This window comes from Bacteroidota bacterium, from assembly GCA_016714535.1.
Lineage (GTDB): Bacteria > Bacteroidota > Bacteroidia > AKYH767-A > OLB10 > JADKFV01.
This window is the reverse complement of sequence record JADKDR010000014.1, coordinates 115,344-173,014: the sequence shown is the minus strand read 5'-3', so window position 1 is coordinate 173,014 and position 57,671 is coordinate 115,344. Positions and strand designations below refer to the sequence as shown.

At 38.7% G+C, this 57,671-nt stretch carries 41 protein-coding genes, 1 tRNA gene and 3 pseudogenes (2 of these 45 cut by a window edge); 19 read left to right on the top strand and 26 right to left on the bottom strand.

Annotated elements, in window-relative coordinates; translation table 11 throughout:
• The 9 genes from IPO27_16985 to IPO27_16945 form a co-directional block, all read right to left on the bottom strand.
• A protein-coding gene (locus tag IPO27_16985; protein ID MBK8848132.1) for a hypothetical protein crosses the window boundary here: on the bottom strand, window positions 1-1,052 show its 5' portion. Its footprint begins 190 nt before the window's first position; the window shows 1,052 of its 1,242 coding nt (coding positions 1-1,052); it begins with the start codon at window positions 1,050-1,052; the stop codon falls past the left edge of the window.
• 91 nt (window positions 1,053-1,143) lie between these two features.
• A complete protein-coding gene (locus IPO27_16980; protein ID MBK8848131.1) occupies window positions 1,144-2,229 on the bottom strand; it encodes a hypothetical protein in 1,086 nt (361 codons plus the stop codon).
• A 214-nt stretch (window positions 2,230-2,443) separates the two neighbouring features.
• On the bottom strand, window positions 2,444-2,602 hold the full coding sequence (locus IPO27_16975) for a hypothetical protein (protein ID MBK8848130.1): 159 nt from the start codon (window positions 2,600-2,602) through the stop codon (window positions 2,444-2,446).
• A gap of 109 nt (window positions 2,603-2,711) precedes the next feature.
• A complete protein-coding gene (locus IPO27_16970; protein ID MBK8848129.1) occupies window positions 2,712-2,843 on the bottom strand; it encodes a T9SS type A sorting domain-containing protein in 132 nt (43 codons plus the stop codon).
• A 918-nt stretch (window positions 2,844-3,761) separates the two neighbouring features.
• Window positions 3,762-4,214, bottom strand: coding sequence for a hypothetical protein (locus tag IPO27_16965; protein ID MBK8848128.1), 453 nt, complete (start codon window positions 4,212-4,214; stop codon window positions 3,762-3,764).
• A 124-nt stretch (window positions 4,215-4,338) separates the two neighbouring features.
• Window positions 4,339-7,212 carry a hypothetical protein gene (locus IPO27_16960; GenBank protein ID MBK8848127.1) on the bottom strand — a complete coding sequence of 958 codons (2,874 nt, stop codon included), beginning with the start codon at window positions 7,210-7,212 and terminating at the stop codon, window positions 4,339-4,341.
• A complete protein-coding gene (locus tag IPO27_16955; GenBank protein MBK8848126.1) occupies window positions 7,169-8,677 on the bottom strand; it encodes a T9SS type A sorting domain-containing protein in 1,509 nt (502 codons plus the stop codon). The genes IPO27_16960 and IPO27_16955 overlap by 44 nt, the downstream gene beginning before the upstream one ends.
• Window positions 8,678-8,726: 49 nt before the next feature.
• Window positions 8,727-10,490, bottom strand: a complete 1,764-nt coding sequence (locus tag IPO27_16950; GenBank protein MBK8848125.1) for a hypothetical protein — start codon at window positions 10,488-10,490, stop codon at window positions 8,727-8,729.
• Between the two features lie 97 nt (window positions 10,491-10,587).
• The gene (locus IPO27_16945) at window positions 10,588-12,696 is read right to left on the bottom strand and encodes a hypothetical protein (GenBank protein MBK8848124.1); all 2,109 of its coding nucleotides are present in this window, start codon (window positions 12,694-12,696) and stop codon (window positions 10,588-10,590) included.
• 616 nt (window positions 12,697-13,312) lie between these two features.
• On the opposite strand from IPO27_16945, the gene IPO27_16940 reads away from it, so the two are divergent.
• The gene (locus IPO27_16940) at window positions 13,313-14,560 is read left to right on the top strand and encodes an IS5 family transposase (protein MBK8848123.1); all 1,248 of its coding nucleotides are present in this window, start codon (window positions 13,313-13,315) and stop codon (window positions 14,558-14,560) included.
• Window positions 14,509-14,859: pseudogene (locus IPO27_16935) on the top strand (transposase). Before IPO27_16940 ends, IPO27_16935 begins: the two are co-directional and overlap by 52 nt.
• Window positions 14,860-14,984: 125 nt before the next feature.
• On the opposite strand, the gene IPO27_16930 reads toward IPO27_16935, so the two are convergent.
• From IPO27_16930 to IPO27_16915, 4 genes and pseudogenes are all read right to left on the bottom strand, one after another.
• Window positions 14,985-17,744, bottom strand: a complete 2,760-nt coding sequence (locus tag IPO27_16930; GenBank protein MBK8848122.1) for a gliding motility-associated C-terminal domain-containing protein — start codon at window positions 17,742-17,744, stop codon at window positions 14,985-14,987.
• 60 nt (window positions 17,745-17,804) lie between these two features.
• Entirely contained in the window at window positions 17,805-18,734 is a 930-nt protein-coding gene (locus IPO27_16925; GenBank protein MBK8848121.1) for a gliding motility-associated C-terminal domain-containing protein, read from the bottom strand.
• A 48-nt stretch (window positions 18,735-18,782) separates the two neighbouring features.
• Window positions 18,783-19,328 carry a sigma-70 family RNA polymerase sigma factor gene (locus tag IPO27_16920; protein ID MBK8848120.1) on the bottom strand — a complete coding sequence of 182 codons (546 nt, stop codon included), beginning with the start codon at window positions 19,326-19,328 and terminating at the stop codon, window positions 18,783-18,785.
• An 80-nt stretch (window positions 19,329-19,408) separates the two neighbouring features.
• A pseudogene (locus IPO27_16915) lies at window positions 19,409-20,397 on the bottom strand (aldo/keto reductase).
• A gap of 143 nt (window positions 20,398-20,540) precedes the next feature.
• Between IPO27_16915 and IPO27_16910 the strand changes: the two are divergent.
• From IPO27_16910 to IPO27_16900, 3 genes are read left to right on the top strand one after another with little or no spacing between them, the layout of a single operon-like run.
• On the top strand, window positions 20,541-20,879 hold the full coding sequence (locus IPO27_16910; GenBank protein ID MBK8848119.1) for a hypothetical protein: 339 nt from the start codon (window positions 20,541-20,543) through the stop codon (window positions 20,877-20,879).
• 8 nt (window positions 20,880-20,887) lie between these two features.
• A complete protein-coding gene (locus IPO27_16905) occupies window positions 20,888-21,292 on the top strand; it encodes a hypothetical protein (GenBank protein MBK8848118.1) in 405 nt (134 codons plus the stop codon).
• The gene (locus IPO27_16900; protein ID MBK8848117.1) at window positions 21,292-21,948 is read left to right on the top strand and encodes a hypothetical protein; all 657 of its coding nucleotides are present in this window, start codon (window positions 21,292-21,294) and stop codon (window positions 21,946-21,948) included. Before IPO27_16905 ends, IPO27_16900 begins: the two co-directional genes overlap by 1 nt.
• Here the strand turns inward: IPO27_16900 and IPO27_16895 are convergent.
• The 5 genes from IPO27_16895 to IPO27_16875 form a co-directional block, all read right to left on the bottom strand.
• Window positions 21,945-22,412 (bottom strand): RES domain-containing protein, encoded by a 468-nt coding sequence (locus IPO27_16895; GenBank protein ID MBK8848116.1) that lies wholly within the window; start codon window positions 22,410-22,412, stop codon window positions 21,945-21,947. The genes IPO27_16900 and IPO27_16895 overlap by 4 nt on opposite strands.
• A gap of 11 nt (window positions 22,413-22,423) precedes the next feature.
• Window positions 22,424-22,939, bottom strand: coding sequence for a DUF2384 domain-containing protein (locus tag IPO27_16890; protein MBK8848115.1), 516 nt, complete (start codon window positions 22,937-22,939; stop codon window positions 22,424-22,426).
• 64 nt (window positions 22,940-23,003) lie between these two features.
• Complete coding sequence (locus tag IPO27_16885; GenBank protein ID MBK8848114.1) at window positions 23,004-24,221, bottom strand: HD domain-containing protein; 1,218 nt, start codon at window positions 24,219-24,221, stop codon at window positions 23,004-23,006.
• 173 nt (window positions 24,222-24,394) lie between these two features.
• Window positions 24,395-25,048 carry a 50S ribosomal protein L25/general stress protein Ctc gene (locus tag IPO27_16880; GenBank protein ID MBK8848113.1) on the bottom strand — a complete coding sequence of 218 codons (654 nt, stop codon included), beginning with the start codon at window positions 25,046-25,048 and terminating at the stop codon, window positions 24,395-24,397.
• Window positions 25,049-25,083: 35 nt separating this feature from the next.
• Window positions 25,084-26,040 (bottom strand): ribose-phosphate pyrophosphokinase, encoded by a 957-nt coding sequence (locus tag IPO27_16875; protein ID MBK8848112.1) that lies wholly within the window; start codon window positions 26,038-26,040, stop codon window positions 25,084-25,086.
• Window positions 26,041-26,345: 305 nt separating this feature from the next.
• On the opposite strand from IPO27_16875, the gene IPO27_16870 reads away from it, so the two are divergent.
• Window positions 26,346-26,429: transfer RNA gene (locus IPO27_16870), tRNA-Leu, on the top strand.
• Window positions 26,430-26,547: 118 nt separating this feature from the next.
• Here the strand turns inward: IPO27_16870 and IPO27_16865 are convergent.
• Both IPO27_16865 and IPO27_16860 read right to left on the bottom strand, forming a co-directional pair.
• Window positions 26,548-27,243: a DUF4476 domain-containing protein gene (locus IPO27_16865; protein MBK8848111.1), complete on the bottom strand. Its 696-nt coding sequence runs from the start codon at window positions 27,241-27,243 to the stop codon at window positions 26,548-26,550.
• Between the two features lie 377 nt (window positions 27,244-27,620).
• On the bottom strand, window positions 27,621-28,541 hold the full coding sequence (locus tag IPO27_16860; GenBank protein MBK8848110.1) for a bifunctional hydroxymethylpyrimidine kinase/phosphomethylpyrimidine kinase: 921 nt from the start codon (window positions 28,539-28,541) through the stop codon (window positions 27,621-27,623).
• A 168-nt stretch (window positions 28,542-28,709) separates the two neighbouring features.
• On the opposite strand from IPO27_16860, the gene polA reads away from it, so the two are divergent.
• From polA to IPO27_16830, 6 genes and pseudogenes are all read left to right on the top strand, one after another.
• The gene (polA, locus tag IPO27_16855; protein MBK8848109.1) at window positions 28,710-31,484 is read left to right on the top strand and encodes a DNA polymerase I; all 2,775 of its coding nucleotides are present in this window, start codon (window positions 28,710-28,712) and stop codon (window positions 31,482-31,484) included.
• A 377-nt stretch (window positions 31,485-31,861) separates the two neighbouring features.
• Complete coding sequence (locus tag IPO27_16850; protein MBK8848108.1) at window positions 31,862-31,987, top strand: helix-turn-helix domain-containing protein; 126 nt, start codon at window positions 31,862-31,864, stop codon at window positions 31,985-31,987.
• Between the two features lie 277 nt (window positions 31,988-32,264).
• Window positions 32,265-35,708 (top strand): pyruvate carboxylase, encoded by a 3,444-nt coding sequence (locus tag IPO27_16845; protein MBK8848107.1) that lies wholly within the window; start codon window positions 32,265-32,267, stop codon window positions 35,706-35,708.
• Window positions 35,709-35,915: 207 nt separating this feature from the next.
• Window positions 35,916-38,054: a S9 family peptidase gene (locus IPO27_16840; GenBank protein MBK8848106.1), complete on the top strand. Its 2,139-nt coding sequence runs from the start codon at window positions 35,916-35,918 to the stop codon at window positions 38,052-38,054.
• Between the two features lie 239 nt (window positions 38,055-38,293).
• Window positions 38,294-40,204 carry a sensor histidine kinase gene (locus tag IPO27_16835; GenBank protein MBK8848105.1) on the top strand — a complete coding sequence of 637 codons (1,911 nt, stop codon included), beginning with the start codon at window positions 38,294-38,296 and terminating at the stop codon, window positions 40,202-40,204.
• Window positions 40,205-40,265: 61 nt separating this feature from the next.
• Window positions 40,266-40,906: pseudogene (locus IPO27_16830) on the top strand (response regulator transcription factor).
• A 93-nt stretch (window positions 40,907-40,999) separates the two neighbouring features.
• On the opposite strand, the gene ispG reads toward IPO27_16830, so the two are convergent.
• Window positions 41,000-42,976 (bottom strand): (E)-4-hydroxy-3-methylbut-2-enyl-diphosphate synthase, encoded by a 1,977-nt coding sequence (gene ispG, locus IPO27_16825; protein ID MBK8848104.1) that lies wholly within the window; start codon window positions 42,974-42,976, stop codon window positions 41,000-41,002.
• 213 nt (window positions 42,977-43,189) lie between these two features.
• Here ispG and IPO27_16820 point away from each other — a divergent pair, with 213 nt between their 5' ends.
• From IPO27_16820 to IPO27_16810, 3 genes are all read left to right on the top strand, one after another.
• Window positions 43,190-43,936, top strand: coding sequence for a hypothetical protein (locus IPO27_16820; GenBank protein ID MBK8848103.1), 747 nt, complete (start codon window positions 43,190-43,192; stop codon window positions 43,934-43,936).
• A gap of 94 nt (window positions 43,937-44,030) precedes the next feature.
• A complete protein-coding gene (locus tag IPO27_16815) occupies window positions 44,031-45,026 on the top strand; it encodes a DUF4249 family protein (protein ID MBK8848102.1) in 996 nt (331 codons plus the stop codon).
• A gap of 4 nt (window positions 45,027-45,030) precedes the next feature.
• Window positions 45,031-46,251 (top strand): right-handed parallel beta-helix repeat-containing protein, encoded by a 1,221-nt coding sequence (locus tag IPO27_16810; GenBank protein MBK8848101.1) that lies wholly within the window; start codon window positions 45,031-45,033, stop codon window positions 46,249-46,251.
• Between the two features lie 22 nt (window positions 46,252-46,273).
• Here the strand turns inward: IPO27_16810 and IPO27_16805 are convergent, their stop codons facing one another.
• A complete protein-coding gene (locus IPO27_16805) occupies window positions 46,274-47,245 on the bottom strand; it encodes an SDR family oxidoreductase (protein MBK8848100.1) in 972 nt (323 codons plus the stop codon).
• A 184-nt stretch (window positions 47,246-47,429) separates the two neighbouring features.
• Here IPO27_16805 and pcaF point away from each other — a divergent pair, with 184 nt between their 5' ends.
• The 3 genes from pcaF to folK all read left to right on the top strand — a co-directional run bounded on the left by pcaF (window position 47,430) and on the right by folK (window position 50,360).
• Complete coding sequence (gene pcaF / locus IPO27_16800; GenBank protein ID MBK8848099.1) at window positions 47,430-48,635, top strand: 3-oxoadipyl-CoA thiolase; 1,206 nt, start codon at window positions 47,430-47,432, stop codon at window positions 48,633-48,635.
• A 187-nt stretch (window positions 48,636-48,822) separates the two neighbouring features.
• The gene (locus IPO27_16795; GenBank protein MBK8848098.1) at window positions 48,823-49,866 is read left to right on the top strand and encodes a tryptophan 2,3-dioxygenase; all 1,044 of its coding nucleotides are present in this window, start codon (window positions 48,823-48,825) and stop codon (window positions 49,864-49,866) included.
• 5 nt (window positions 49,867-49,871) lie between these two features.
• Window positions 49,872-50,360, top strand: coding sequence for a 2-amino-4-hydroxy-6-hydroxymethyldihydropteridine diphosphokinase (folK, locus tag IPO27_16790; protein ID MBK8848097.1), 489 nt, complete (start codon window positions 49,872-49,874; stop codon window positions 50,358-50,360).
• A 96-nt stretch (window positions 50,361-50,456) separates the two neighbouring features.
• On the opposite strand, the gene IPO27_16785 is transcribed toward folK, so the two are convergent.
• Together IPO27_16785 and IPO27_16780 are read right to left on the bottom strand one after the other, a co-directional pair.
• A complete protein-coding gene (locus IPO27_16785; protein MBK8848096.1) occupies window positions 50,457-52,208 on the bottom strand; it encodes a T9SS type A sorting domain-containing protein in 1,752 nt (583 codons plus the stop codon).
• A gap of 27 nt (window positions 52,209-52,235) precedes the next feature.
• Window positions 52,236-53,243, bottom strand: coding sequence for a hypothetical protein (locus tag IPO27_16780; GenBank protein MBK8848095.1), 1,008 nt, complete (start codon window positions 53,241-53,243; stop codon window positions 52,236-52,238).
• Between the two features lie 279 nt (window positions 53,244-53,522).
• On the opposite strand from IPO27_16780, the gene IPO27_16775 reads away from it, so the two are divergent.
• Window positions 53,523-54,992 (top strand): polysaccharide biosynthesis C-terminal domain-containing protein, encoded by a 1,470-nt coding sequence (locus tag IPO27_16775; protein ID MBK8848094.1) that lies wholly within the window; start codon window positions 53,523-53,525, stop codon window positions 54,990-54,992.
• Window positions 54,993-55,045: 53 nt separating this feature from the next.
• Here the strand turns inward: IPO27_16775 and IPO27_16770 are convergent, their stop codons facing one another.
• Together IPO27_16770 and IPO27_16765 are read right to left on the bottom strand one after the other, a co-directional pair.
• Window positions 55,046-55,885 carry a hypothetical protein gene (locus IPO27_16770; GenBank protein ID MBK8848093.1) on the bottom strand — a complete coding sequence of 280 codons (840 nt, stop codon included), beginning with the start codon at window positions 55,883-55,885 and terminating at the stop codon, window positions 55,046-55,048.
• A gap of 164 nt (window positions 55,886-56,049) precedes the next feature.
• Window positions 56,050-57,671, bottom strand: partial view of an ABC transporter ATP-binding protein gene (locus tag IPO27_16765; protein MBK8848092.1) — the 3' portion only. It continues 175 nt past the right edge of the window; 1,622 of the gene's 1,797 nt are visible here — the last part of the coding sequence; its start codon lies off the right edge, out of view; the stop codon is at window positions 56,050-56,052.

The window sequence follows — 57,671 nt, the reverse complement described above, 5'->3', positions numbered from 1 at the left end:
AAAATCACTTTCCCATTAGTAGGGTTTGGCATCAATTTAACAACTACATTCAATTTGTCCTTCGTGGTTTCCGTTTTAGATTCGCGCAGGTAGTTGCTCAATAAATCTTCAAAGTCAACACCCAGCAGGCTACGTGCCCAAAAGGTGGCCTCGCCACCAACAAGACTCAGCGTAGTTGCTATGCTCATTAGGGTTTCTTTATCATTGGCTCCAATTGAATTGCCTATGGCAACAGTGCGAAGAAAAATATCGTTGACAGTTTTAATATTTTCAGCAACAATTCTTGTATCAGTTATGGCTTGATTTAAATTATATGCTGCATCAATTTCTCCATTATTTATCAATTCTGCAACTTGATAAAATTGACCTATCACATCCTGATCCATCATCTGTGTAAATTGCAATCGCAATAGGGAGTCTATATTAAGTTCATGGATTGTATCTGCTCGTAGCGTATGATAGGCAAACTCATCCTCTGCATATCGGTTTTCTTCTATAAAATTATTATAATTGGTTGAATCTTGTATAATACCTTCAAGGGTGCTTCCTAATTCATCATTTTGCAATAGCGAACAATCTACAGCAGTTGTCTCAATTTTGGGCTGAACGTAATTAGGGTCAAACGGCACAGGAATACTACTGGCTATGTTGGGGTCATAATACCATTCAAATTGATTACAACTACCATCAATATTAAATTGGCCAAAATTATTTACCCATGTATTTACATTGGCTTCATCATTACCAAGGTTTTGTACTTGGTTGGGCAATGTGGCTCCTATTAAATAAAATCCATTGTAAGTATCTTGATTAAGGTTGCAGGTAAATTTAAGATTTGGGCAATTGAAAATAGTTTCAAAGCCATGGCCACACCAATGCGCTTGATTATTGTGTATTGTACCATTGCTGCTGGTATTAAATAAATAGCCCTTTACTTTGTTGGCATATAGACTCATATTAGTCTGCGGTGGATGAGTTATCCATTTTACTGCATTCTCTCGCGCATCTATTTTATTGCAATTTAATGCCCGTATGCCCACATGCTCAAGCATGTTGGGTGCCGGATTACTAAAAAAAAAATCGTATTAAAATCTGTATTAACTTCGGTTGCGTTTAATATGCTTATGCCTGTGCGGCATCCATTTATACCATTACCATATACGTTGGCATAAAACTCAATCCATTATTGGCACCTAAACGTATACCGGTTGCTCTTATGCCTCCATTGGGATTTATTCGGTTATTAAATACCGTGCAATTGTTTATTGGGTTGGTCATGTTCAATCCAAATATCCCCATGCTGAAATTTGTAAATTCGTTTTCGTAAATATTTATTGCTGATTTAGTATGGCTTGCCAAATACATTCCAAATCGGGTATCATAAAATTTATTGTAACGCGTTTCATTCTCCACCATGTTGCGGGTATGTATCCCGTATTCAAGTCTTTCAAATATATTTTCTCCAAGGCCTATATTTCCAATGGTTACTTTGGCAGGGTTTTGCTTAAAACCATATGCTGCTATACCTATTCCATTCTCAAGGCCATCATCATTGGGGTCTATCAGTGGCATATCGCTAAACTGATTGTTTACAATATTTGCCTCACCATATATTACAGCAATTCCCGTATCAAGATTACGAAAATAGTTGCGATTATTAATATTGCCATCATTGCCTATTTGTAAAAAATCTATGTCATTACTTTTAACACCTGTATTGCTTCGTAAGCCTAAGTAAGGTCTTATGCAGGTTTGCAAGGCCAAGGTGTTTTTATCATTGCACATAAACTTGCAATTGGTTATGCTCGATGTATTGGTACTGCTGCCAAATAATGGTGGTGTAAATAAAATACCCATGTTGTTTTTATTAAAGGTAACATTGCTCACCGTTAATTTTGCATTGTCCTTTGACCATATACCGTGCTTGGCATCTTCTATATACACAGCAGTGTTTGAAAAAAACAACGCATTGTCAGTGCCAACAGAACCTTCTAAATAAATGCCGCGCCACATATACTCGCCACAGCCATGAAAGTAGTCGCAAAGTGGACTACCTGAAGGTATCGTATTGCGTATAATTTTACCATATTGAACAACTATCTCCGAATTGGGGCCCATGATAAACTCCATGCCATCTACATCAAAATTCATATCTACTATTAATCGCCCATTTACAGCAATGGTAGGATGCGGATCATTAGGACTATTGCAGTTAAATATATTCTGCATCACAGCACTATTACTGGATATTGTATGGAAGGGGCAATTGGTCAAACTACTTAATGTTTTTATCCCATCAACCCGATATGTACCCTCGCAACAATTATACACTTGTATGCTTGCAGTGGATGTATACCCCACATTGATAAGTTAATGTAACCGTATATACTCCGGGATTATTAACTTCAATAGCCGGTAATGCCTACTATATTGTTCCATTGCTCTAACTATACGATAGAGGTGGACATTCGGTTGTAGCAGTTAATGTAGCTGTGTTGTATTGGTCGGCACATAAGGGGATGTCGGGAGTTTGGGTAATGGTGGGTTGGGTTAAATTATGTATATAATTACATGCCAAATAAGCGTAAGATACCTGCCTCAATGCATTATAATGAAAAATCAAGTCGCATTGGCATTGGACTGCTAATGGCAGAATGTATATAGCAAAATAATCAACTTGAGTCTCATTTGCATTTTGCAATTTAAATGGGTTACCATTTTCCCACCACCACTTTTTGCGATAATTGCTGACCACCACTTGTAACGGTTGCAATATATATTCCTGATGCTATGTTTGGCAAAGTCACGTTCTTTTGTAAATAGCCTTGCGTAATTTTTTTCATTTATGGAAAGATAAACTTCTTTACCCTCGCTGTTTACAATACGAATAGATGCACGGTTACCCTTTAACTTATCAGCATTGATGATGATAGCATGCCAAGGCTGATGGTAGTAAGCATTTAAATGAGCTTGCACTAAAACATTACTTGCAATAGCCAACCCCAGCGTATCGCAAGCGCTGCCCGCAAGTGGGCCCATATTATAATCTGGCAGATGACTGGTACCTGTATAACACCTTGCATTTGGTCCAAGGTAAAAACTATACGGTTGAAAGTTGCAAGAAGCTGCCGGGCTATCCGGAGAATGGATTACACCAAGGTGGGTAAGCTTATTTGTAAACATAGTATCGGGATAGGGGTAAAAAGGGAAATTCCAATGAATATCAGCATGTGCAAGATAAATTTTATTGTCCGGCCCTTTATTAAGTACAGGTCCTTGATATGGATGCGTTTTCCAAATTGCGATTCTATCTTTCCATGGATCTGCCAATTGCAAATCAAGCTGATATACATACCCTGTGTCATTGGTAATATCGTACCGTGACATATATACATACCGATTATTTGGTGAGTAAACTGCACTCCAAAAACGTGGGTAATTCATGGTAACAGGATAATGCATGATGCGGTTGCTTGTAATGTTGCCAGTGCAACGGTCGAAATTAAACTCCTCGATAATGCCTGATGCCGAAACCTCTATAAAACGTGTACCGTTACTGTTAAAAGATATGCGGTGAATACCATCCAAAGCACTTATTCCCGCTTTTATTTTTGTAGGGCCCGATATTCCGTTTGGATCCGCCAACCATACAAAAAAACTGTCGTTGGGTATATTAGCTCCTTTGCGTGCTATTATCCACCAATCGCGCCCATTGCCATGCTGCACGGCCTGTATAATATCTGAAAAAATATTTTGCATCATTAAATTATTTTTGACAATACAACGCCAGGAGTTAAATGATCCATTTTTTCTACAATATTGTACAGTACAATATAGGAACTTGGTACACAAACAAAATGATAGTATTTATCATTAGAGGCAGGAACCGGAATAATGATGTCAGTGAAAAAAGTTTCATCACCAACTAAAGAGTCACCATTTTGCATGAGAGAATAATTATTATCATATAAGGCTGACGAAGGTTGCGGCTTAGTTGAAATGCCATATGTATAAAATAAAAGATTCCCAGCAGAATCACTTATAGTTGCAGTATTGCCATAGCTCTTGCAATTTGTTTTAAAAACAGTTGGGGTATTCAATCCATCAAAGTGCATACCTGCACTATCACCAAATACCCAATTGGCATTGCGGCCCTGTGAGTAAGCACCTTGCATGCAAAGCATGCAAATTATTATTAAAATAAATTTTTTCATCCCTTTATAAAAAGTTGCAGTAACATTTATTACTGCAACTTTTTTCTTTAATTAATGATTTACAACAACGGTATAAAAACGAACCTCATGCTCAAATACTGCTTTAATAAAAACACATTGCCCTCTATTTTTGAAAATCGAATTCAATAGTTTGTGCATCCATATTGGTTTGTGCAACGCCAACTTGTTGCTGCAGGCTATTATATACTTCGATAAAATTAATTGGATGGCTCGAACTTAAAATCACTTTGCCATTAGTAGGGTTTGGCATCAATTTTACGGTTACATTCAATTTGTCCTTGGTGGTTTCCGTTTTAGATTCGCGCAGGTAGTTGCTCAGTAAATCTTCAAAGTCCACTCCCAGCAGGCTACGTGCCCAAAAGGTGGCCTCTCCGCCTACAAGGCTCAGGGTGGAGCCAATGCTCATTAGCGTTGCCTTATCATTGGCTCCAATTGGATTGCCTATAGCAACAGTGCGCAGAAAAATATCGTTGACAGTTTTTATATTTTCAGCAACAATCCGTGTATCACTTATAGTATGATTCAAATTGTATGCTGCTTCAATTTCTCCTTTATTTATCATTTCTGCTACCTTATAAAATTGCCCTATCACATCTTGATCCATCGTTTGCTCAAATTGCAATCGCAACAGGGAGTCTATATTAAGTTCATGCATTGTATCTGCCCGAAGCGTATGATAGGCAAACTCATCCTCTGCATACCGGTTCTCAACTGTAAAATTATCGTAATTGGTGGAATCTTGTATAATACCTTCAAGGGTGCTTTCCAATTCATCATTTTGCAATAGCGAACAATCTACAGCAGTTGTCTCAATTTTGGGCTGAACAAAATTGGGGTTAAAAGGCACAGGAAAACTATTGGCTATGTTGGGGTCATAATGCCATCTAAAGAAATTACAACTACCATCAATATTAAATTGGCCAAAATTATTTACCCATGTATTTACATTAGCTTCATCATTACCAAGGTTTTGTACTTGGTTGGGCAATGTGGCTCCTATTAAATAAAATCCATTGTAAGTATCTTGATTAAGGTTGCAGGTAAATTTAAGATTTGGGCAATCGAAAATAGTTTCAAAGCCATGGCCACACCAATGCGTTTGATTATTGTGTATTGTACCATTGCTGCAAGTATTAAATAAATAGCCCTTTACTTTGTTGGCATATAGACTCATATTAGTCTGCGGTGGATGAGTTATCCATTTTACTGCATTCTCTCGCGCATCTATTTTATTGCAATTTAATGCCCGTATGCCCACATGCTCAAGCATGTTGGGTGCCGGATTACTAAAAAAACAAATCGTATTAAAATCTGTATTAACCTCGGTTGCATTTAATATGCTTATGCCTGTGCGGCAAGCATTTATACTATTACCATATACGTTGGCATAAAATGTTAATCCATTGTTTGCTCCAAGGCGTATGCCTGTTCCGCCAATGCCTCCATTAGCATTAAATTGATTATTAAATACCGTGCAATTGTTTATTGGGTTGGTCATGTTCAATCCAAATATCCCCATGCTGAAATTTGTAAATTCGTTTTCGTAAATATTTATTGCTGATTTAGTATGGCTTGCCAAATACATTCCAAATCGGGTATCATAAAATTTATTGTAACGCGTTTCATTCTCCACCATGTTGCGGGTATGTATCCCGTATTCAAGTCTTTCAAATATATTTTCTCCAAGGCCTATATTTCCAATGGTTACTTTGGCAGGGTTTTGCTTAAAACCATATGCTGCTATACCTATTCCATTCTCAAGGCCATCATCATTGGGGTCTATCAGTGGCATATCGCTAAACTGATTGTTTACAATATTTGCCTCACCATATATTACAGCAATTCCCGTATCAAGATTACGAAAATAGTTGCGATTATTACTATTGCCATCATTGCCTATTTGTAAAAAATCTATGTCATTACTTTTAACACCTGTATTGCTTCGTAAGCCTAAGTAAGGTCTTATGCAGGTTTGCAATGCCAAGGTGTTTTTATCATTGCACATAAACTTGCAATTGGAAATGCTCGATGTATTGGTACTGCTGCCAAATAATGGTGGTGTAAATAAAATACCCATGTTGTTTTTATTAAAGGTAACATTGCTCACCGTTAATTTTGCATTGTCCTTTGACCATATACCGTGCTTGGCATCTTCTATATACACAGCAGTGTTTGAAAAAAACAACGCATTGTCATTACCAACAGAACCTTCTAAATAAATGCCGCGCCACATATACTCGCCACAGCCATGAAAGTAGTCGCAAAGTGGACTACCTGAAGGTATCGTATTGCGTATAATTTTACCATATTGAACAACTATCTCCGAATTGGGGCCCATGATAAACTCCATGCCATCTACATCAAAATTCATATCTACTATTAATCGCCCATTTACAGCAATGGTAGGATGCGGATCATTGGGACTATTGCAGTTAAATATATTCTGCATCACAGCACTATTACCGGATATTGTAAGGAAGGGGCAATTGGTCAAACTACTTAATGTTTTTATCCCATCAACCCGATATGTACCCTCGCAACAATTATACACTTGTATGCTTGCAGTGGATGTATACCCACATTGATAAGTTAATGTAACCGTATATACTCCGGGATTATTAACTTCAATAGCCGGTGTAATGCCTACTATACTCGTTCCATTGCTCCAACTATACGATAGAGGTGGACATTCGGTTGTAGCAGTTAATGTAGCTGTGTTGTATTGGTCGGCACATAAGGGGATGTCGGGAGTTTGGGTAATGGTGGGTTGGGTTAAATTATGTATATAATTACATGCCAAATAAGCGTAAGATACCTGCCTCAATGCATTATAATGAAAAATCAAGTCGCATTGGCATTGGACTGCTAATGGCAGAATGTATATAGCAAAATAATCAACTTGAGTCTCATTTGCATTTTGCAATTTAAATGGGTTACCATTTTTCCACCACCACTTTTTGCGATAATTGCTGACCACCACTTGTAACGGTTACAATATATATTCCTGATGCTATGTTTGGCAAAGTCACGTTCTTTTGTAAATAGCCTTGCATAATTTTTTCATTTATGGAAAGATAAACTTCTTTACCCTCGCTGTTTACAATACGAATAGATGCACGGTTACCCTTTAACTTATTAGCATTGATGATGATAGCATGCCAAGACTGATGGTAGTAAGCATTTAATTCAGCTTGCACTAAAACATTACTTGCAATTGACAACCCAAGCGTATCGCAAATGCTGCCTGTAAGTGGCCCCATATTATAATCTGGCAAGTTGCTTGTACCTAAATAACAACGGGTGTTAGGCCCCAAGTAAAAACTATAAGGTGTAAAGTTGCAGGATGTTGCAGGACTGTCGGGCGAGTTTATTACTCCGAGGTATGTAATCTCGTTAGTGAACAAACTGTCGGGGTAGGGATACCATGGAAAAGCATATTGATTATCTGGATGCGAAACATATATTTTTTTATCTGGGCCTAAACGTAAAAATATGCTTTGATAGGGATGACAATACCAAATTGTATCACGATTAGGCCAAGGGGAAGGCAAACTCATATCCAATTGATATATATATCCGGTATCTTCAGTTATTTTATATTGCGACATATAAACAAAGCGGCCATTTGGTGAATAAGCTACACCCCAAAAAAGAGGATAATTCATGGTAACAGGATAATGCATGATGCGGTTGCTGGTAATGTTGCCAGTGCAACGGTCGAAATTAAACTCTTCAATTATTCCAGATGCTGATACTTGAGTAAATTTTGTACCATCTTTATTAAAAGCAATATGATGAAATCCATCAAATGAGCTTAAACCCGCTTTGCTTCCTATTGGGCCACTAAGACCTGTTGGCTCAAGCAACCAAACAAAAAAACTGTCACTTGGCACCACGGCACCTGTTCTTACTATTATCCACCAATCGCGACCATTACCATGTTTAACTGCTTGTATACAATCGGATAATTGCCTCGATGTATGTTTAATGTTTTTAGTTAGCACAACACCAGGTGAAAGAAAATTAGGTTTTGATATTATGGCAGAATATAATCCCCTATTGCTGTTAGATATTACTGTAGAGAATAAATAATATAAGGAATCATTATCCGGCAAAGGCACAATAATATCTGTATTATACCATGTATCACCAAAAATAGAATCACCATTAGTCATCAATTCAAAATCATTGTCATAAACAGCATCACAAGGATCAGGCAAGTTAGATATGCCAAATTCATAAAATAACAAATTCCCGGCTGTATCACTAATTGTTGACGATTCGCCTTTGCTTTTGCAATTCGTTTTATAAACTGCAGGGGTATTCAATCCATCAAAGTGCATACCTGCACTATCACCAAATACCCAATTGGCATTGCGGCCTTGAGCATAGACGTTTTGTATAAATACTGTCCATATCAGAAGAAGAATATAATTTTTCATGACCTAATATAAAGGGCAGTAACAAAGTTAGTGCCCTTTCATTTGCTTATTAATGATTTACAATTACTGTATAAAAACGAACATCTTGCTCAAACACTGCTTTAATAAAAAACACATTGCCTTCTATTTTTTGAAAATCGAATTCAATAGTTTGTGCATCCATATTGGTTTGTGCAACGCCAACTTGTTGCTGAAGGCTATTATATACTTCGATAAAATTAATTGGATGGCTAGAATTTAAAATCACTTTCCCATTAGTAGGGTTTGGCATCAATTTTACGGTTACATTCAATTTGTCCTTGGTGGTTTCCGTTTTAGATTCGCGCAGGTAGTTGCTCAGTAAATCTTCAAAGTCAACACCCAGCAGGCTACGTGCCCAAAAGGTGGCTTCTCCCCCTACAAGGCTTAGGGTGGTTGCCATATTAAGCAGTATAGTTTTATCATTGTCTCCTATAGGCTGGCCTATAGCAACAGTGCGCAGAAAAATATCGTTGACAGTTTTAATATTTTCAGCAACAATTCTTGTATCACTTATAGTATGATTCAAATTGTATGCTGCTTCAATTTCTCCTTTACTTATCATTTCTGCAACTTGATAAAATTGACCTATCACATCCTGATCCATCGTTTGCTCAAATTGCAATCGCAACAGGGAGTCTATATTAAGTTCATGCATTGTATCTGCTCGTAGCGTATGATAGGCAAACTCATCCTCTGCATATCGGTTTTCTTCTATAAAATTATTATAATTGGTTGAATCTTGTATAATACCTTCAAGGGTGCTTCCTAATTCATCATTTTGCAATAGCGAACAATCTACAGCAGTTGTCTCAATTTTGGGCTGAACAAAATTGGGGTTAAAAGGCACAGGAATACTATTGGTAATATTTGGGTCATAGTACCATTCAAATGGACTACAACTACCATCAATATTAAACTGTCCAAAATTATTAATCCATGTATTTACATTAGCTTCATCATTACCAAGGTTTTGTACTTGGTTGGGCAATGTGGCTCCTATTAAATAAAATCCATTGTAAGTATCTTGATTAAGGTTGCAGGTAAATTTAAGATTTGGGCAATTGAAAATAGTTTCAAAGCCATGACCACACCAATGCGTTTGATTATTGTGTATTGTACCATTGCTGCAAGTATTAAATAAATAGCCCTTTACTTTGTTGGCATATAGACTCATATTAGCCTGCGGTGGATGAGTTATCCATTTTACTACATTCTCTCGCGCATCTATTTTATTGCAATTTAATGCCCGTATGCCCACATGCTCAAGCATGTTGGGTGCCGGATTACTAAAAAAACAAATCGTATTAAAATCTGTATTAACTTCGGTTGCGTTTAATATGCTTATGCCTGTGCGGCATCCATTTATACCATTACCATATACGTTGGCATAAAAACTCAATCCATTATTGGCACCTAAACGTATACCGGTTGCTCCTATGCCTCCATTGGGATTTATTCGGTTATTAAATACCGTGCAATTGTTTATTGGGTTGGTCATGTTCAATCCAAATATCCCCATGCTGAAATTTGTAAATTCGTTTTCGTAAATATTTATTGCTGATTTAGTATGGCTTGCCAAATACATTCCAAATCGGGTATCATAAAATTTATTGTAACGCGTTTCATTCTCCACCATGTTGCGGGTATGTATCCCGTATTCAAGTCTTTCAAATATATTTTCTCCAAGGCCTATATTTCCAATGGTTACTTTGGCAGGGTTTTGCTTAAAACCATATGCAGCTATACCTATTCCATTCTCAAGGCCATCATCATTGGGGTCTATCAGTGGCATATCGCTAAACTGATTGTTTACAATATTTGCCTCACCATATATTACAGCAATTCCCGTATCAAGATTACGAAAATAGTTGCGATTATTAATATTGCCATCATTGCCTATTTGTAAAAAAATCTATGTCATTACTTTTAACACCTGTATTGCTTCGTAAGCCTAAGTAAGGTCTTATGCAGGTTTGCAAGGCCAAGGTGTTTTTATCATTGCACATAAACTTGCAATTGGTTATGCTCGATGTATTGGTACTGCTGCCAAATAATGGTGGTGTAAATAAAATACCCATGTTGTTTTTATTAAAGGTAACATTGCTCACCGTTAATTTTGCATTGTCCTTTGACCATATACCGTGCTTGGCATCTTCTATATACACAGCAGTGTTTGAAAAAAACAACGCATTGTCAGTGCCAACAGAACCTTCTAAATAAATGCCGCGCCACATATACTCGCCACATCCATGAAAATAGTCGCAAAGTGGACTACCTGAAGGTATCGTATTGCGTATAATTTTACCATATTGAACAACTATCTCCGAATTGGGGCCCATGATAAACTCCATGCCATCTACATCAAAATTCATATCTACTATTAATCGCCCATTTACAGCAATGGTAGGATGCGGATCATTGGGACTATTGCAGTTAAATATATTCTGCATCACAGCACTATTACCGGATATTGTAAGGAAGGGGCAATTGGTCAAACTACTTAATGTTTTTATCCCATCAACCCGATATGTACCCTCGCAACAATTATACACTTGTATGCTTGCAGTGGATGTATACCCACATTGATAAGTTAATGTAACCGTATATACTCCGGGATTATTAACTTCAATAGCCGGTGTAATGCCTACTATACTCGTTCCATTGCTCCAACTATACGAAAGAGGTGGACATTCGGTTGTAGCAGTTAATGTAGCTGTGTTGTATTGGTCGGCACATAAGGGGATGTCGGGGGTTTGGGTAATGGTAACTGGGCTATTAATGATTCCTTTTGTATAGTAATTTTCGCCATCTATTTGGTCGGGCAAAATGCCAGAGCCACGATATCCATTTGGGAAAGGGAAATTCAAGCCTGGTATTGCACTCAATTGCCAACTATTTGAAAGAGGATTCTCTGGGGTTAAGAATGCAGGAATTTGCAAGTTACCGGAAGCATTTCTAAAAAAATATAATTTGCCATCTACTCCCAATTCAATTTGCGACTTACCAAATTGGCTTTGCACCATATTGGATGCAGGTAATGCTTGCAAAGTAAGATTTACTGCTGACAGATCTATATAATGCAAGGTAGTAAAAGGTGCGTCTATGGTGGTATATAAGTACTTTCCAGAAGGTGAAAATTCCAACCCGTAGGCCCATTCGCTAATATTTACAAATGATTCATTCAATACAGTGAATCCATTTGCTGCTAAGTGAATAATATTTATACGATAATTAGGCCAAACAGATTCACTAAAAAAAGCAAGCAAATAGGTGCCATCTGCTTTTTCTAAAACTTCCATTTCACAGGCATTATTACTGGATATTTGCGGAGTTACCAAGGTAGGAATTTCGGTTGCATTACTTATCGAAGTATTTGAAACCGTTGAATAGTATAATTTGAGGCCATTATACATGAATAATAATCTATTCCCGGTATTGCAGTTTCTTTTTGAAACTGCAAAGTGCATATCTAAGAAATGATAATTTAGTTGAAACCAATCATTGGGTGCTCCATTAATATCTATTAAGTTGCCACCACCATTATTTGTATTGCCTGTTAACACTTTTGTATCCGCATTATAAACGAACCATTGCGGGGTGATGCCATTATAAGGAGGTGACTGATTGTTCTGTCCGTTTGGACTGCCACCTATAATAAAATATTTGTTGCAAGTAGGTAAATCATTTACAGGAACAATACACATTTCCGGGTAACCAAGACATAGAAAACTTCCACTATTAGGATTACCATTTAATAAATCAGATACATAAACGCCATTGTTATCAAAAAGCTCTTCATTTACAATATAAAATAATAGATTCCCATTGTCATCTTGTATTGCATTGTAGCTATGTACTGTTGTAACAGGTGTGCCAGCACCTATTGGCGAAACTGCAGGAAACTGACCTTGCATCATTTTTACCTGCTGATGTGGGAAAGTCCAAATCGCGTTTTGCGCAATCAATTGAAATAGGGAAAATAATAAAAATGAAGTCATCACTAAAAACTTTAGGTTGGATTTTAGTTTTTGCTCAAATAATTTATAAAAGTAACTTAGAAAATTGTGCACACAAACAACGCGGGGGGGGGGGGGTAATTAAATTGCAAGACCAAATCAAATTCTGTTACACTTTTTTCTTTCAATCCTTGCTGAAGATAATTTTTTGAATTTTTCATAATATAATAAAATAAATTTTTTTGGTAACTAATATATTTAATATTCAATGGTCAAATATAAAAAACTGCATTTAGTATGCAATCAAATTTTTGTAAAATATAATAATCTTCAAATTGCCCATGATTTTGTCTCTTAAATTTCAGAAGCAACCATGCTCAATAAATATTTGAAAATATTTGTGACTCAAATAAAATTGCAATAAATTATTTGAAATATAGCGCGGTTATAAAACGCATCACTAAATTCCGAAGAATGTTTCATGGCTAAATCATAATCATTTTTGCTTCCTTCTAAATCGTCCAACTCTGCGCGCAGCAAGGCTTTTGCAAAAAAATATTTTTTTGAATTCGCTGTACTTAGGGTTTGCTGAAAATAGTATGTTCCTATAAAAATCAATAGATTTGCTACGAAACATCAAAAACATCTGCAAGGAAAAATGGCCAGAGCATCAATAACCCGTGCATCCAAACAAGAATATATTAGCACCTCTCAACTTACCTTTGAAGGATTCGAAACACCATTTGCTAAGAAATTAGATCCTAACAATCGTTGGGTAGTTCTTGCGCATCGCATACCTTGGGATAGGTTGGTGACATTGTACCAGAAGCAATTAAACCATCATACAAATGGAGCAAGTTTAATAAACCCGCGAGTTGCCATTGGGGCAGTAATAATCAAACAGCTGTGCGAATTAACGGACAGAGAGGCGGTATTACAAATACAAGAAAACATGTACATGCAATACTTTATTGGCTACAGCAGCTTTAGCAATGAAGCGCCATTCGATGCATCACTATTTGTGAGTATTCGCTTTCGATTAAACTTTGATTTGGTGGGCAAAATGAATGAGATGATGTTAGACCTTGAACATTCCCGAACGCAAGCACCCGACAGCAGTATCAATGCTGATGTAACGCAAACAAATATAGAAGATACGCCAACTGTTGCGAATGAAGTTGCGCCAACGCATAACGGAACGATGATAACAGATGCAACCGCAGCACCACAAGATATCAGCTATCCTACTGATTTGAATTTACTCAATGATGCACGTGAGAAGGCTGAAGCAAAAATCGATATTCTGCATTCGCATATAATGGCAGAAGAAAAGCCACGCACTTATCGAGAGTCAGCACGCAAACTGTATTTGAAAACCGTACAAAAGAAAAGTAAAACAAAAAGGGAAATACGAAAGGCCATACGAAAGCAGCTCAATTTTTTGCACAGAGACCTTCAAATCAAACACATGCAACTAGACCAACTCACATGCAACCCTTTGGATAAAAAAATGTACAAATACCTACTTGTAATTCAAACTTTGTACGACCAACAAAAGCAAATGTATGATACACACACCCACAGCATCGAGCACAGAATAGTAAGTATACACCAGTCTCATGTGCGCCCTATCGTGCGAGGCAAAGCAAACGCAAAAGTAGAATTCGGTGCAAAAATAAATGTAAGCCTAAACAATGGATATACCTTTATCGACCATCTATCGTGGAAAGCTTTTAACAAAGGCACACACCTAATAAGTTCGGTCGAACAATACAAAGCAAGATGGGGTTATAATCCTAAAGAAGTGCTCGCAGATAAAATATACTGTAATAGAGAAAGTCGAGCAAAGCTCAAAGAGTTAGGCATACAGCTCAAACAAAACCACTCGGCAGACCAAAGGCAGTAGAAACAGCATACGTATGTCCGGGGGAGCGCAATCCGATTGAAGGAAAATTTGGCCAAGCAAAAGGAGGGTATGGATTAAACAGAGTACGAGCCAAACTCCAACAAACAAGTGAATCTTGGATGGCCTCCATCATCTTGGCACTTAAACTGGTTAAATTAGCCATGGAAGCATCCTATTGCCTTTTGGGTAAAATGTGTCGGACTTTTTCAGCACAGTGCTCATGGATAGTAACTATTGCTATATGCTTTGTAAATTTAATTTTGAATCACAATTTGAAAATGGCCCGCGCTCGAACTTAATCAGCAAACCCTATATAGTCTTCTACTAATAAATTGGAATGAATAGCTCTAAAAAAAAATCCCGCAGACCATTACAGCCAGCGGGATTTGAAAGAACTTAGTATTAAGTTCTACTTTATATAAAATTACTTTTGACGATAAACAGTTACATTACCAGAATAATCCTTGTCTAATTGCTCTACAGTAAGGATATAATAATATACACCATCAGGTTGATCAGCAAAATTGTAATCATTCTTATACGACCCGTTTTCATAAATTACATTACCCCAGCGATTAAATAGTTTCAATTGTGCATTGCCAAACTGAGCAAGGTTTTGAATAAAAAACAAATCATTCATATTGTCACCGTTAGGCGTAACAATATTTGGAATAACGATATCGCAAAATGCAGGATCCGACTCAGGTCCATTTGCACATTCAACACCCAAGGCATGCACGGTAAAGGTAGATGGTGCTTCATTAACCCCATGGCTTGTTGGTGGTAGATTATTTGCAATAAAAGCTGCACCATTTATACTCACTTCATATCCCGAAGCCCCGGCTATGGCATCCCATGTATAAACAAACTGATATCCGCTTTGTCCTAAGGCACACTTAACAATTGGCTTACCTGGTAATTTTTCTACATTAACCACAACGGTATCGCGAGATTTACATCCATCGGTATTGGTTAATTCTACTACATATGAACCCGCTTGAGTGGCCGTATACGTTTGGTTATTATTGTTCAGGTTGGTACCATTTAGCGCCCATATATAGGAACTGCCAGGCACACTGGTTGAGATAGAGACATTACCTGTTTCGCAAATATCCTGATCGGCACCAAGATCAAACGGAGTAGAATTAGCCACTATAACCTGCACACTGCTCGAAGCTGTACATGTAGAGGCGCTAACTATTACCGTATACGTTCCTGCTGTTGTTGTAGTAATTGTTTGTGTTGTAGCTATTGGATTGCCATTCAATAACCACTGATAATTAGCTCCAGGATTACCGGCATCCAACACTGGGAAAACATCGCCATCGCAAATACTTAAGTTGTTACCCAGATTAACAACCGGAGCTGGCAGGTACTGAACATTGATGGTATCATATCCCTGACAACTTGGTCCATAAAATACATTGACCATGTACGTTCCGGTTTGTGCTGCGGTTAACTGTTGTGTGTTGCCACCAATAGGCGCACCATTAAAGTACCAGGTATAGGTTGCGCCCACATTGCCAGGATCCAATACAAGCGAATTCTGACTTGCACATAAGGTTGTATCATTGCCCAGATTGGCAGTAACAAAGGCGTTGGTATAGATAATTGCAACCGTATCATTAAGGATAAACTTATCACATGAATTGCTAATCGTATTATTATCAGTACCTGGTTTGGAAATAAGGTAATAAGGCTGATTGCCGTTTGCAACTCCTGAGAGTGTAATAGCAATCTGGTTAGTATATTCAATAGCAAATGAGCAGTTCACACCGGAGGCACTGGCAATCGGATAATTGGTGCCAATATTGTCTACAAATGTAAAATCAGAGCCATCACCGGCTATCGAATAACAAGAGATATCTTCGGGCATATTTACTACAAACGAACTAAATGCACATGAGCTGGCTGTATCTATTACCGGCAAAGCCATAATAGTAGGGTCAACAACAACAATGTTAATAGTGTCTGACTCTGGCATTTCAGTACCGCACTCTGATAATAACGTATTGTTATCTCCACCCTTCTTAATCCATAATTGAGTAGTGCCTTGAGTAAGGTGCTTATAAAAATAAACCTTTACTGAATCTGTAAATCCATTTACACAATTGTGTGGCTCGGCTTTAAAAATCGGGTTTGGTGCACCATTAGGCCGAATAGCTCTGAAGTCAGAACCATTAGGAGCAATAGAACCACATTGTACCACTTTGTCTAGAGGCACAATAATACAGGTATCTCTGCATTGGGCTTGCAACGCCTTAGGTACTCCATTAATGGTAGAGGTAGAGAAATTTGGAATAATTATGTTGCAGTTAGAAATAATATTAATCTGAATATCTCTGCGTATGGAGCCACGCAATAGGCCGGTAGTTTTATCGAAATCTTCTACCAATAATGCCATTACACCAACTTCAATAGCTGTTGGTGTAAATGCAATATAACCTTGTATAGGATCTACATTAACACCGTTAAGTGTTGTAAAAGGTGCAAGATACGTGTAGGGGTTAGCAAACTGAACCGGTGCGGCAATTGTACCGCAAGTGGCACTATAATTAAGTGGCTCAGTAAGTGAGAAGCGCAATGAGTCGCCATCAATATCCGTAGCAAACTGGCTAAAGTAGAAGGCATTGTTAATACAAAACTGCGTAACTGGTAAAGACGCAAAAGCTGCTGAACTATTAGCCGGAAAATTCAGGTTGTCTAATGTAGCATATACATTTTGTCCATCGCCACCCGGGTTTTGCAATGTGGTAATTGCTGGGTTACGGCAACACAGACCACCATCGGAAGTGTAAAAAACCCAATCGGTAGCTTGACCTGGAAGCGTAACCGTTACCTCATATACAAACTCCTCTATACCGTAAGCGGAACCACCCTGACAAGAGCTTAAGCCTGCGTTGATACAAGGAGGAGTGGGTACAACATTCGGGCCCGCAACTTGAGTGGCAGTAACAGTTCCCTGTTGACCCAAATTATTAGAAAAATAGCACAAATTGTAACTTGATGATACGGTGATCCCCGAACAATCGCGATACACTTTAAGCGTTAATTTAAAGGTGTTGGGCGAACCTGCGTACTCATAGGTAAGGTCCATTCCTGCTAAGTGAGATGCATTTAAATTACCTGCCATTAAAACAATAGCAAACAGTGCAACTAATTTTAGATAAAGATTCTTGAACATAACTTTTATTGAATTATTTTGATTGATTAATTTCTTTTTATTTATAGGATATTTCTTCTTCTACCTGATATCAATACTTCCACGATGTACAAGCGGTGAGTTATGAATTGTTTCGCCAAAGATAAAGTAAAAATAGGTGCCTGTTGATACCTGATTTCCATTTTTGTCCTTTCCATCCCATACTAATTCTGCTGTACCATTTTGTACTGACTTTATCGTCTTACCATTACGCTCATAAATCACCATATTGACTACTTTCATATTGTTGACGATCACCTTGAACTCATCATTTAGCCCATCTCCATTGGGTGTCATTACATTACTTATACGCTCCAAATCGAGGTATTGTGCAACATCATCCTTAGGCACAGATGGAATGGCTTTTTCATCTTCCTTAGTCTGACCCAGGTTATCAGGCTCTGCTTCAAGCTTATCGGGATTGGAATCTTGAGGGTCATTTTGTGTTTGCTTACCATCAACTCCATTTATTTGAGGAATTGCGGCAGGCGTATTAGCTTGAGGAGGTGCTGAGTTAGTGGTCGCATTTGCATCTAAATCAGGCGAGGTAGAGTTATTAGCACTAAGGGTATTTTCTTGATTAGCAACACTTTGAGTTGCTGCTATTATGGCATTTTCAGCTTGCTTAACCTTTTCTATTTCAGGATTTATGCCAATTGAAGATGGCTCCTCAACCTTTGCAACTTCTTTATTTTCAGAAGCAACGGTTGAACTAGAAACAACTTGTTCTGATTGTTTTAAATCGCTATCCTTATTGGTATAGAAAAAAGTAACTGCAGCAATAGTGCCTGCAAAAACAGCAGCAGCAATTGCCAAGGTAAGTTTTGAAATACCGGCTGTTCCAACTACAGCGGCTGTTGAACCTGCTTGTGCAATTGAACCACTTACCCGAGTCCAAATTTCAGGATTAACAGGCGACTCCAGGTTTTGTAACTGGTCTGCAAATAATTTATCTAATTCCTTATCGGTCATTTTTTTTCAATGGTAGCCTCGTTTACTTTTAAGAGGTCTCTTATTTCCTTATTTGTTTATACTGCTTACAACTGTTGCTTTAATTCGCTTCTGAAGATATTCGCGTGCCCGGCTTAATTGTGACTTGCTGGTACTCTCAGCAATCTTCAACTGAGCAGCAATTTCTTTGTGTGAGTAACCATCCAGAACATACATATTAAATATGGTGCGATACCCTGCAGGCAGCGAAGCAATTAATGTCATCAACTCTTTTGCCTGTATGCCATCGGTAGGCAGAGATGCAGAAGGTGGATCATTAAAGCGGGCGTCTATCACATCCATTCCTGGCATTTGAAGTTTTCTGCGCAATTCATCAAGCATATTATTAACTAGTACCCTGCGCATCCATCCCTCCAACGAACCTTCGAATTTAAAAGAACTCAGTTTGGTAAACACTTTTATAAATCCATCTTGCAAAAAATCTTCGGCTTCTTCCCTGTTTTCAGCATAACGCAGGCATACGGACATCATTCGGGGGGCAAAGCGGTTATACAATTCCTGTTGCGCTTTTGCTTCTCCTGCCAGGCATTGTGCTACAAGTTCGGCTTCATTCATTAGTGCTTTCTGATTTTACAAGACGCTGTTCTTTGCCTGGGGTTGCATCATTTATTTTTTTTATTAAAAATAATTTGAAGTTAAAATGCAGGTAACGTTGGCTTATTATCCAATATAATTTCTATTTCTGCAATATGTTCATTGGTTAGCTTGGGTAAAGTCTCCAATGCGGCAAGGTTTTCTGTTAACTGCGACACCGATGTGGCACCTAAGAGCACCGTACTAACATGAGGATTGTATAGACACCATGCTAATGCCAGCGAAGTAGTTGTTGTTCCCAGGCTATCAGCAATTGTCTTCATTTTTTTTACTTTTTCTATCCGTTGTTCGGTACGATTACGATCGCGCAGCCACTCAAGCCCATTAAATGCAAGTCGGGAGTTTTGTGGTACACCCTCGTTATATTTTCCGGTCAATATTCCACTGGCAAGTGGGGACCATATAGTGGTTCCCATTCCAACGTTTTTAAATATGTGTAAGAATTCCCTTTCCATTTTTTCGCGAGCAAACATGTTGTACTCAGGTTGTTCCATTGTTGGGCCTATAAGCCGATACTCGCGCGCAAACATGTGCGCATGCATTATTTCCGGTGCACTCCATTCGCTGGTACCCCAGTACAATATCTTACCTTGTTGCAATAAATGGTTCATGGCCCAAACTACTTCCTCAATCGGAGTATTTTTATCAGGACGATGACAAAAAAACAAATCCAGATAGTCTACGCTCATCCGCTTGAGGGCATCATGACAACATTCCATGATATGCTTGCGGCTTAATCCCCGTTGGTTTGGCTTGCTTTTTCACCATGAATGCCAAAAAAAACTTTACTCGAAACCAGATAGCTGCTGCGTTCCCACGCTACATTTGACAATACCTTACCAATCGCTTCTTCGGCTTTGCCGTTAGCATAAATCTCGGCACTATCAAAAAAGTTAACTCCTGCATCATAAGCCGTATGCATGAGTTGCTCAGTCATTGTATGGTCTATCATTTTGCCCATTGTAAGCCAGCTTCCCAATGATAATGCACTTACCTGTAAGCCCGAATTTCCTAATTTGCGATACTCCATTTTATTTTATTTTTAGGGTGTCAAAGGTTGTTCTTTTAAAAAGAAAATCATAGCTCGGTGTTATTCTTTCAGTTTAATGTTAAATATTTTTGTAGTTATAAATTATTCTGTTTCCTTTAGGACATTATTAAAAAAAATCTGCAATGAAAAAGTTTATTCCATTCTTAGCTATCGTCTTATTTATTCTTAGCGCTTGCGAAAAAGAAACCACAACAACAAGTGAACGTAAGGCAACAGGGCAATCAGGTTCTATAACCCGCTTTGCCATTAAAGATAATTATATGTATACCATTGATGTTAACTATGTAAAAATATTTGACATAAGTAACAACGATAACCCGGTATATAAAAACTCAATCAAGTTGGATTATGGTTTAGAAACCATAACCATATATGGTAATGGCATTTATGTTGGCGCCAATGATGGTTTATACTATCTTGATATTAATAATCCTGAAAACCCAATTCCTCGCCCAAAGTAAATCATGAAGTGAGTTGCGATCCGGTTTCAGTGCAAGGACATTATGCTTACTCCACTCAAAATGCTTATACCATTGGATGCGGGCATGCTTACAGCAAAAGTATATTAGCGGTATATGATGTACAAAACCCACAAATTATAAAAACAGTTGCAGAAGTAGAGCTAGAAGAGCCTTATGGCATTGCTGCTGAAGGCAACTGGCTTTACGTATGCGAAAACAATACCGGGGTTCTTATTTTTGATATTTCAAATCCGGCATTTCCTGTTTATAGTCATGAAATTCCAATGGCCAATTCAAGGGATATAATTCTCAATTATCCTTTTATGTTGGTTAGCTCACTAAGCAATGTGCAGTTGTATAATTATTCAGATATAAATAATATCACATTGGTAAGCACCTTCCAAACCAAATAATGCGCCTTGTAGCGTTAGCCCTAGTTTTTTTCATTTCAACTGTTTGTGCTGCACAGCAAGATAGCAGTGTAGTTCCAAAGTGGTCATTAGTTACCAAGCCATTTTACATTTTCGATCCTCTTAATCAGGGCTTAGAAGCAGGTATTGGTTATCGCTTTAACAATATCTTCAGCGCCCAGTTTAGAGGCGGCCCAATGTTTTCAATTTATAAAGCCGGCCCAAATTTTAAGAACAACAATTATGCAGGGTACCGCATAGCAGCTGAGGTACAGCTAAACGTATTTCGCACAAGCTACGAAAGTTACTATGTGGGTGCAGAATATCTTTATAAAGATTTCACAAGAACAAAACAGGAATGGTTTTTACGAATGGGTAATAAATATCAGCAGCTTTTGTTGCTCAGTAAGTTTTATGATGTGCATGGCCTTCATATAAAAGCAGGCTTAAATACAATTAATAGTAGCAGGCGAATTGCTTACGAATTTTACGGTGCAGTTGGAGCAAGAATTAAGTATGTATCCTTTAGCGAACTACCGGATGATGCAAGGTTTTTGGAGCAATCAAATTTTGAAAACGAAACGATTGAAGGCAAGAGCGGAGTCCCTGTTTTGTTTTTAGGTATGATAATGCACTTCAGGTTTACAAAAAATTATTAAACCAGATTTTGATATAGCCGTTGATCAAAACTAAATGGCTCGCAATTAATTATTTTAAGGAGGGAAGCTTTGGGATGTTGTGGATTGATAATATAATTGAACTCCCCCGGTAATACGGCTGAGGGAGCTTTTAGAAATAAATACATATTCTGTTTTAAAATACGGGTCCCTGTTTTCTTAGTAGTAGCTCCTGCAGGAATTTGCTTCCAATTTTGAGGAAGCTCCGAAGTTTTAATTTCAAATCCTTTTATCTTATCAGGAATTTCAATTTCTACTGAATACAATTGAGCGGGAAATGAATGTAACGGACTTTGGCAAAGCAATTCCAATGCGGCCAATGATAAATGAGATGAAGTATAAAGTGCTGCAGTACCAGGCTCATTCCAACGCCCACCGTATAACAAGGCTCCCGTGCCACTAAGATCGCGGATGTGTTTCCTAGCAGCAATACGATAAACGCGCATGAACAATAAACTTAAATATAAATACCATATTCAATGCGCATAAGCGTTGTCATAACCAACTTGATACCTGTACTTGTTTTCAACAAGTCGAATGGTTTGCGATTATGCAAAGCAGGAATAGGACTGTTTAGCCACAAGTTGAATTTCTCCTTATTGCCAAAAATTTCTTTGCCTTTAGCGGCCACCTCAGCTATGTCAATAGTCTTTTGCGAAATGGCAGCGCTCATCACATCGGTTGCTTTTTTACGTTGAAAAGTACGGATAGAAACATTGAGTAGTTGACTCATCTTATCCATAGATATATCGAGAAATTCGCTGACAGCCTTTACCGATTTCATTTTTATACCTGACTCAGCCTGCTGGATTAGGTCAAACTCGTTTTTGATTTTTGAGTTCAACGCTTTACCACCAAGGATGTTGTAAAGATCATCGAAAAACACGTCAGCAATAGATGCATCAGAAAAAGGCTCTTCAAGTGCTATAGCAACAGGTGTTGCCTTTACCGGTAATCGTTTTGTTTTGCGCATGCGGCAAATGTACAACAATATGCGACAAATGTCGCACACTGTGCAAAATATTTTTTTTATTGAGCTAATACCTTTCGGTGCATAAATAGTACTTCACAATTGGCTCGCTCAGCACAGAAATATTTAAGTTATCAGAAGCCTTGGCGATATCCAGCACCTCGCCATTTTTATAAAGAATATTTATCTGTTCCGTATTTGGCTTATACGCATTGTTTGAAACGGTTCCTGTAAAAATAAAATAGGCTGCCTCTTGCTTGCTTATTTTATAAGTCTCGCAAACCGAATTAGTCAATTGCTCAATTAACTCCTTCTCAAAAGGAACTTTTGCAATATTTATCTTATACAAGTTTCTGTTTATGATATTGGAAGATAGACGCGAAAGCACAAAGTCACTATGGCGCATCCATACTTTTATGGCTGCATATAAATCATAATCATCAAGCGCAATGTAGTTGGTTAGTACTTCCTTATTATTGTAAAAGTCCTCATTGCTAATTCGGTTTTGTAGAAAAAAGTTAAGAGCAGGTGTAGCAAATAATGATTGGCCGCTTTCGGCCAATTCCACGGCACGCTTAAGAATATTGACCAGCAAATTTTCTGCTGACAATACCGTTTTATGCAAATACACTTGCCAGTACATAAGCCTACGTGCTATAATAAAATTCTCTACCGAGTATATTCCCTTTTCTTCCACTACGAGCGAATCATTGTGTACATCGAGCATTTTTATGAGGCGGTCACTACTGACCACTCCTTCGGTTACACCGGTAAAAAAACTATCGCGGTTGAGGTAATCCAAACGGTCCATATCAAGTTGAGATGAAACGAGCTGATGCAGAAATTTTTTCGAATAGGTGTTTTTAAAAATTTCAAGTGCGAGCTCGAGCTTCCCTCCCATCTCATTATTTAGTGCTTCAATTATGATTTCTGATATTCTTTCGTGATGAATGCCGCTAACTATGGAATGTTCGAGTGCATGCGAAAAAGGGCCATGCCCGCTATCATGCAATAGTATAGCAATAGTGGCAGCCTCGGCTTCTTCATACGAAATTTTTACATCTTTGCTTCGTAACGAAGCAATGGCTTGCGTCATCAGGTGCATAGCACCAAGGGCATGATGGAATCGCGTATGCAGGGCCCCCGGGTATACATAATGCGTAAGACCTAACTGCCTTATTCTACGCAGTCGTTGTACATATGGATGCGCTATAAGCTGGTTAATTACCGGAAACGGAATTTGTATAAATCCATATACCGGGTCATTGTAAATTTTGGAAGTCATGCTGCTAAGGTAGTAAGCACTGCGCTATGTACCAAACTATGTTGATGATAATGATGCTTAAATTTTATTAAAAATTATCAATCGAAACATATATTATCACCGTTACATCGGTCTTTTGTGAAACAAAAAAGCCCATGCATCTGCATGGGCTTTTAAGATTTTTTTACCTGTGCTTATTTCTTTGCTGCCGGTTTTGCTGCTGCTGCTGGGGCTGCCTTAGCTGCCGGGGCTGCTTTGGCTGCTGCCGGGGCTGCTGCTGCCGCTGCTGCCGGGGTCTCAACTACATTACGAGTAGTACGAACTCCAACAATCATGTTGCTTGGCGTATCCAGAAATTCAACATTGGCCATCTCCATTTCGCCTACCTTTATTGTTCCTCCTATTTGCAATGAAGAAATATTTACCATAATACGGTCAGGAAGATTGGCAGGTAATGCTTTTACTTTAAGTTTCTTTAACTTCTGTATTAATTTACCTCCTTGCTTAACCCCTTCAGAGGCTCCTTCCAACTTTACCGGTATTTCCATAACTACCGGCTTTTCAGGAAAAATCTGAAGAAAATCGATGTGAAGAAGTTTGTCTGACACAGGATGAAACTGTAAATCCTGCATTACTGCCTTGTAGCTACTGCCATCGATAGACAATTCTACCGTGTGTACATCGGGCGTGTACACCAAATGCTTGAACGACATGGCCGGAGCAGTGAAAGGTACCTGCTCTTTACCACCGTAAAGAACGCAAGGCACGTGTCCTGATGCTCTCAATTCTCTAAGTGCTGACTTAGATAAATTTACCCTTTTGGTACCCGCAATTGCGAATGATTTCATTTTGTTTTGTTTTTAAAATTTGAAATTTATAATGATTAATATCCTTTTACAAATAATGGACTAAAAGATTCGTACGAGTAAACCTTTTGAATTGCTCGTGCAAATAACTCTCCGGTTTTAAGAACTTTAATCTTTGGAGATTCATGCTTTAAAGGGATGGTATCGCATACGATAATTTCTTCTATAGGAGATTTTTCGAGGCGCTCGTAGGCAGGACCCGACAAAACGGGGTGTGTGCAAAATGCACGTACACTGCGGGCTCCGCGATCTATCAGTATCTCGGCCGATTTAGTCATGGTGCCGGCAGTATCAATTATATCATCTACTAATACCACATCTTTGCCCTCAACATCACCAATTACCTGCATGCTTTCAATTTCGTTTGCACGCTTGCGATGCTTATCACAAATAGCCATTTCTGCATTAAAATACTTGGCATAAGTGCGGGCACGATGTACGCCTCCCATGTCAGGAGCAGCAATCAAAAGGTTATCGAGCTGGAGGCTCTTTATGTACGGAACAAAAATAGTTGTTGCATCCAGGTGGTCTACCGGAACATCAAAGAATCCTTGTATTTGCGCTGCATGTAGGTCCATAGTCATAATGCGGGTAATACCGGCAGCCGATAATAAATTGGCAACCAACTTAGCTGCTATAGCAACTCTTGGCTTGTCTTTACGATCGCTTCGGGCAAAACCAAAATATGGAATAACCACTGTTATGTAATGGGCGCTTGCCCGCTTAGCTGCATCTACCAACAGCAATAATTCGAAAAGGTTTTCGGTTGGCATGCAAGTAGATTGAATTAAAAACACATCACATCCTCTAACCGATTCATCAAAACTTGGAGAAAACTCTCCATCGCTAAATCGCGAAACGGTTACCTCGCCTAGGGCTTGTCCGTAAGCCTCGGATATTTGTTCGGCCAAATATTTGGACGCAGTACCCGAAAAAATTTTCACCTGATTAGCAACTCGCTGACTGTCTTTCATTTTGCAATGCCCTTATATTTTAGGGAGCGCAAAAGTAAATTATTTTTTGAAATAAAAAAGGTTTGAAATAATGGCGCTTATTATTATTTGATTAATGCCATCGGCTTTTTACGATAAGCCCCGCACTTGGAATGGGATGCTTACGCTTGTGCGTGATTAATTCAACAAATATTGCTGTTTAGAAAAAGTTAGGGTTTGAATCGCACTTGTCAGAAGTCTTAATGCAGTTATGCCAAAATCTCCTTATTTATTTTCAAAAACAAAAAAATTAATACTTTCGCCCGCTCAATAAAAATTCCATTCATGCCCGGGTGGCGGAACTGGTAGACGCGCTAGACTCAAAATCTAGTATTGGCAACAATGTGGGGGTTCGATTCCCTTCCCGGGTACAACATTAAGGCTGTTTTAATCGACAGCCTTTTTTTATTTACGCCTATGACCACTAAAAAAGCGGCCTCCCATTGGAGGCCGCCTCACTTAAACAGAAATAAAACCACCTTAAATCAATTAACCATTTATGTATTCATTCAATTCATTTATGCTGCTCGAGAAAGTAAACTCATTGTTTACCATAAAATAATTCTCGCGGTCAACGGTGCTTTGGTATGCAGACTTTGCAAATGCTAACCGATTGCTTTCAAATGTAAATTCGCGCATTAGTATGGCCACCTGACGGCTACTAATTTTATTTATGCGCAAAGCTGCAAGCGCTATACTAAGTTTGGTATCGTCAAAATTCTGATTACAAACTGTTCTTCGCAAATCTTCAAATTGCGTATCGCTCATGTAGCATTGACTGGCGCAAACCTGCTGATTATTGTAACCTCCACCATTACCATTGTATCCATAGTACCCATTATCAATGACAACCGTATTAGGAATTACTGCAACAACTTGCAAGTTCTGAAAACCACGTAATACGGTACTCATTTCGCTTGCTTGCTCCACATACACCATTTGATTAAAAACCAAACGTGGGGCATGTTGAGGGCGTATTTTATACACTGTTACTTGTCGGTATCCTGCTGGTATGCCGGTTAATAAATGCTTGCGCGAATAATTTGTAAAAGGCCCTTTATCAATAGATATGCTGATAAGGCTGTTATCATTGGTTCGTATAGCAAAACTGCTAAGTAGATGATTGGCCTGCGCTGCTATGCTTATGGTGATAAGCACTAAAATAAAAAGTACTGTTTTTCTCATAATGGCTTGCTCCTTTCTTTTTTGGTTTAACCTATTTGATTAATGTTTGTATTGACATTAATTCAATACGTATGCCATCTAAACATGAAATGGCCTTCATTCATAAGGTATTCATAAACAGAAAAGCAAGAATGCAACGCAACATATAACCTTGCTGCAAGTTGCACATACAACATATGACTTCACCTTTTTAGTTGAAGTTTAGTAACAAACTCATTTAGATTTGCTAAAAAAATAAAGTTGGGAATTAGCTGTTTGCTACCACCTAAATTTTTGGCATTAGAGAATGTTGCGTTGCAACATTTATAAAAAAATAAAATGATTTAATCTTAAGATGAAAAATGCAAATAAAATGTTGAACGAAGCTAGTTAAGCATTTACTCGTCAATTCGAAAACTTACCAAATCGTAAAAAGAATTTACACGCTCAGTAATTTCTTTTTCAGATAATTGAAGCATACGCTCGGTGCCAAATTTTTCTACACAAAAAGAAGCCATGGCTGAGCCAAAAATGATGGCACGCTTCATATTATCAAAAGAAATATCATCTGTTTTGCATAAATAACCGGCAAAACCTCCGGCAAACGAATCACCGGCACCGGTAGGGTCAAACACTTCTTCAAGCGGTAAGGCTGGAGCGAAAAACACTTCGTTTGAGTTAAACAACAATGCGCCATGTTCTCCTTTCTTAATTATTACCACTTTGGGGCCCATAGCAAGTATTTTGGTTGCCGCTTTGCGCAACGAATATTCTTTACTAAGCTGTCGCGCTTCTTCATCATTAATACTCAACACATCAGCACGTGGTATCATTTGCATTAACGCATCCCATTGTGAATCCATCCAAAAATTCATTGTATCCATTATCACCAGTTTAGGGCGTGCAGCAAGCCGCTCGAGCACCTGCATTTGTATTTGTGGCATCAGATTGCCAAGCAATAAGTAATCAGTATTTGCATATGATGCCGGAACCTGAGGATCAAAGCTAAGCAATACATTAAGTTGGGTATCGAGCGTATCGCGGGTATTCATATCCGCATGGTACTTGCCACTCCAGAAAAAAGATTTCTCTCCCTTTTTAATTTGCAACCCATCGGTATTTATACCCATGGCACTAAACGTGTCTATCATAGACTGTGGAAAATCGTCACCTACTACCGAAATAATATTTACCGGCTTGGTAAAATATGATGCGGCAATAGAGGCATAGGTTGCAGCACCTCCGATAATTTTATCTGTTTTTCCAAAAGGAGTTTCGATGGCATCAAAGGCTACTGTGCCTACTGTTAAAAGGTTCATTTTACTTAGCTTAATTTTTGCGGGTGCAATGATAGGGAAATAATCAGAAGAATAAATTCAGACCACGAAAACGTACCTCACGTGCTTTGATAAATTTGTTTCTCACATTGATGCACTATTATACATTTGCACAAGAGTTGATTATTGCCCTTTAATAAATCTGCCTTTATGAAAAAACTTTTCCTTTTAGATGCTTTTGCATTGATATATCGCGCCTATTTTGCTTTTAGCAAGAATCCCAGAATAAACAGTAAGGGCATGAATACAAGTGCCATATTTGGCTTTACCAATACCTTGCTCGATATATTGAACAACGAAAAACCAACGCACCTGGGTGTTGCATTTGATACCAGCGCACCTACTGCCCGCCACATTGATTATGTTGAGTATAAGGCTCAGCGCCAAGAGGTACCCGAGGATATTCGACTTTCAATTCCCTATATTAAAGATATTATTCGCGCTTTCAATATTCCCATCCTAGAGATGGATGGATATGAGGCCGATGATGTTATTGGAACGATAGCACGCAAGGCTGAGCAACAAGATTTTAACGTGTTCATGATGACACCTGATAAAGATATGTGCCAGTTAGTTACCGAAAAAGTATTTATGTACAAGCCGGCCAAGTTTGGAGCGCCTGCCGAAGTAATGGGAATAGATGCAGTGTTGGAGAAATACGATATCAAACGTGTTGATCAGGTAATTGATCTTTTGGGGCTGATGGGTGATGCGGTAGATAATATTCCGGGTATAAGAGGAGTAGGTGAAAAAACTGCTAAAGATTTATTGAAGCAGTTTGATACGGTTGAAGGAGTGTTGGCTAACACTGATAAATTAAAAGGTGCTTTGCAAAAGAAAGTTATTGAAGGTGCAGACAATGCACGCCTTTCAAAACAGCTGGCAACCATTATTATAGATGCACCCATCGATTTCGATCATATGCACTTAGAAGTAGCGCCTGTGAATCGCGAAAAAATACAATCTATTTTTGCAGAGCTTGAATTTAAACAACTTACCAAACGGGTGTTAGGTGAAGAGCCTACAACTGCTGCTCCAATATCAAAACAAGGGAGTCTGTTTGATGCTGATACGGATGCAACTGCTGAACCAGCAACAATTGTCAGCAACAAAAAAACAATTAACGATGTTGCTCATACTTATTTCCTTTGTGATACAGAAGCTAAGCAAAAAGAATTGTTAACCCTGTTAATGAAGCAAACTGAAGTTTGCTTTGATACCGAAACTACCGGTATAGATGCCAACAGTGCTGAGTTGGTTGGTATGTCATTTTCTTTTGAGCCTTACACAGGATATTATATTCCAGTAAGTGCAACATATGACGATGCTCTTGCTACCGTTAACCTTTTTAAACCTTTTTTTGAAAATACTAGCATTGCCAAAGTGGGGCAAAACATGAAATATGATATACTCATGCTGCGTTGGTACGATATTGTAGTGCAAGGAGAAATGTTTGACACCATGCTGGCACATTACCTGCTTGAGCCTGATCAGCGACATAATATGACTGTGCTTTGTGAAACATACCTCAACTATTTGCCCGTACCGATAGAAAATTTGATTGGAGAAAAAAAGGCCAGTCAGATAAGTATGCGAAATGTTGCTTTGGAACAAATAACTGAATATGCTGCCGAAGATGCAGATGTAACCCTACAACTAAAACATATACTGTTACCGTTATTACATGAGAATAACCTATATAAACTTTTCAGCGAGGTAGAAATACCGTTGATGAATGTACTGGTTGCTATGGAAATGGAAGGTGTTGCCATCGATGCTTCCTTCTTAAATGAATATGCGCTAGTGTTGCAAAAAGAAATTGAAGTATCAGAAAAAGATATCTATGAAGCTTGTGGACTTACCTTTAACATTGCTTCACCACGCCAATTAGGCGAGGTGTTATTCGATCATTTAAAAATTGACCCTAAAGCCAAGAAAACCAAAACCGGACAGTATGCCACAGGGGAAGATGTGTTAAGTAAACTTGCAGATAAGCATCCTGCAGTAAATAAAGTATTGGAATTTCGCGAACTCGTAAAATTAAAGAACACGTATATTGATACACTACCAACCATGGTAAATAAGCGAACACTCCGTGTACATACATCGTTTGCACAAGCTGTAGCAGCAACGGGTCGCTTAAGTAGCAATAATCCCAATTTGCAAAACATTCCTATCCGCACCGAACGTGGTAAAGAAATACGCAAAGCGTTTATAGCTCGTAATGATAAATACACGCTGATGAGTGCCGACTACTCGCAAATTGAATTGCGCATAATTGCCGAGTTTAGCAAAGATGAAAGTATGATTGATGCATTTAAAAATGGTATCGATATACATGCAAGCACGGCAAGTAAAGTTTACAATGTTGCCCTTGCCGATGTTACCGGTGACATGAGGCGCAATGCAAAAATGGTGAACTTCGGAATCATATATGGTATAAGCGCTTTCGGTTTATCGCAACGATTGAATATACCGCGAGGCGAAGCCAAAGAAATTATCGATAATTATTTTGCACAGTACCCCACCATAAAAGCATACATGGATGGCAGCATACAACAAGCCCGCGAAAAAGGTTATGTTGAAACTATATTAGGACGCAAGCGATATTTGCGCGATATAAATTCGGCAAATGCCGTAGTACGTGGTTTTGCCGAACGCAACGCTATTAACGCACCCATACAAGGCAGTGCTGCCGATTTAATTAAAGTAGCCATGATTAATATTTACAACGAATTTCGTGCAGCTAAATTCAACACAAAAATGACTTTGCAAGTACATGATGAACTTGTGTTTGATGTACCTCTCGATGAAGTAGAAATTGTAAAACCTGTAATAAGAAAATGTATGCGCGAAGCAATCAAAATGACCGTACCCCTCGAAGTAGAAATTGGTGTGGGGCACAATTGGTTGGAGGCGCATTGATGGGGAGGTGAAATACCATGCGTTAAGCCCATGGATACAATTTGATGTGGCTATAGGATTTTGTGTGGCTATATCTTGCAGTCAGAATTTGCAGCGAAAGCAACAATTCTAAAAACTCGACTCACCTCTACCATTCGAAACCCACAAGGTTTTAAAAACCTTGCGGGTTTTATTGCGCGTTATAAAATTTCAGTTTAAGCCTTTGAGCCGCAAGCTGGACTCAATTTTGTAAGGATAGATTTTAATCTATCCCAAAAGGGAATGTAAAAATTTAAAAACGTGTAAGTTTCAAAAACCCATCAAGAATTTTTATACTATTAAAAAATACTTAATAACTCAAAAACCTATTAACTCAATAACTACTCTGGGGCCTTGAGTTGAGCCACATATCAAGAATAGAAAGAGGTATTATTAACACCAGCATTACAAACGTATTTCGCATTGCAGAAGTATTAGAAATTGCTTCGGCAAAGTTAATTGAGTTAAATTTGGAGTCATCCTAAGTTTAAGTTGCTACAGCAGTATTCAATCTTTTATTATTTGAAAGGCAATCTTCACTATTAGGGCAATTCCTTATTTTAAAAAAAATAAGTAAGCACTAATTGGGCAGAATATGATGAACTGTGTTTTAAGCCTTGTTGCTTTGTGCAATTATAAACACAGCGTTACTCATAATTAATTCTGAGGCGTTATTTTTTCAAACGTACATTGCTGTTCATTTGTGCAGCAATTGAAACGTTCGTTTTCAAGCAAATATTCTAACAAGCAGTATTAAATCTGATGCAAAAAATTCAAAAACTTTTGGTGGCGAATCGTGGTGAAATTGCCATACGCGTATTGCGTGCAGCGGCCGAACTAGGCATACGCACCGTAGCCATATACACTTACGAAGACCGCTATTCGCTTCATCGCTATAAGGCTGATGAATCCTATCAGGTGGGCGATGCTTTGGAGCCGCTAAAACCCTATCTCAACATTGAAGAAATTATACAGGTTGCAAAAAAATACGAAGTGGATGCGATACATCCCGGTTATGGATTCTTAAGCGAAAATGTACAGTTTGCAAGGCGCTGTCGCGAATCAGGAATCATTTTCGTAGGGCCTAAACCTGAAGTCATGGAAAAGCTAGGTGATAAAGTGGCAAGCAAACTGGTAGCACGTTCGTGCGGAGTGCCGGTTATTGAAGACAATCAGCAGAAACTAACCGAAGTGAGCATTGCTAAGACAGAGGCAGCCCGCATTGGTTTTCCGGTGATACTTAAAGCAAGTGCCGGTGGTGGTGGTCGTGGCATGCGTGTGATACGCCAAGCCGAAGATCTTGAAAAAGCATTTATCGAAGCACGCAGAGAAGCTGGCAATGCCTTTGGTGATGATACTATTTTTATTGAAAAATTTGTTGACAACCCCAAGCACATCGAAGTGCAAATATTGGGCGATGAGTATGGGAATATAGTCCATTTGTTTGAGCGCGATTGCAGCGTGCAGCGCAGGTTTCAAAAGGTGGTTGAAATTGCACCTGCACCCTCGTTGCAACAACATACCAAAAATAAATTATTTGAATATGCCCTTGCTATTGCTCATGCAGTAAAGTATAATAATGCCGGTACGGTTGAGTTCCTTGTAGATAGGCAGGAGCAAATCTTTTTTATTGAAGTTAATCCACGCGTACAGGTAGAACACACTGTAACCGAGCAGGTCACAAACATTGACATTGTGCGTTCGCAAATATTGATTGCAGATGGAAAAGAATTAATGAGCAAAGAAATTGATATTCCCAATCAGGAATCGTTGCGCTGTCACGGTTTCGCTATACAATGCCGAATTACAACCGAGGACCCTCAAAATAATTTCAAACCCGACTATGGTACGCTCATCGCCTATCGCAATGCAGGGGGCTATGGAATCCGAATAGATGAAGGCAGTTCTTATCAAGGTGTAAAAATTTCACCCTTCTTTGATAGCATGTTAGCAAAGGTAACAGCTACCGGCAGAACACTGCGCGGCACTAGTGCACGTATGTTACGCACCCTGGCCGAATTCCGCATACGCGGAGTAAAAACCAATATAGTATTTCTGGAAAATGTGTTGCGCCATGAGGTTTTTCAGTCGGGACAATGCACGGTGCAGTTTATCGAAAATTATCCGGAGCTGTTTAATTTTAAAACCCGGCAAGATAGTGGCACCAAGGTATTGCGATATCTGGCCGAAATATGTGTAAACGGAAATCCCGATGTAACCAAAATAGATAAGGGCAGGAATTTTCTGACACCGGTTATCCCCACTTACAACAAGTATGAAAAGCCAACAGATGGCACCAAGCAATTGCTTAATAAACTTGGTCCTGAAAAATTTGCTGATTGGTTAAAAGCAGAAAAAGAAATAAAGTATACCGATACCACCTTGCGCGATGGGCATCAATCGTTACTTGCTACACGTGTGCGCACCGCTGATATGCTTAACATTGCAGCAGCCTTTGCACATTATCATCCGCAAACATTCTCTATGGAAGTGTGGGGTGGTGCTACTTTTGATGTGGCCTTGCGCTTCCTGCACGAGTGCCCATGGCAGCGGCTTCGTAGCCTGCGTGCTGCAGTACCCAATATTTTACTTCAAATGCTTATTAGAGGAAATAATGCAATAGGTTATGCCGCATACCCCGATAATCTTGTCGAAAAATTTATCGAGCAATCCTTTGCGAATGGAGTTGATATTTTCAGGATTTTCGATTCGCTTAACTGGACCAAGAGTATGCGAGTAAGCATAAACGCGGTGCGCGAGCGCACCGCAGGTATTGCAGAGGCATGCATTTGTTACACCGGTGATATACTCGATAAAGAGCGAGGCAAAAAATACTCGTTGCAATATTATGTTGACCTCGCTCTGCAATTGCAGGATATGGGAGCGCACGTGCTAGGCATTAAAGATATGTCGGGATTGCTAAAGCCATATGCGGCTGAACTATTGGTTGCTACGCTTAAAGAAAGACTCGACATACCAATACATCTGCACACGCATGATACCGCAGGTATACAATCTGCAACTTATTTAAAAGCCGTAGAAGCAGGAGTAGATGTTATTGATGTTGCTTTAGGCGCCCTATCAGGACTGACTTCGCAGCCCAACTTTAATTCGGTAGTCGAAATGTTGCATAATACCAAACGTGAACAGAAGTTCGATATTAATTCGTTAAATGAGTTTTCAAATTATTGGGAAACCGTGCGCGAATTTTATTATCCTTTTGAAAGCGGCTTACTGGCAAGTACTGCCGAAGTATACAAACACGAAATTCCGGGAGGACAATACAGCAACCTGAAACCGCAGGCCAACTCCCTCGGCTTGTCTGAAAAAATGCATGAAATTAAAAAGGCATACGAAGATGTAAATATGCTGTTTGGCGATATCGTAAAAGTTACTCCTTCAAGTAAAGTTGTCGGAGATATGGCCTTGTTTATGGTCACTAATAAATTAACCAATGTCGATATTTTTTCAAAAGGAAATTCGCTTTCGTTTCCAGAGTCGGTAAAGAGCATGATGCGTGGTGATCTTGGGCAGCCTCCCGGAGGCTGGCCTGTGCAATTGCAGAAAATAATTTTAAAAGATGAGCAACCTTATACCGATTTGCCCAATGCACATTTGCAACCTATTAATTTTGACAAAGAGTTTGACGCCTTTATCGAAACTTACGACAACAGTTGCACTATGCTCGATTTCCTTTCATCTAAATTTTATCCCAAGGTGTTTGACGAATACTATCAGCACCGCAAACAATTTGGCGATGTAAGTTCCTTACCTACCACTGCCTTTTTTTACGGGATGAAAAACAATGAGGAAATTCTAATCGAGATAGGAAAGGGTAAAACCGTTATTGTTCGCTTATTGTACATTGGCGATGCCGATGAAAATGGCATGCGTACTGTATACTTCCGCCTCAACGGGCAAACACGCGCGCTTGAAGTAGTTGATAAAAAAGCTACCGTTAAGCGTGTGCACCATTCCAAGGCCACCACTCCGCATCATATAGGGGCACCGTTACAAGGCATGTTGAGTAAAATTTTTATTAAAGAAGGAGATAGCGTTTCCAAAAACGCTCCATTGTTTACCATAGAAGCCATGAAGATGGAAACTACCATTACGGCCACAACTACCGGAGTGATTAAGAAAATTGTAATCCCTGAAAAAACACTGGTAGAGGCCGATGATTTGATATTAGAAATGGCAGAATAAATCAAAACTTTTGCAAGCTGGCTTATTCCAATGTTATGCTCAAAGTTACCCCAGATTAGTCCTTTACTGCTACACGTGCAAATAGAATCGCTTCCATTGTTTTAACCTTGGTAGAAAATACATTGGGATTTTAACCAAATGGTAAGCGTTATGCAATTTGCAATTTGCTTACCTTCGCCATCCCTAATAAAAAAACTATCAAATCAGATGCTTAAAAAATTTATCGCGCTTATGATTACTGTTACTGCCCTAACGGCTGCACATGCGCAAAACGAAAAAATTGCTATTGGCAAAGAAAGGCCAAAGTACCCACTAACAAAAAAAGAAGATATTGTTGAAGATCATTTTGGAACGAAGGTAGCCGATCCTTACCGCTGGCTCGAAAATGATACTACAGCTGAAACGGCCGACTGGGTGAAAGAACAAAACACGGTTACCTTTGATTATCTTTCTAAGATTCCTTTTCGTAACAAACTAAAGTCGCGCATAACCGACTTAATCAACTATCCTAAATTTGGTTCGCCATGGCGTGCAGGCGAATATTATTTTTACAGTAAGAATGATGGTTTACAAAATCAATCGGTGATGTATTACCAAAAAGGTATAGATGCTGAGCCTGTTGAATTCTTAAACCCAAACACGATGAGCAAGGATGGAACCGTAACAGCAGGTATGGCTGGATTTAATAAAAAGAAAGATAAAGTAACAGTGAGCGTGCAGCGCAGCGGCAGCGACTGGCAGGAATTGTATGTAATGGATGTGGCAACCAAAACCAAACTTAAGGATAGCATTGCCTGGGCGAAATTTACTGGTGCTACCTGGCAAGGCGATGGCTTTTACTATTGTCGCTATGATGCACCTGTAAAGGGAAAAGAATTTAGCAACAAGAATGAGTATCACAAAATATATTATCATAAACTTGGCGATGATCAAAGTAAGGATCAATTAATTTACGAAGACAAAAATAATCCTCAGCGTTATTACGGCATGGGCATCACCGAGGATGAGCGTTTTTTATTATTAAGCATAAGTCAGGGAACAGATAATTTCGATATGTGGTATAAAGACACGAAAGATGCATCGCAAAAAGATTTTAAGCCATTGTTTACTGGTTTTAATCAAAAGAGTAATGTGGTAGATAATGATGGAGATATGCTCATTGTGCAAACCAATGTAGATGCTTCACGCTATAAAATAGTTTTGGTAGATCCAAAAAATCCGGGCAAGGAAAACTGGAAAACACTGGTGCCTGAAACCAAAGATGTAATAGATGGAGTAGGCACTGCCGGAAAAAAATTATTTATTACTTACTTAAAAGATGGTTGCAACAAAGTATTCCAATACGATTATAAAGGTAAGCTTGAGCGCGAAATACAATTACCCGGATTGGGCTCTGCAGGCGGATTTGGGGGCAACTTTGACGACAAAGAAATTTTCTATACCTACACATCATTCATTTATCCGCCAACTATTTTTCGTTACGATATAGCAAGTGGTAAATCAGAAGTGTTTCGTAAATCAGAGTTAAAGTTCAACCCTGAAGAGTATACAAGCGAACAATTGTTTGCCAAGAGTAAGGATGGAACGATGGTACCACTATTTGTTACATACAAAAAAGGATTGAATCGCGATGGTATGAATCCAACACTGCTTTATGCATACGGAGGTTTCAGTGTTTCACTTGGCCCTAGTTTCAGTGCCAGCCGCATGGCATTCCTTGAGCAAGGGGGTGTGTATGCCATGGCTTTGTTGCGCGGTGGTGGCGAGTATGGCGAAGAGTGGCACAAAGCAGGAATGCTAAAGAACAAGCAGAATGTATTTGATGATTTTATTTCCTGTGCCGAGCATTTAATTTCAAACAAATTTACAAGCCCCTCAAAACTTGCCATCCAAGGTGGCAGCAATGGAGGCCTCCTGATTGGTGCATGCACCAATCAACGCCCTGATTTGTTTGCCGTTGCTATTCCTCAGGTGGGTGTAATGGACATGCTGCGCTATCATAAATTTACTGTGGGTTGGGGCTGGATTGATGAGTATGGCAATCCCGATAGTGCCTCTTATTTCAAATACATTTATGATTACTCTCCATTGCATAATATCAAAACAGGAGCTTCCTATCCGGCAGTAATGATAACCACCGCTGACCACGATGATAGGGTAGTACCTGCGCACTCTTTTAAATATGCAGCAACGTTGCAAGATACCTACAAAGGCAGCAACCCCACCCTAATACGTATTGATGTTAAAGCAGGACATGGAGGTGGCAAACCACTAAGTAAAACGATTGAAGAAATTACAGACATCTACTCCTTCATACTCTATAATACGAACAGCACGGTAAAATAACGTTATGCTTAAACAATGTGCTGTAACCATAAGTGTATACAGGCAGGGTTACACTTGCTTTCACTAAATAAAAAAACTCGCCATCAGGCGAGTTTTTTATTCCTGATAATCAGAACAAACTTTGTTATTCTTTTTAAATCCATTTCTACAATAGCAAACTGTTTTACAAAAAACTCTGCCATAGCCCATTTATAAATAACAGGAAAATAAATAGCTTTACAGATTCATAAAACTATTTGGTGAAGCTAAAGCTTGTAACATTATTTATTCTGCTTCTGTGTATGTGCTTAGCGCATGCATATGATACTCATTTATTTAACAAAACCAATGGAGGATTAATCTGCAAAGAAATAAGCTATATAAAATACCGGGAGGATAGCGCTTACATTAAGTCTATCAAGTTTATTCCCATACCGCCTACTGATACATTGTTTTTTCAAAAAACAAAATTGCAAAAAGGCAACTTATGCTACCGTATCGTTTTGCAAAAAGTTGATTCGCTTTTTAAAGGGAGTTATGCATTGTACTATGGAGGCAGTTTTTCTCATGGTTCATTTTACAGGTTACGAAACGGTTTGCTGGAGCAAGTAAAATATGACGAAACCAATAATTGTGGAAAAACGAAAGGTGCCTTTTATACCGGAATTTTAATAGACAACAGCAATTATACTGACACATTATACCTTGATATTACTAAAGAAATGAGCGGAGCCAAGAAATATTTTGGCCTTTGTTCATACGAAGAATATACCCATCAACAATTAACTATTCTTAATAAAGAAAAGTGGCCATTTACCATACGTTTGGTATTTACTTTTTTCCTTATCACTCAAATTATTTATGTCCTGTTTCAATGGTACTTCCATAAAGACTCTATTTACCTCAATTACTTAGGATACATGAGCTGCCTCTTATATTATTTCTTTATCAATCTGATAATGATTTCGCATTGGGGACTACCATTTGGAATTAGCGGCAGTTATTGGTTTGAAGCAACAACCTTGATGTTGTTCTTACCTAATTTCTTTTATTACAAATTTGCCAGGGGCTACCTTGGTACTGCCGAACATTTTCCGGAAAAGGATTATCAAATACGAATATCGGAATATGCCATACTTTTGGTTATTGCAGTTTACCTTGTTCTTACTAAAATCAGTCGCACCGCACTTTTCATTTTTATGTTATTGGTTACTATTGCTTTGTTTGTATACAACATTTCGCTCATCATTCACTTTTTTAAAAGGAAAAATGTAATTACTCGCTTTCTTTTGTGGGGTAGTATAGCAGCAAGTACTGGGCATTTTGTAGCCATGCTTATTTCCTATCTACATTATCTTAATCTTATTTCGATTTTGTATGTTGATGCACATATAATTACGATTTCCGGTCTGTTTTTAGAAATAATATTATTTAATATTGGCTTGGGTTATCGTTCAAAAGTAGAATCGGAAGCACGATTGCAAGCACAACAGCAGTTAATGGCTGAGTTAAAGAAAAATGAAAAACTTACTAATGATTTAACTACCGTAAGAAATAATATTGCCAACGACCTTCATGATGATGTAGGCAGTACACTCAGTAGTATCAGTTTGTATGGCGAACTGGCAAGCAAACAAATGAATAGCAATCCTGAAATATCGCGCAATACGCTTGACAAAATTGTAACCAGTGCACAACGTATGCTTGAAAGCATGAATGAAATAATTTGGGTAATACATAGCAAGCATGACATAGGCGAAGATATTGCATCACGTATGAATATTTTCTTAGCAGATCGTTTAGACGCAATAGGTATGAATCATAAATTTGAAGCGAATAATGAGGCTAGACAATTGAGCCTCGATATGTATGTAAAACGAAATTTGATATTATTCTTTAAAGAAGCTATAAACAATGCCGCTAAATATTCCCAAGCAAAACTAGTCTCTTGCAATATGTATATTGAACGCGATGAATTGGTTCTTGAAATAAAAGATGATGGCAAAGGGATGCCCGAAAATGTTAATTACGGACACGGTATAAAAAGCATAGAAGAAAGAATAAAAAAATCGGGGGGAATGTTCTTTCTAGGCTCATTGCCCGGCAAAGGCACCACGCTAACAGCGCGTATTCCTTTGTCCAAAGCAATTGACAGAAGTATAACCAAATAACAATATCACTAGAATTAGTGATACAATATAAAAGATTAAAAAATTTCATTTGTAATCTCCTATGAAAAAAATTCGTGTTGCCATATTTGAAGACAATCCTGACCGGCTCGATAGCTTGCAAATGCTTATTGAATCGAAAGAGGACTTGCAACTTGCCGGCAGTGCCATTAATGCCTACAATGCGTTGCAAGATGTAGCCAAATGGGTGCCAGATGTTATCTTAATGGATATTGGTATGCCCGGTGTTACCGGCATAGTGGCTACAAGGTTGATTAAGGAAATGTATCCGCAAATTTGTATTCTGATACAAACTGTTTTTGAAGACAGTGAAAAATATTTGATTCGATAAAAGCCGGTGCAAGTGGTTACATATTAAAAAAAGCATCGTCCGAAAAAATAATCGAAGCCATTTTTGATGTTTACAATGGTGGCTCGCCTATTACACCAAGTATTGCAGGAAAGGTGCTCAGCTATTTTCAGGCGGTACCTACTCCGGTAAAAAATGATGCGTACAACCTTACCGACCGCGAAGTGCAAGTATTGCAACACTTAGTAACCGGTGATAGCTATAAAATGATAGCCGACAAAATGAATATCAGCTATTTTACTGTTAACTCGCACATCAAAAAAATTTACAGCAAGCTACATGTCAACTCTATTGGAGAGGCTATATCCAAAGCACTAAAGGATAACATTGTGTAACTTTAGCCAACAGCGCTTTTATCAAACAAAAAACTGCTTAATTAATTCTTCAAGATTAAAAAAATAGTTTGGGTTCCAATTGCTTTAGCTTAATTAAACTTGCTCTAGCACAGGTTCTTCTTTCCAATCCCCATTTGCCTTTATTAATTCTATTAAAGCATCTACAGCATCCGTTTCGGGGATGTTGCGTTGCACCACTTCTTTACCCTTATATAAAATAATTTTTCCTACTCCTGCGCCCACGTAACCATAGTCGGCATCGGCCATTTCGCCAGGCCCATTCACAATACAACCCATAATTCCAATTTTAACACCCTTAAGATGCGATGTGCGTGCGCGAATGCGGGCAGTAGTTTCTTGCAAATCAAAAAGCGTGCGTCCGCATGATGGACAACTGATATATTCTGTTTTAGAAATGCGTGTACGGGCTGCTTGCAAAATTCCAAAAGCTGTTGAGTTTATTATTACAGGCGACAAAGCGGCCGACAACCATACCGCATCGCCAAAACCATCATTAAGCAATGCTCCGCAATCGGTGGCCGAATATAAACGGAAGGCATCTGTATTTTCAGTATTGTAATTTCTTTTAATGACTAACGGTAGTTGTATATGTTCCTTAAGCAAGTAAAAAATAACCCTGCGAAGAGATGCGGCAGCGGCTTCGTTTTTGGTATGTAGCACCAGCACGCACCCCGGTTTAGATACAAGCGATTTTACTTTTTCAATAGTTGACAGCTCAAAAAATGTATCTGCATTAATGGAAATAAAATTCAGCTCCCGGTGCCAATTAATATCAGTGATGTATTTTAAATCAACAAAGGGGTAGGTGCGTTCCTTTTCTTTGTTTTCATTCCAGGTTTCATAATTGCATATAACACCTAAGGTTCCAGGTATTTCAAAATCAAGAACTGAGTTTCCGGTAAATACAAAATCGCAAGCCAGATCAGAAATATTCCACTTTTCCATTGCTACCGAGTAGTTGTAACCTACTGCAAACAACGAAGCGTGAGATATTTTTTCTTTCGTGCTCAAATCGGCTATTACCCGTGGCACATTTCTGCCTCCAATATTATTTGCAGCAATGGATAACCTCCGGTTATGGGAAGTAGCACTATATAAATCAGGTAAAACAGCCAGTGTTTCTTTTTCTAATTCTTTAATTGGTTGATGTGCTGCCCGGTTAGTATATCGCATAGCCAACGCTTTGGCTACAGGTATTTCAAACTCAGGATCTTCGGTTAATGATACCCGAATGGTATCTCCTATTCCATCTTCGAGCAAGGTGCCAATACCAACTGCCGATTTAATTCGGCCGTCCTCACCATCGCCAGCTTCTGTTACACCCAGGTGCAACGGATAGATTGGATCATTGGCATTGCGTTCGCGTAAGTGCATTATAAGCAAGCGATAGGCCTGAATCATGACCTGCGTATTACTTGCTTTCATGGAAATTACAATGTTGTAAAAATTTTCGTCTTCACAAATTTGCAAAAACTCAAGGGCGCTCTCTACCATACCCAAAGGCGTATCGCCATACCGACTCATAATGCGGTCGCTGAGCGATCCATGATTGGTACCAATACGCATAGCAGTGCCATACTCTTTGCAAATTTTAACTAGTGGAGTAAATCGTTCGCGAATTCTTTCCAACTCTTCATGGTAACCAGCATCGGTATAATTCAACTCTTCAAATTTTTTCTTATCGGCATAATTACCGGGATTTATGCGCACCTTCTCTACAAGCCGGGCTGCCAGTTCTGCTGCATTCGGTGTAAAGTGAATATCGGCCACTAGCGGAGTTTGGTATCCTTTTTTTCGTAACTCATTTTTTATGTTCTCAAGGTTTTGTGCTTCGTTCATGCTGGGCGCTGTTATGCGCACTAACTCGCAACCGGCCTCTATCATACGTATGCTTTGTGCTACAGTACCTGCTGTATCCATAGTGTCGGTAGTGGTCATACTCTGCACCCGTATAGGATGGTGGGCACCTAAATAGAGCCCTCCTATATTAACCTCGCGAGTTAGCAACCTCGAATATTGTGTAAGGCTATTACAATAATGATTTCCCATTTTTTTGCTTTATATGTTACAAAGATACATTAGTACATGGCTACAACAAAAACACCTCCCTTTAGGTTTTGGTTAAATGCATTTGACCTCAGCATTTTTGCCGGCATATGCTGCTATATTTCATTAACAAATATGCTCTCATAACTTATGCCTGGCTATAAGTAATGTTAAGTGACATTGCTGTAGTTTTGAAATAATAATTTCGAAAAAAAAATGAAATACCTTATCCTACTTATATCATTGGCAACCTCGCTTTGTTATGGCCAGTCGGGAAACAATGCCCTAAAACGAAATGTGATTGTGTTGCCTTACAATCCACTTTATTACATGAGCGATGCCGATCGCGATGTTGCAGAACAAAGCAAGGATGACATCAAAAAAATCCGAAACGATTTTAATGAAATATCTGAACAGGCACTGTATAAGGCTTTATCAGTAAATTTCAATCCCATTTCGCTTTTTCAAAATAGCGACAAGCACAACGACCTCAAAGCGATGATGCAGATGTTAAGCTATGAATATAGTCGTCCCGAAACTGACCGCAACGAAGAATACAAAAAGCCCATGCAAATGTTGAAAGATGCCTTAACCATTAAAAGCGAAGATGAGGTTCAGGGTTTCGTAAATACTGATCAAACAACACAATATATGCGGGCGGTGCTTACTAAACCCGAAATAGCGCGAGAGATTGCCAAAAAATATGAAGCAGAATATTTTGTTATACTTACCCAGTTTGAAATTAAAACCAATTACAAAACATGTATTGATATAGCCAATAAACTTTATCAACGTGAGCTTATCTGGCATTTCACCATCTACGACCGTCAGGGAAACTTTAAAACCGGCAACTATGCTAAAGCATTGTTTCCATCTACAAAATCCGATGCGGGTGTTATAATCGGCAATCTTTTTCCCTTTATATCTTCAATTGTAGCCACACACCTACAGCAACATCAATAATCTTACAAGAATTTTACTCCTACTTCTTTTATTTTACTGGCTTATATTCTATGTTTGAAGCAAAATTCAAACAAACTTTTTACATTTTATTCGCGTGAAAAATAGTTTCCTAGTTACACTTATTTCCTTGTTAGGCTTTTCATTTTTTATTTCCTGTGAAAACGACCTAGATATTGTTTCTCCTTATAAAGACACTACTATTGTATATTGCTTGCTTGACTTGAGCGACAGTGTTCATTGGGTACGTGTACACAAGGCCTTCTTAGGGCCAGGCGATGCCGAACAAATGGCGGCCTATGCTGATTCGATTTATTATAGCGATCAGCTCACGGTAAAGTTGGAGCGCTGGGTAAACAACCAATTATATGGCGTAATTAATTTTGCCCGCGATTCATCGGTTACCAAAGAGCCCGGGTTATTTGCCGAATCACCAAATATTTTGTACAAATCTTATGGCATTGATAATCTTTTTGATGATAGCGAATACCGCCTGCTTATTACCAACCGTAAAACTGGCAAGGTAATAAGTGCTGCAGCCAATATGATACAAAAGCCATTTATTTCCAATCCGAGTTCGGGGTCCATTAGTCTTAGTCCCGGTCCATTCAATATAAAACTAAATACCGGAAAATACGCCAAGACCTATGATGTAAAAATTGTATTTAACTACATTGAGCAATCAAAGGCCGACTCAAGCCTAATAGTAAACAAACAAACCATCTGGAATGCAGGCGTTATTGAAGCGCCCTCTACGGATGGTAGTCAACCCGTAACCTATACCCTCAAACGTGAAGAATTTGCACAGTTTCTGAAATCTACTATTAAACCAGACCCAACCGTGTATCGCTATACCGGTAAACTTGATTTTTATTTTGCAGCAAGTGACAATACCATGTTTGAATATCAGCGTATCAACAATGCCAACGGAGTTAATTCAGGAAATGCTTTATTATTTACAAACATACAAGGAGGGCTTGGTCTAATGGCATGTAAACGCACCGATGTAAAATCAGGTCAATCATTATCAGGACAAACCGTATTATTTATTCAAACATCGCCCGAAACAAGTAATCTTGGATTTGTACAATAACATTATGAAAACAATTTTTATCAAATCCATCATAGCAATTTTTGCCGCATGTATCATAATTGTGTCGTGTAAAAAAGAAACACCATTGGCACAGCCACAAAAGGATGTGCCCAATAACTACCCTAATGATGGTGCCATTGTTTTAAGCGACAATATTATAACTGACACAGTTCTTAAGAATCATAAAAATGGTGTGGACTATCGCATAGCCTCGTGCATACAGGTTAGCCGTGGCAGCAAAATAACCATCGAAAGTGGGGTTTCGATAGAAGTAATGCCGGGCATGTGCATAGAATTATATGACAGTACATCGTTTACTGTTACCGGTACAATGGCATCGCCTGTAACCATTTCGGGTTTGGTAAAAAGCAAAGGATCGTGGCGTGGTATATTTATGAATGGTAATTTATGCTCAGTCAATATGCAATTTGCCTCTGTACAATTTGCCGGCAACGATTGGCGACAATTTAATAGCTCAGCCATAAATGCTTATCGGGGAAGCATCACGTTAAACAACTGCGAATTCGGAAACAATCTCTCCTATTGTATTTGGCTAAGCAACGATGTAAGCATTGGCGGTATTCATAATAATAAGTTTCTGAATAACGATGCTGAACCCATTATGATTGATTTTCGAAAATGCGATCAGCTTAGCAATGACAATACCTTTACCGGAAACGTGCTGAACGGAGTATTAATTAAAACTGCACCCAAAGAATTTTGTAACAATGATTTGAATATTCCAAAGCTAAATGTTCCTTATTATGCAGACAGCACATTTAATACGCGTAAAGCAATTGTAATTCAACCGGGAACCTGGATGATTATGAAAAAGCTATCCATTTTTAATGTTGATAATAGTCAGGGAACTGGCGCATCATTTACAGCAAATGGTACTGCACAGCAAAGTATTACTCTGGAAGGCGCTGAACAAAAAAAAGGTTACTGGTCAGGTATTCAAATGAAAAGCGCCAACGCATCGTTTGAATATTGCAATTTAATTAGTGCAGGCCTTGTAAATAATTATGTCAGTATAAATCCCTATGCTGTAATAATTAGCGAAGGCCCTGGTGCTGACACATTAAATGTAAAGAATTGTACTTTGCTAAACGGACCTGAATGGGCAATTGCAATAGATACTCCGGCCGTAAACTATAATCTGGATATTGAGACAATTAATTTTTTTGATACCACCTTCAAAAATGGAAATGTGATCTGGTTTTAAAATAATAATACAAGTTTAGAAATTAATCAAACTTGTGTTCCTTTTTAAATAGTTCATCGTGGGGCAATTTTTTAAAATAATCAAAGGTCATTTTAAGTCCATCGTCACGAAGAACTTTAGGCTCCCAATTCAAAATTTTTCGGGCCAGAGCAATGTCAGGTCTGCGTTGCTTTGGGTCATCGGTTGGTAGCTCTTTGTAAATTATTTTTTGCGAAGTTCCGGTAAGTTTAATTATTTCTTCGGCAAATTCCTTAATCGTAATTTCGGCAGGGTTACCAATATTTACAGGCAAGTGGTAATCGCTCATTAACAAACGGTATATACCTTCTACCAAATCGTCAACATAACAAAACGAGCGGGTTTGTGAGCCATCGCCAAATACAGTGATATCTTCGCCTCGCAGTGCTTGCCCAAAAAAGGCGGGCAATGCACGCCCATCATTAAGGCGCATGCGTGGGCCATAGGTATTAAAGATTCTGACTATCCGTGTTTCAATTCCGTGTACATTGTGATAGGCCATGGTCATGGCCTCCTGAAAACGTTTGGCTTCATCATAAACTCCACGTGGTCCTATGGGATTCACGTGCCCCCAATAATCTTCGTTTTGAGGATGCACCTGCGGATCGCCATATATTTCTGATGTAGATGCTACCAGAATACGGGCCTTTTTGGCACGCGCCACACCCAGCATATTGTGTGTACCCAGGCTTCCCACTTTTAATGTTTGAATAGGAATTTTCAAATAATCGATAGGGCTGGCAGGTGATGCGAAATGCAAAATATAATCGACCGGCTCAGCAACGTGTACATACTTAGTTACATCGTGCTCATAGAATGTAAATTCTTTATGAGGAAATAGATGCTCAATATTTTTGAGCGAACCAGTAACCAGATTATCCATACCTAAAACATGAAATCCCTGATTAATAAGCCTATCGCATAAATGCGAACCCAGAAATCCTGCCGCGCCTGTTATTAAAACTGTTTTGCTCATACAAACTGATGTTGGTGGGTAAACTTTTATTTATAAAAAATGAATCGAGAAAAAAAGAATCATGACAAACGTACTGATAAAGGTATAAATGACCAAAGAAAAAGGAACTTCGATGCATGAAGCGACAAGAGATAATGCTAACGAATTACGAACTAACAGCTACCTTTGCAGCAAATTACTGGTGATGAAAAAGGCATATATAGTTGATGGTGTGCGCACAGCCATTGGCAATTTAGGTGGCACCCTGGCAGGAGTGAGGTGTGATGATCTTGCTGCCCATGTTTTAAAAGAGTTGATGCAGAAGCATCCCGGCATAAATGCAACAGATATTGAAGAAGTGGTGTTGGGGTGTGCAAATCAGGCAGGCGAAGATAATCGCAATGTAGCACGCATGGCAAGTTTGCTTGCAGGCTTGCCGGTAAGCATAGCTGGCGAAACTGTAAACCGTTTGTGTGCATCGGGATTGAGCGCTTGCGCCTCAGCTGCACGCATGATACAATCGGGCGATGGCCAATTAATTATAGCAGGAGGCGTAGAAAGTATGACCCGTTCGCCTTGGGTTATAAGTAAAACAAGCGCACCCTATGGACGCGATGCTCAAATGTTTGATAGCAGCTTTGGATGGCGATTTGTAAACCCATTAATGAAAAAAATGTATGGTACCGATGCCATGGGCGAAACTGCCGAAAATCTGGCTGTACGCGACTCTATCAGCAGAGAAGATCAAGATGCCTTCGCTATGCGAAGTCAACTGAAAGCTGCTGCTGCGCAGCAATCTGGCCGATTTGCAAAGGAAATTGTGACAATTCCTATTCCACAAAAAAAACCCGCATTCATACAATTTGATACCGATGAGTTTATAAAACCATCAACTACCATGGAAGGGTTGTCGAACTTAAAAGCTGCCTTTAAAGCGAATGGTACCGTAACAGCAGGAAATGCATCGGGATTAAATGATGGAGCTGCTGCTTTACTATTAGCAAACGAAAATATGATTAATCAATACCAGTTAAAACCAATAGCCGAAATAGTAAGCATAGCCTCAGCCGGGGTTGAACCACGTATTATGGGAATAGGCCCTGTAAATGCTGCCAACAAAGCATTGCAGCGTGCCGGCATTAGTTGGGACAACCTTGATATTATAGAATTGAATGAAGCCTTTGCAGCCCAGGCGCTTGCTTGCACTCGCACATGGGGTCTTGCTGACGATGATCCACGTCTCAATCCCAACGGTGGTGCTATTGCGCTTGGCCATCCCTTAGGTATGAGTGGCGCAAGAATTTTACTTAGTGCTGCAATTGAATTACAAATTCAGAAAAAAGAATATGCCCTTATAACCATGTGCATAGGCGTTGGGCAAGGATTTGCAATGGTAATTAAGCGCTCCTGATTCCTATGGAGATACTTTCTAATTTTCCTCCTGATAGAAAAAGTGCAGAAGCTCAAATCAATAACTTTTTTCTTCAATAAAGCATCAACATAAGAATTTACTAACTACCAATTTCAATATTAGTAATCAACTTGAGTATATCTGATTATATTTGCCTTCGATTTCTAATAAATCCCACCTTTAAAACATGTCAGATCGCAAACCGGTTCATTACAGTGATTATTTACAACTCGATAAAATACTGAATGCACAGTTACCTGAAAGCGATAAAGAAAAATTGGAAGCTCACGATGAAATGCTTTTCATCATCATTCATCAGGCGTATGAATTATGGTTTAAGCAATTGGCATATGATCTTGATTCAGTTATTAAGCTAGTGTCGACTCCAGCAATCAACGACAATTCGCCAGCCATGCAAACAGTTGTTCATCGTTTAAACCGTATGGGAACCATTTTACGTGTATTGGTTCATCAAATTGATATACTTGAAACAATGACTCCGCTTGACTTTCTCGACTTTCGCGATTTGTTGCGCCCTGCTTCGGGATTTCAAAGCTGGCAGTTCAAATTATTTGAAGGCAGACTTGGTTTAAAGTTTGAAAACCGTCACGGGCAAGAATATTATATATCACAATTGCGACCTGCCGAAGTTGAATTAATAAAAAATTCTGAAAGCCAGCCTTCATTGCTTGATTTAATAAATGCATGGCTCAGCCGCATGCCCTTTTTTAACGATGCCTCTCTTTGGAAAGAATTTAAAACACAACATGAGCCTATTCCTGATATGCATCCATTTTGGAGTGAGTACAAACAGGTATATGCCTCAACATTGCTCGAAGCCGAAAAGGGAAATCTTTCAGCATTTGATGAACTTTTTATTTCTGAAAACCCACAACGGTCATTAAGTGCCGCAGCTAATCGTACTGCCCTATTTATATTATTGTATCGCGGCTTTCCTCTGTTACAGCAACCGTTTCAACTCATACAGCAATTATTGGAAATAGATGAGCAAATGGCCACATGGCGCTTTCGCCATGTGAATATGGTACACCGCATGATTGGTGGACGTGTTGGCACCGGTGGCAGCACCGGCAAGGAATATTTGCAAGGCGCCTTGCAAAAACACTACGTCTTTAAAGATTTTGCCATTCTTACCAGTTTCCTTATCCCTCGAACAAAATTACCTGAGCTTGGTACTGCTTTACAAAACAAGTTAGGTTTTACATCATAAACGAAATGCACTATGTAACCGCTTATTTACTCACAGGTAGCAACATTGGTTGCAAACTAATTAATTTAATTGAAGCTGCAGAATTAATTGATGATACCACCCATTGTATTGTTACCGAAACATCTTCTGTATATCGGACTGCACCGTGGGGTTATAAAAATCAACCGGCTTTTTTTAATCAAGCACTTAAAATACGGACATCGTTGCCTCCCTATATTCTTTTGAAGCGTATGAAAGCAATTGAAAAAAAGATGGGACGCAAACCCAACGAAAAATGGCGTGCCCGACTAATTGATATTGATATTTTACTTTATGGTAATGAAAAGGTAAGTGCCAATGATTTAATTATTCCGCACCCCGGTTTGCATGTGCGCAAGTTTGCGCTTAGTTGCCTTAGCGAAATTGCTGGTAATGTAAAGCATCCGGTGCATGCACAAACTATTTCTAAATTGGCTCAAAACTGCACCGATCATTCGTTGGTAATAAAGCTTTAGTTGCTTGTAATAAATCAATTAAGCAATTTGTTTTTCAAGCATAAATAAAAAAAGCCACCTCATGGAGGTGGCTTTGGAAAGATATAAAACGGTGGGTTAGTTTAACTTGTTGATTTTTGAACGAAGAATTTTTTCTCCATCATTTACAACTATAAAGTAAGAGCCATCGGCTAACTCAGAACAATCAACACTAATTTGCTGTTGTCCCTGATCAAATACCTTGTCGCTGAAAACTACCTTTACTACTGCACCTGCCATGTTAGTAATGTATGCAGAGCACCTTCTTTCTGAATTTAAATCCAAAGTCATCGTAAAGTTATTTGCAAAAGGATTAGGCATTACGGCAACATCATTGGTGCTGGAGGCAGAATTTGAACTGGTTTCGTTTCCTTGTTCTTCGTAACGGGTTTCCAAATTGGCAAAAGCACTGGGGCCAATCACTACCAGTCCTACAGGGGCGCGCATTACAAGTGTTTTCGTAGTAATAACGGTTTCTGTATATGCTCCTTCTACTATGTTCAACGTATTGTTGGCAGCAGCGGCAGTTACAGCAGCATTTACGGTTTTGTATGGACGCATTACAGTTCCCGAGGCCGTGGCCGAGGGGTGATTCTCATCAATATACAAATGGCCGGTACCCAAAGCATTTTGTACGGCAGTTTCAAGATCATCCTCTTCGAAACTTGTTCCTGCATTTGCTCCGGGATTTGCATTGTTTGTTACACAACCCGCATTGGTATGTATACCCACTGTATTTAAAGTGTTATTAATAATAACAGGGCTTCCGCTGTTTCCACCTTCGGTATCAACGGTATAGTTTAATCCTACTGCGGTAGTGCTTCCTGTTTCACTTACAAATGGTCCGGCACTTGTTTGATTGGTTTGGCTACTTGCGTTGCAGCCTGAACAAGGACCGCCACCAGTACCAGAGGGTACGAAATCTACTCCAAATCCCGTAATTCGTGTTGTGCTCCCCGAGGTGCCTGGTAACACATCTTTTGTGCAACGGAAGTAGGTTTGATCAAAGGCATTGAAAACCCCATTGGCTTCATTAGGCAACTTTCCGGTGTTTGAATTAGGGTTTACATTGTATGTACACCAGTCATTACCAGTACCGGTAGTATTTTGAAAAACAATACTGTTTGCAACCACGGGATACTGATTGCTTGGACTGGCTGCAACGGTTGTACCATTACTTGTAGAAGAGGGAACATTAAATTCCATAATAGACATGTTTCCTGTGCAATGACCAGCGGTAACGAAACGACCATTGGAAATTTGCCATCCCGTACAACCAACAGGCATCAATCGGCCAACCTTTTTATCACTTGATGCTACGCGGTCATCGGTGGTTCCGCATTGCGACTCAGGTGAGCCAAGGAATCCCTCAATTGCAAACGTGCTTGCAACTTTAAGCATTACATTATTATCGCCCGGTGCTACCCAAAGCTGAACCTCAACTGCATCTCCATTAAAAAATGCTGATGAGTAATACCAATCTTCTATGCTCTTATTGTCGAGGCGTTGTGTGCCATTATCATACAACGAAATTAATTGTATAAAACTGTTGGCACCCAAATTAACATCGCTTAGAAACAAGCGCATGTTAGCAGTATTGGTTTCGCTTACTGTAGTGGATAGAATTTTATATTCGTTAGTTTGAAACTCACGATATATCAATCCTCCACCATCTGCTACTATGGGCTTAAAATAGTTTCCACTAAAAGGCCCTAGTTTAATATTTTGAACTGTGGTATGCGTGCTGCTTGTAGCAGTTTGCGCATAGCTCCACACGGAAGCCAGCAATAAAGCAATCACCGGCAAAATCCATTTTTTGTTTCTATTCATAGCTATGCAATTTTTATAAGTTGAAAATTACTTTCCTATGGTAGCTTTCAAATCCTTGTTTTCTTGCTCTAATGCTTTAATGCGCTTGTCAGCATCAATCATATAAAGTGTTAACTCCTCTATTTTCTTAATCATGCGTGCGCTCATATCGGCAACTTGTAAGCCATTGTTTTCTACATCTGAAGCAGGATTAATTTCAGGTAAGTGTTTATTTTCCTTAATAAAAGATTCAACCTCCGACAGTGGGCGTAATTTATAGTCTGGCTCAAACACGTAATCGCACCAGCCTGTTTCCAGGCGAAGCTCGGTAGCACGAACTGCACCACAAACATTTAACTTATAGATGGTGCTTGTTGTACCAATACCAACATTGCCATTTAAATCCATACGCATATATTCAGTATAAGTAGTTCCATCATCTGCACTATTTTCATAGCGTAAAACACCTCCAGAGTTGCGCATTCTCCAATCGTAAGAACCTGCTCCAACACGCTTTAATACTAAGCTCACATCACTTGAATTAGGACAACTTAGCGTAACTGTTTGCGCTCCGGTGCCACTATTTTGGCTTATTACTCCACCAATATATGCGTTGGCAGAAACTTTGCAATTACCCAATACATCCAATGCTTCGGCTGGCGATGATGTATTTACACCAACACGACCTGCACGCACAAACATATCAGGAGTTCCCCCACCAGTGCTATTAGAAAAAATGATTCCTGAAGAATCTTTATGATACATCCATGCTTTATTGGCTCCTGAAGTTCTAAAGCAAATGCCATTATTATTATTAGCATTTGGTTTATTTAGATTTACAAATGGGTATGAGTCGTTAACCGTAATGTCACCATTGTTGGCGGCTCCGGTAATGGTTAACATGGTACTTGATGCTCCCGATCCACCGATGTTTACTCTATTGGTTAACGTAGTTTGATGAATGGTAGTACCTGTAACTGACCATTGAGCGAATGATTGCGAGGCAGTAAGGCACAATACAAGTGCAGCCCCAAGAAAGTTAATGTTTTTTCTCATTTTGATTTTTTTTAAGAATTTAAAATTTTTGTTTGGTAAGATTGGTCGCTTTATTTAAAGCCCGACAAACATAATGTATCAACCCACGCCCTGTCAATCACTAATACTAGTGATAGCGACTTCATGTTCAGTCAAAATGATTATAGTATATTAAAACCGACCTACTTAAGGAACTTTAACTTCAATACTTATACGCTGTTTTATGTTCATTACATTTTATAAAGCAAAATAAATCTGTAGCAACAAAACATAATTTTGCCGCACTGCGTTGTATTTCAAATGAGTATTTATAAAAAGCTGCTTTCACAAACGGCCTTATATGGCCTTAGTACCCTGGTAGGCAGGCTGCTCAATTATTTACTTACTCCACTACTTACTTCTCTTTTCTTACCCGAAGAGTTTGGAATTATTTCATACTTCTATGCAATCATATCATTCGCAAATATGCTTTTTACATATGGTATGGAAACGGCTTACTTCTATTTCAGCAAGAAATATAACGAACGTGATGTTTTTCAAACCACCTATACAGGCATCGTTATATCTTCTATACTGTTTGCTTCAACCATCATAATATTTCGACAACCCATTTCATTGGTACTTAATCTGCAAGGGTACGAGCACTATTTTGTGTTAATGGCCTTTATATTACTATTTGACACACTAAGTACAATTCCATTTGGTGCCCTCAGGCTATCTGACCATGTAGCCAAGTTTGTAAGCATAAAGATGGCAGGCATTATAATCAATATTGGTTTTACCTTATTGTTTGCTTTTGCCTGGGAGCAGAATAATAGCAGCAATCATGCAATGTTACGATTCATGTATCAGCTAGCTCCACTACCTTTAAATGCCAGACATATATTTATTGCAAATGTGCTGTCGAGCGGTGTGGTATGTTTGCTGCTTATGAAAGAAATTTCAGCAATTCGATTTTCCATTAATACATCTTTATGGAGGGAGTCGCTGTTATATGCATTACCATTATTGATAGCTGGGTTTGCAGGTATGATAAATGAAACACTCGATCGTATTTTAATTTCCTATCTGATAAAACCTCCGCAGCAAGCGCTTTATCAGCAAGGCATTTATGGCGCTTGTTACAAGCTCAGTATCCTGATGACACTTTTTATTCAGGCATTTCGATTTGCTGCCGAGCCATTTTTTTTTAATCGTAAAAACGAGCAAAACGAAAAGCAAGTGTTTGCTAACGTGATGAAGTATTTTGTAATTCTGTGTTCGCTCATTTTTCTTTTTGTAATGCTTAATCTGGAGTGGATAAAATATTTTATCAATAACCGGTATTGGGAAGGATTGCATGTTGTACCTATTTTGCTCCTTGCTAACTTATTCCTGGGCGTTTATTTATATCAGGGCATGTGGTATAAACTTAGCGGCAAAACCCGTTACGGTGCCTATATATCTTTGGCAGGTGCAGTTATTACATTAGTTTTAAATTTTATATTAATTCCTATTTATGGATATACTGGCGCTGCTTATACTACCTTAGTATGCTATGCAAGTATGATGATTATTTCATACTTTCTGGGAACCAAACATTATCCCATCCAATACGATTTAGGTGCAATAAGCTTTTACTTCATACTATCAATTTTACTTTTTGCCGGATGTCATTATGCGCTTAAGCAGAATGTTTCGGTAACACTATACCATGTACTCACTACTATTGCACTGATTGCTTTTGGCGGTGTAGTTTACTTTCGTGAAAATAAGGTACTTGCCAAATAAAAAGCCCTGCAGCAATTGCTGCAGGGCTCTCTCACAATTTTATTTTTACCAACTTACTTCAGCGTAATAGTAAATGTTTTATTCTTGATAGTGATAGTAGCCTGATCATCGCAATTACCACTGCCAAAATTAATGGTACGTGTTGGTTTGCCCTGCGGAGTAAGTTCTACGATTCCTGACATTATCCATTTGCACGAAGGCGAAACCAGCAAAGGTTGGGTAATGTTGGCAGCAAAAGATATTCCTTTGAACGAAGTGCCACTGGCACTTCCTGAAATAAGATACTCATCGTCCTTATGATTACCCTGCGTGCTATAGCCGCTTATCCATTCGCGGGTGCGTGTGCTGTTCCATGTTAATGTGCTGCCATCAGGTTTAGTAATCTTTCCATTGCTTACAACGATTGAGTATGATAAATGATTGCTGTTGTTAAAGCCATTGTTTGTAATGGTTTTAGTCCCTTCAATTTTATTGTTGTTTACAAAATAGTTGTCGAAGGAAATGGAGATAACCGTGCCCGGGTTACGATAGCGCCCTGTGAATACGGCTATGATTTTTCCACGATGCATTTTACCATCCCATCCGGTACAATTTACCGGACCGAAATCAATTGTTACAGTCTTGGGCCATGTTATGGTATCTGCCGGCACTACCGAAATGTTGGCACATCCATTTAACTGAACGTGGATTCCTCCATTCCAGAAGTCGAGCCATTTATTTGCATCGGCAACATCACCTACCTGTCGGGCAACATTATCAAATTGCGCTTCAGCTATTGCATTGTCAGAAGACGATTCGGTTTCGGTATCGTTATCATTATCTTTTTTACATCCTGTAATTACTAATGCTGCTATCATTGTCAGCATTAAGATTCGCATCATTTCTTTTTTCATAGTATTATAAAATTTTTAAAGTGTTTAAAAAATCAATCGGTTATTAGTAGTATGATAACATCCTCCTTGTTAGGTTTAATCTCTAAATAAAAAAGATTGTTAAATTTACAAAAACACATTTAGAAATATTCCCATAGAGCCACGGCTCTTGTTGTTGTATCATTTTACACCACCTTATCTATCAACTCCCTATAAGAGTATTCTGACTTAATGCATCCTTTTTCTAACTCATAAATACGATTGCAATTTTTAAGTGTGGTAATACGGTGAGCAATAATGAAAATAGTTTTATTAATGTCACTAAGTTTATCAATGGCTTCAGTTACTTCGGTTTCGGTAGCAGTATCAAGTGCCGAAGTGGCTTCGTCAAAAATTAAAATTTGCGCATCGCGATATAATGCTCTCGCAATACCTATGCGTTGGCGTTGACCTCCACTCAGTTTAGAGCCTTTTTCTCCAATTTTTGTTTCTACACCTTCCGGAAGGCTATCTACTAAATCCTGTAGCGAAGCCTGTGTTATAGCGCGCATTAATTTTTGTTCATCAATCTTATCTTCTCCAAAAGCTATATTGGCTTTTATGCTTGCATCCATTATGAAAATATCTTGCTTAACGTAACCCAACAAATTGCGCCAACTGCGCATGTTGCGATCGGTAAGTTTGGTTCCATCGGTGGTAATAGCACCATCATCTTCTTTTAAAAATCGAAGCAAAATATTCATCAACGTGGTTTTTCCACTTCCCGAAACACCAACAAAACCTATCTTCTCGCCTTTCTTTACAGTGAATGAAATATTCCTTAGTAAGTACCCTTGGTCTTTAGTGAACCTGAAATTTATATTCTCAAAAATAATTTCCTTATTAAATGTAAGTGGGTCGCTTGTAACTTCGGTGCGGTTGTCAAGTGTTTTGTCTTTTAAAAAATTAAGGTTTTTAATAGATACCTGCGTTTTACGAATATACATCATGCTCGATACGATACGGTTAAGTGAAGGCATTATACGCGATGCGCTTACGGCAAACAGAACAACCAGTGTTAGTGCTTCGGAGTTAGCTTCTATCATATTTCTGAAATAAATATAGGCAAACACAACCACAATGCCTATGATGGCAACTAACTCATATGCTCGCAAAGGTACCAATGATAAAAACGCCCCTTTCATATTGAGCGAATGATACTTTTCGATAGCTGCAAGATACTTCTGTCTGAAAACTCTTTCGGTACCAGTAAGTTTTATATCGGTATATCCAAAAATAGAGTGATTCAATGCTTCTACGGCACGCGGATAGGCAAGGTCCATACCTGTTCCTATTTGTGTATTAACATTACGTAACGAGTAATAGATTAAAAAAGTAGCCGGACCAACTGTTGCTACTAAGCATAAAAACAATATCGGATTGCTAAAAATCATAAATCCTATAATGAACAATACGATAAGCAATTCGCTAAACAGCATGATAACCGGGTTTATAATCCAAATCATGTACGAGGTGGGATTGCTGAACACATGATTTAATATCAATGCCGAATTGATATTGGTAAAATCCAGATACGTGAGGTCGTAATATTTATTAAATTGATTTCGTGTAATGTGAATAGCTACATCTACTGTAAACTTAGTACTAAGCCAATTTACAAAAAGTGCATAACTGTTTTTTATCAGGTAAAAAAACATGACTACAATTACCAGCACCAGGCTGAATTGTGCAACCGAATCAAACTGAAAATAGTTGTAAGCCCAACTTAGGTATTGGTTGCGCTGTATTATGGTTGGGTCAGTGGCAA

Excerpts from the sequence above, each read along its gene's own strand:
- IPO27_16980 (MBK8848131.1), bottom strand. The coding sequence starts at position 2,229 with ATGCAGAATATATTTAACTGCAATAGTCCTAATGATCCGCATCCTACC.
- IPO27_16970 (MBK8848129.1), bottom strand. The coding sequence starts at position 2,843 with ATGAAAAAAATTACGCAAGGCTATTTACAAAAGAACGTGACTTTGCCA.
- IPO27_16965 (MBK8848128.1), bottom strand. The coding sequence starts at position 4,214 with ATGAAAAAATTTATTTTAATAATAATTTGCATGCTTTGCATGCAAGGT.
- IPO27_16955 (MBK8848126.1), bottom strand. The coding sequence starts at position 8,677 with ATGAAAAATTATATTCTTCTTCTGATATGGACAGTATTTATACAAAAC.
- IPO27_16950 (MBK8848125.1), bottom strand. The coding sequence starts at position 10,490 with ATGCCACTGATAGACCCCAATGATGATGGCCTTGAGAATGGAATAGGT.
- IPO27_16945 (MBK8848124.1), bottom strand. The coding sequence starts at position 12,696 with ATGACTTCATTTTTATTATTTTCCCTATTTCAATTGATTGCGCAAAAC.
- IPO27_16940 (MBK8848123.1), top strand. The coding sequence starts at position 13,313 with ATGGCCAGAGCATCAATAACCCGTGCATCCAAACAAGAATATATTAGC.
- IPO27_16930 (MBK8848122.1), bottom strand. The coding sequence starts at position 17,744 with ATGTTCAAGAATCTTTATCTAAAATTAGTTGCACTGTTTGCTATTGTT.
- IPO27_16925 (MBK8848121.1), bottom strand. The coding sequence starts at position 18,734 with ATGACCGATAAGGAATTAGATAAATTATTTGCAGACCAGTTACAAAAC.
- IPO27_16920 (MBK8848120.1), bottom strand. The coding sequence starts at position 19,328 with ATGAATGAAGCCGAACTTGTAGCACAATGCCTGGCAGGAGAAGCAAAA.
- IPO27_16910 (MBK8848119.1), top strand. The coding sequence starts at position 20,541 with ATGAAAAAGTTTATTCCATTCTTAGCTATCGTCTTATTTATTCTTAGC.
- IPO27_16900 (MBK8848117.1), top strand. The coding sequence starts at position 21,292 with ATGCGCCTTGTAGCGTTAGCCCTAGTTTTTTTCATTTCAACTGTTTGT.
- IPO27_16895 (MBK8848116.1), bottom strand. The coding sequence starts at position 22,412 with ATGCGCGTTTATCGTATTGCTGCTAGGAAACACATCCGCGATCTTAGT.
- IPO27_16890 (MBK8848115.1), bottom strand. The coding sequence starts at position 22,939 with ATGCGCAAAACAAAACGATTACCGGTAAAGGCAACACCTGTTGCTATA.
- IPO27_16885 (MBK8848114.1), bottom strand. The coding sequence starts at position 24,221 with ATGACTTCCAAAATTTACAATGACCCGGTATATGGATTTATACAAATT.
- IPO27_16880 (MBK8848113.1), bottom strand. The coding sequence starts at position 25,048 with ATGAAATCATTCGCAATTGCGGGTACCAAAAGGGTAAATTTATCTAAG.
- IPO27_16875 (MBK8848112.1), bottom strand. The coding sequence starts at position 26,040 with ATGAAAGACAGTCAGCGAGTTGCTAATCAGGTGAAAATTTTTTCGGGT.
- IPO27_16865 (MBK8848111.1), bottom strand. The coding sequence starts at position 27,243 with ATGAGAAAAACAGTACTTTTTATTTTAGTGCTTATCACCATAAGCATA.
- IPO27_16860 (MBK8848110.1), bottom strand. The coding sequence starts at position 28,541 with ATGAACCTTTTAACAGTAGGCACAGTAGCCTTTGATGCCATCGAAACT.
- polA (MBK8848109.1), top strand. The coding sequence starts at position 28,710 with ATGAAAAAACTTTTCCTTTTAGATGCTTTTGCATTGATATATCGCGCC.
- IPO27_16845 (MBK8848107.1), top strand. The coding sequence starts at position 32,265 with ATGCAAAAAATTCAAAAACTTTTGGTGGCGAATCGTGGTGAAATTGCC.
- IPO27_16840 (MBK8848106.1), top strand. The coding sequence starts at position 35,916 with ATGCTTAAAAAATTTATCGCGCTTATGATTACTGTTACTGCCCTAACG.
- ispG (MBK8848104.1), bottom strand. The coding sequence starts at position 42,976 with ATGGGAAATCATTATTGTAATAGCCTTACACAATATTCGAGGTTGCTA.
- IPO27_16820 (MBK8848103.1), top strand. The coding sequence starts at position 43,190 with ATGAAATACCTTATCCTACTTATATCATTGGCAACCTCGCTTTGTTAT.
- IPO27_16810 (MBK8848101.1), top strand. The coding sequence starts at position 45,031 with ATGAAAACAATTTTTATCAAATCCATCATAGCAATTTTTGCCGCATGT.
- IPO27_16805 (MBK8848100.1), bottom strand. The coding sequence starts at position 47,245 with ATGAGCAAAACAGTTTTAATAACAGGCGCGGCAGGATTTCTGGGTTCG.
- pcaF (MBK8848099.1), top strand. The coding sequence starts at position 47,430 with ATGAAAAAGGCATATATAGTTGATGGTGTGCGCACAGCCATTGGCAAT.
- IPO27_16795 (MBK8848098.1), top strand. The coding sequence starts at position 48,823 with ATGTCAGATCGCAAACCGGTTCATTACAGTGATTATTTACAACTCGAT.
- folK (MBK8848097.1), top strand. The coding sequence starts at position 49,872 with ATGCACTATGTAACCGCTTATTTACTCACAGGTAGCAACATTGGTTGC.
- IPO27_16785 (MBK8848096.1), bottom strand. The coding sequence starts at position 52,208 with ATGAATAGAAACAAAAAATGGATTTTGCCGGTGATTGCTTTATTGCTG.
- IPO27_16780 (MBK8848095.1), bottom strand. The coding sequence starts at position 53,243 with ATGAGAAAAAACATTAACTTTCTTGGGGCTGCACTTGTATTGTGCCTT.
- IPO27_16775 (MBK8848094.1), top strand. The coding sequence starts at position 53,523 with ATGAGTATTTATAAAAAGCTGCTTTCACAAACGGCCTTATATGGCCTT.
- IPO27_16770 (MBK8848093.1), bottom strand. The coding sequence starts at position 55,885 with ATGAAAAAAGAAATGATGCGAATCTTAATGCTGACAATGATAGCAGCA.